52 protein-coding genes (2 of these 52 cut by a window edge) are annotated in these 57,671 nt (G+C 50.8%); 24 read left to right on the forward strand and 28 right to left on the reverse strand.

What is annotated here, in order from left to right:
* The 10 genes from EC843_RS15480 to citS all read right to left on the reverse strand — a co-directional run.
* Positions 1-1,369 carry the 5' portion of an iron ABC transporter permease gene (locus EC843_RS15480; protein WP_133522526.1) on the reverse strand. The gene continues 401 nt to the left of window position 1, outside the view, so 1,369 of the gene's 1,770 nt are visible here — the first part of the coding sequence; the start codon lies at positions 1,367-1,369; its stop codon lies beyond the left edge, outside the window.
* Positions 1,370-1,471: 102 nt separating this feature from the next.
* On the reverse strand, positions 1,472-2,560 hold the full coding sequence (locus EC843_RS15485; protein WP_064548083.1) for an ABC transporter substrate-binding protein: 1,089 nt from the start codon (positions 2,558-2,560) through the stop codon (positions 1,472-1,474).
* Between the two features lie 150 nt (positions 2,561-2,710).
* Positions 2,711-3,400: a response regulator gene (locus tag EC843_RS15490; RefSeq protein ID WP_064548081.1), complete on the reverse strand. Its 690-nt coding sequence runs from the start codon at positions 3,398-3,400 to the stop codon at positions 2,711-2,713.
* The gene (locus EC843_RS15495) at positions 3,393-5,045 is read right to left on the reverse strand and encodes a sensor histidine kinase (RefSeq protein ID WP_133522527.1); all 1,653 of its coding nucleotides are present in this window, start codon (positions 5,043-5,045) and stop codon (positions 3,393-3,395) included. Before EC843_RS15495 ends, EC843_RS15490 begins: the two co-directional genes overlap by 8 nt.
* Before the next feature lie 157 nt (positions 5,046-5,202).
* A complete protein-coding gene (locus tag EC843_RS15500) occupies positions 5,203-5,886 on the reverse strand; it encodes a response regulator (protein WP_133522528.1) in 684 nt (227 codons plus the stop codon).
* Complete coding sequence (locus EC843_RS15505; protein ID WP_133522529.1) at positions 5,858-7,507, reverse strand: sensor histidine kinase; 1,650 nt, start codon at positions 7,505-7,507, stop codon at positions 5,858-5,860. The genes EC843_RS15500 and EC843_RS15505 overlap by 29 nt, the downstream gene beginning before the upstream one ends.
* 125 nt (positions 7,508-7,632) lie before the next feature.
* A complete protein-coding gene (locus tag EC843_RS15510) occupies positions 7,633-8,934 on the reverse strand; it encodes an oxaloacetate decarboxylase subunit beta (protein ID WP_133522530.1) in 1,302 nt (433 codons plus the stop codon).
* Positions 8,935-8,944: 10 nt separating this feature from the next.
* Positions 8,945-10,723 carry a sodium-extruding oxaloacetate decarboxylase subunit alpha gene (gene oadA, locus EC843_RS15515; RefSeq protein ID WP_133522531.1) on the reverse strand — a complete coding sequence of 593 codons (1,779 nt, stop codon included), beginning with the start codon at positions 10,721-10,723 and terminating at the stop codon, positions 8,945-8,947.
* On the reverse strand, positions 10,720-10,986 hold the full coding sequence (locus tag EC843_RS15520) for an oxaloacetate decarboxylase subunit gamma (protein WP_133522532.1): 267 nt from the start codon (positions 10,984-10,986) through the stop codon (positions 10,720-10,722). The genes oadA and EC843_RS15520 overlap by 4 nt, the downstream gene beginning before the upstream one ends.
* Before the next feature lie 53 nt (positions 10,987-11,039).
* Complete coding sequence (citS, locus tag EC843_RS15525) at positions 11,040-12,380, reverse strand: citrate/sodium symporter CitS (protein WP_133522533.1); 1,341 nt, start codon at positions 12,378-12,380, stop codon at positions 11,040-11,042.
* Positions 12,381-12,639: 259 nt separating this feature from the next.
* Here citS and citC point away from each other — a divergent pair, with 259 nt between their 5' ends.
* The 5 genes from citC to citG (EC843_RS15550) all read left to right on the forward strand — a co-directional run bounded on the left by citC (position 12,640) and on the right by citG (EC843_RS15550) (position 17,368).
* A complete protein-coding gene (citC, locus tag EC843_RS15530; RefSeq protein WP_133522534.1) occupies positions 12,640-13,671 on the forward strand; it encodes a [citrate (pro-3S)-lyase] ligase in 1,032 nt (343 codons plus the stop codon).
* A gap of 29 nt (positions 13,672-13,700) precedes the next feature.
* Positions 13,701-13,994: a citrate lyase acyl carrier protein gene (gene citD / locus EC843_RS15535; RefSeq protein WP_133522535.1), complete on the forward strand. Its 294-nt coding sequence runs from the start codon at positions 13,701-13,703 to the stop codon at positions 13,992-13,994.
* Positions 13,991-14,860, forward strand: coding sequence for a citrate (pro-3S)-lyase subunit beta (citE, locus tag EC843_RS15540; RefSeq protein WP_133522536.1), 870 nt, complete (start codon positions 13,991-13,993; stop codon positions 14,858-14,860). Before citD ends, citE begins: the two co-directional genes overlap by 4 nt.
* A gap of 10 nt (positions 14,861-14,870) precedes the next feature.
* Positions 14,871-16,391, forward strand: a complete 1,521-nt coding sequence (gene citF, locus EC843_RS15545; RefSeq protein WP_133522537.1) for a citrate lyase subunit alpha — start codon at positions 14,871-14,873, stop codon at positions 16,389-16,391.
* Positions 16,392-16,462: 71 nt separating this feature from the next.
* Positions 16,463-17,368: a triphosphoribosyl-dephospho-CoA synthase CitG gene (gene citG / locus EC843_RS15550; protein WP_133522538.1), complete on the forward strand. Its 906-nt coding sequence runs from the start codon at positions 16,463-16,465 to the stop codon at positions 17,366-17,368.
* A gap of 79 nt (positions 17,369-17,447) precedes the next feature.
* On the opposite strand, the gene citG (EC843_RS15555) is transcribed toward citG (EC843_RS15550), so the two are convergent.
* The 6 genes from citG (EC843_RS15555) to EC843_RS15575 all read right to left on the reverse strand — a co-directional run bounded on the left by citG (EC843_RS15555) (position 17,448) and on the right by EC843_RS15575 (position 21,316).
* Positions 17,448-18,302, reverse strand: a complete 855-nt coding sequence (gene citG, locus EC843_RS15555; RefSeq protein WP_133522539.1) for a triphosphoribosyl-dephospho-CoA synthase CitG — start codon at positions 18,300-18,302, stop codon at positions 17,448-17,450.
* Positions 18,280-18,819 carry a citrate lyase holo-[acyl-carrier protein] synthase gene (citX, locus tag EC843_RS15560; protein WP_133522540.1) on the reverse strand — a complete coding sequence of 180 codons (540 nt, stop codon included), beginning with the start codon at positions 18,817-18,819 and terminating at the stop codon, positions 18,280-18,282. Before citX ends, citG (EC843_RS15555) begins: the two co-directional genes overlap by 23 nt.
* Positions 18,820-19,095: 276 nt before the next feature.
* A complete protein-coding gene (locus EC843_RS15565; protein ID WP_064548077.1) occupies positions 19,096-19,338 on the reverse strand; it encodes a hypothetical protein in 243 nt (80 codons plus the stop codon).
* 211 nt (positions 19,339-19,549) lie between these two features.
* The gene (locus EC843_RS24570; protein ID WP_157092961.1) at positions 19,550-19,699 is read right to left on the reverse strand and encodes a hypothetical protein; all 150 of its coding nucleotides are present in this window, start codon (positions 19,697-19,699) and stop codon (positions 19,550-19,552) included.
* A gap of 137 nt (positions 19,700-19,836) precedes the next feature.
* Positions 19,837-20,631, reverse strand: coding sequence for an SDR family oxidoreductase (locus tag EC843_RS15570; RefSeq protein ID WP_133522541.1), 795 nt, complete (start codon positions 20,629-20,631; stop codon positions 19,837-19,839).
* 223 nt (positions 20,632-20,854) lie between these two features.
* Complete coding sequence (locus EC843_RS15575) at positions 20,855-21,316, reverse strand: helix-turn-helix domain-containing protein (RefSeq protein ID WP_133522542.1); 462 nt, start codon at positions 21,314-21,316, stop codon at positions 20,855-20,857.
* A gap of 172 nt (positions 21,317-21,488) precedes the next feature.
* Between EC843_RS15575 and agp the strand changes: the two genes are divergently transcribed.
* Positions 21,489-22,739 (forward strand): bifunctional glucose-1-phosphatase/inositol phosphatase, encoded by a 1,251-nt coding sequence (gene agp / locus EC843_RS15580; RefSeq protein WP_064548071.1) that lies wholly within the window; start codon positions 21,489-21,491, stop codon positions 22,737-22,739.
* Between the two features lie 39 nt (positions 22,740-22,778).
* On the opposite strand, the gene EC843_RS15585 is transcribed toward agp, so the two are convergent.
* Together EC843_RS15585 and wrbA are read right to left on the reverse strand one after the other, a co-directional pair.
* Entirely contained in the window at positions 22,779-23,006 is a 228-nt protein-coding gene (locus tag EC843_RS15585) for a YccJ family protein (protein ID WP_064548069.1), read from the reverse strand.
* 11 nt (positions 23,007-23,017) lie between these two features.
* Positions 23,018-23,614, reverse strand: a complete 597-nt coding sequence (wrbA, locus tag EC843_RS15590) for an NAD(P)H:quinone oxidoreductase (protein WP_133522543.1) — start codon at positions 23,612-23,614, stop codon at positions 23,018-23,020.
* 390 nt (positions 23,615-24,004) lie between these two features.
* Here wrbA and EC843_RS15595 point away from each other — a divergent pair, with 390 nt between their 5' ends.
* Positions 24,005-24,181: a general stress protein gene (locus EC843_RS15595; RefSeq protein ID WP_034456279.1), complete on the forward strand. Its 177-nt coding sequence runs from the start codon at positions 24,005-24,007 to the stop codon at positions 24,179-24,181.
* 177 nt (positions 24,182-24,358) lie between these two features.
* On the forward strand, positions 24,359-25,285 hold the full coding sequence (locus EC843_RS15600; protein WP_064548065.1) for a DMT family transporter: 927 nt from the start codon (positions 24,359-24,361) through the stop codon (positions 25,283-25,285).
* Between the two features lie 5 nt (positions 25,286-25,290).
* Here the strand turns inward: EC843_RS15600 and rutG are convergent, their stop codons facing one another.
* The 7 genes from rutG to rutA are packed head-to-tail and all read right to left on the reverse strand — an operon-like array spanning position 25,291 to position 30,739.
* The gene (gene rutG / locus EC843_RS15605) at positions 25,291-26,619 is read right to left on the reverse strand and encodes a pyrimidine utilization transport protein G (protein WP_133522544.1); all 1,329 of its coding nucleotides are present in this window, start codon (positions 26,617-26,619) and stop codon (positions 25,291-25,293) included.
* A 28-nt stretch (positions 26,620-26,647) separates the two neighbouring features.
* Positions 26,648-27,142 (reverse strand): NADH-dependent FMN reductase RutF, encoded by a 495-nt coding sequence (rutF, locus tag EC843_RS15610; RefSeq protein ID WP_064548061.1) that lies wholly within the window; start codon positions 27,140-27,142, stop codon positions 26,648-26,650.
* A gap of 3 nt (positions 27,143-27,145) precedes the next feature.
* Positions 27,146-27,736, reverse strand: coding sequence for a malonic semialdehyde reductase (locus EC843_RS15615; RefSeq protein ID WP_064548059.1), 591 nt, complete (start codon positions 27,734-27,736; stop codon positions 27,146-27,148).
* Complete coding sequence (gene rutD, locus EC843_RS15620) at positions 27,733-28,545, reverse strand: pyrimidine utilization protein D (RefSeq protein WP_064548057.1); 813 nt, start codon at positions 28,543-28,545, stop codon at positions 27,733-27,735. Before rutD ends, EC843_RS15615 begins: the two co-directional genes overlap by 4 nt.
* 3 nt (positions 28,546-28,548) lie before the next feature.
* Positions 28,549-28,935 carry a pyrimidine utilization protein C gene (rutC, locus tag EC843_RS15625; RefSeq protein WP_133522545.1) on the reverse strand — a complete coding sequence of 129 codons (387 nt, stop codon included), beginning with the start codon at positions 28,933-28,935 and terminating at the stop codon, positions 28,549-28,551.
* 14 nt (positions 28,936-28,949) lie between these two features.
* The gene (gene rutB / locus EC843_RS15630; RefSeq protein WP_064548053.1) at positions 28,950-29,648 is read right to left on the reverse strand and encodes a pyrimidine utilization protein B; all 699 of its coding nucleotides are present in this window, start codon (positions 29,646-29,648) and stop codon (positions 28,950-28,952) included.
* Positions 29,648-30,739 carry a pyrimidine utilization protein A gene (rutA, locus tag EC843_RS15635; protein WP_133522546.1) on the reverse strand — a complete coding sequence of 364 codons (1,092 nt, stop codon included), beginning with the start codon at positions 30,737-30,739 and terminating at the stop codon, positions 29,648-29,650. Before rutA ends, rutB begins: the two co-directional genes overlap by 1 nt.
* 383 nt (positions 30,740-31,122) lie before the next feature.
* On the opposite strand from rutA, the gene rutR reads away from it, so the two are divergent.
* Positions 31,123-31,767 carry an HTH-type transcriptional regulator RutR gene (gene rutR, locus EC843_RS15640; RefSeq protein WP_064548050.1) on the forward strand — a complete coding sequence of 215 codons (645 nt, stop codon included), beginning with the start codon at positions 31,123-31,125 and terminating at the stop codon, positions 31,765-31,767.
* Here the strand turns inward: rutR and EC843_RS15645 are convergent.
* Both EC843_RS15645 and putA read right to left on the reverse strand, forming a co-directional pair.
* Positions 31,764-32,162 carry a lysozyme inhibitor LprI family protein gene (locus EC843_RS15645; RefSeq protein WP_121813922.1) on the reverse strand — a complete coding sequence of 133 codons (399 nt, stop codon included), beginning with the start codon at positions 32,160-32,162 and terminating at the stop codon, positions 31,764-31,766. The genes rutR and EC843_RS15645 overlap by 4 nt on opposite strands.
* 100 nt (positions 32,163-32,262) lie before the next feature.
* The gene (putA, locus tag EC843_RS15650; protein ID WP_133522547.1) at positions 32,263-36,222 is read right to left on the reverse strand and encodes a trifunctional transcriptional regulator/proline dehydrogenase/L-glutamate gamma-semialdehyde dehydrogenase; all 3,960 of its coding nucleotides are present in this window, start codon (positions 36,220-36,222) and stop codon (positions 32,263-32,265) included.
* 378 nt (positions 36,223-36,600) lie between these two features.
* Here putA and putP point away from each other — a divergent pair, with 378 nt between their 5' ends.
* The 12 genes from putP to chbG all read left to right on the forward strand — a co-directional run bounded on the left by putP (position 36,601) and on the right by chbG (position 49,360).
* The gene (gene putP, locus EC843_RS15655) at positions 36,601-38,109 is read left to right on the forward strand and encodes a sodium/proline symporter PutP (RefSeq protein ID WP_064548043.1); all 1,509 of its coding nucleotides are present in this window, start codon (positions 36,601-36,603) and stop codon (positions 38,107-38,109) included.
* A gap of 280 nt (positions 38,110-38,389) precedes the next feature.
* Positions 38,390-39,223: an iron uptake transporter permease EfeU gene (efeU, locus tag EC843_RS15660; protein WP_064548041.1), complete on the forward strand. Its 834-nt coding sequence runs from the start codon at positions 38,390-38,392 to the stop codon at positions 39,221-39,223.
* Between the two features lie 62 nt (positions 39,224-39,285).
* A complete protein-coding gene (gene efeO / locus EC843_RS15665; protein ID WP_064548039.1) occupies positions 39,286-40,410 on the forward strand; it encodes an iron uptake system protein EfeO in 1,125 nt (374 codons plus the stop codon).
* 5 nt (positions 40,411-40,415) lie between these two features.
* Positions 40,416-41,699, forward strand: a complete 1,284-nt coding sequence (efeB, locus tag EC843_RS15670; RefSeq protein WP_121813920.1) for an iron uptake transporter deferrochelatase/peroxidase subunit — start codon at positions 40,416-40,418, stop codon at positions 41,697-41,699.
* 1,273 nt (positions 41,700-42,972) lie between these two features.
* On the forward strand, positions 42,973-43,761 hold the full coding sequence (gene phoH, locus EC843_RS15675; RefSeq protein ID WP_202914377.1) for a phosphate starvation-inducible protein PhoH: 789 nt from the start codon (positions 42,973-42,975) through the stop codon (positions 43,759-43,761).
* A gap of 90 nt (positions 43,762-43,851) precedes the next feature.
* A complete protein-coding gene (locus tag EC843_RS24575) occupies positions 43,852-44,016 on the forward strand; it encodes a hypothetical protein (RefSeq protein WP_166642062.1) in 165 nt (54 codons plus the stop codon).
* A gap of 10 nt (positions 44,017-44,026) precedes the next feature.
* On the forward strand, positions 44,027-44,350 hold the full coding sequence (locus tag EC843_RS15680; protein ID WP_064548032.1) for a PTS sugar transporter subunit IIB: 324 nt from the start codon (positions 44,027-44,029) through the stop codon (positions 44,348-44,350).
* An 88-nt stretch (positions 44,351-44,438) separates the two neighbouring features.
* Complete coding sequence (gene chbC, locus EC843_RS15685; RefSeq protein ID WP_133522548.1) at positions 44,439-45,797, forward strand: PTS N,N'-diacetylchitobiose transporter subunit IIC; 1,359 nt, start codon at positions 44,439-44,441, stop codon at positions 45,795-45,797.
* A 77-nt stretch (positions 45,798-45,874) separates the two neighbouring features.
* The gene (gene chbA, locus EC843_RS15690; RefSeq protein WP_064548027.1) at positions 45,875-46,222 is read left to right on the forward strand and encodes a PTS N,N'-diacetylchitobiose transporter subunit IIA; all 348 of its coding nucleotides are present in this window, start codon (positions 45,875-45,877) and stop codon (positions 46,220-46,222) included.
* A gap of 13 nt (positions 46,223-46,235) precedes the next feature.
* Positions 46,236-47,072, forward strand: coding sequence for a transcriptional regulator ChbR (chbR, locus tag EC843_RS15695; protein ID WP_064548025.1), 837 nt, complete (start codon positions 46,236-46,238; stop codon positions 47,070-47,072).
* A 137-nt stretch (positions 47,073-47,209) separates the two neighbouring features.
* Entirely contained in the window at positions 47,210-48,553 is a 1,344-nt protein-coding gene (locus EC843_RS15700; RefSeq protein WP_121813917.1) for a 6-phospho-beta-glucosidase, read from the forward strand.
* A gap of 45 nt (positions 48,554-48,598) precedes the next feature.
* On the forward strand, positions 48,599-49,360 hold the full coding sequence (gene chbG / locus EC843_RS15705; protein ID WP_064548023.1) for a chitin disaccharide deacetylase: 762 nt from the start codon (positions 48,599-48,601) through the stop codon (positions 49,358-49,360).
* A 100-nt stretch (positions 49,361-49,460) separates the two neighbouring features.
* Here the strand turns inward: chbG and EC843_RS15710 are convergent, their stop codons facing one another.
* Positions 49,461-50,078 carry a TetR family transcriptional regulator gene (locus tag EC843_RS15710; protein ID WP_064548021.1) on the reverse strand — a complete coding sequence of 206 codons (618 nt, stop codon included), beginning with the start codon at positions 50,076-50,078 and terminating at the stop codon, positions 49,461-49,463.
* Positions 50,079-50,317: 239 nt separating this feature from the next.
* On the opposite strand from EC843_RS15710, the gene EC843_RS15715 reads away from it, so the two are divergent.
* From EC843_RS15715 to EC843_RS15725, 3 genes are all read left to right on the forward strand, one after another.
* Positions 50,318-53,428 carry an efflux RND transporter permease subunit gene (locus EC843_RS15715; RefSeq protein WP_064548019.1) on the forward strand — a complete coding sequence of 1,037 codons (3,111 nt, stop codon included), beginning with the start codon at positions 50,318-50,320 and terminating at the stop codon, positions 53,426-53,428.
* Positions 53,429-53,510: 82 nt separating this feature from the next.
* Complete coding sequence (locus tag EC843_RS15720; RefSeq protein WP_064548018.1) at positions 53,511-54,665, forward strand: efflux RND transporter periplasmic adaptor subunit; 1,155 nt, start codon at positions 53,511-53,513, stop codon at positions 54,663-54,665.
* Between the two features lie 11 nt (positions 54,666-54,676).
* Positions 54,677-57,671, forward strand: partial view of an efflux RND transporter permease subunit gene (locus EC843_RS15725; protein WP_133522549.1) — the 5' portion only. It continues 119 nt past the right edge of the window; the window shows 2,995 of its 3,114 coding nt (coding positions 1-2,995); its start codon is at positions 54,677-54,679; its stop codon lies off the right edge, out of view.

Consider the following 57,671-nt stretch of genomic DNA (forward strand, 5'->3'; position numbering starts at 1 on the left):
GCAAGGAACGTAACCAAACTACCAGGTTATCGCGCAGCCATTGCGACCACGGCATGCCGGAAAGCCAGCCAGATTTCAGCGCGTTATCGAGCCACATCGGCAAGAACAGGAACACCCACAGGAATGCCAGCCCCGCCAACAACCCCGGAACCGCACGTGGCACCAGCACGCTGTAATCCAGAAAACGTGTGATGTTGTCTGGTTTTCGGTGCATGGCGATGCCGATAAACAGATAACATCCCACCGCTAACGCGCCGCCGATCACACCAATCGCCATCGAGTTGACGATGGCTCGCAGCAGATTCGGTTGCTCCCAGATACTGCGGAACGTGTTGAGTGACAGCTCATCCCAAATGGAAACACCGACGCCCCAGTTAGATATAAAGGCGCGCAGTACTACGCCAAGCAACGGAACGCCAATGGTGACGGTCAGCCAGAATGCCACCACCGCACCCGCCACCCAGCGCCATTTACCCAACGGCAATGCCCGAGCCTGGGACGCTTTACCTTTCACGGTGACGAAACGGTTGGCGGTGCGCATCAGGCGGCGTTGCAACATCACCAGCGGGATGGTGATGCAAATCAGCACCACCGCAACGGCGGCCATCAAGTGATATGACGGGGTGCCAAGTTTATTGGTCAACTGGTACAGATAGGTCGCCAGCACCATATTGCCTTCCGGGTCGCCCAGCACCAGCATCAGGCCGAACACTTCCAGACCGAGGAAGAACAGCAACACCGAAGCATAGAGAATAGAAGGGCGCACCATCGGCAAGCTGACTGCCGTCATCACCTGCAATGGCGATGCGCCTGCTATGCGTGCGGCTTCTTCCACATCTGAACCCACACTGCGCAGTGCCGAGGAGATATATAAATAGGCGTGCGGAACGTGCGTCAGGCCCGCGATAACCACGATGCTCGACATATCGTAGATATTCCACGGCACGAAACCGAGAATCGACTGCGCCCACAGCGAAAAGAAACCCACCGGACCGGCGGCAACGACATAGCCAAATCCCAGCACCATCGGCGAGACAAAAATCGGCACCAGGATCAGTGGCTCAATCAAGCGTCTGCCGGGTAAATCGGTACGCACCATCAGGAACGCCAGAATACCGCCCAGCGGAATGGCAATAATCACCAGTCCGAATGCCAGAATAAAACCGCTTTTTAGCGCTTTATAGAAATCCGGATCGGTAAAAATAAAGCCGAAGGATTCGAGGCTCCACTCTTTAGATGGCGCAAAGAACGGCGCGGAAAGAAAGCTCTGGATAACGATAAACGACAGCGGAATGTAGATAACCAGCGCGGTTAGCAACACGACAATACCGCGCGGCAGGCTCTGCCATTTTCTGAGCAATGCACTCATATGACTTCCCTTAGCATGAATGTCGGATGTCGCTAACGCTAATCCGACCTACGACTGGCCGTTGTAGGGTGGATAAGCTAAGCGCCATCCACCACTTGTCTATTATTTGGCCGCTGCGGTACGCCACTCTTTGATGTAATCCAGGCGTTTTTTAGGTTGCAGATACTCAAGCAGGCTTTCGTCAACCGGGATGGGTTTGAGCGCTTTACCTAACATTTTGGTCATACCATCAATGTCGTTTTTGCCTTCGATATCATTGCGAATTGACGGGATATCAGCCTGGTTTGCCAGAATGCTCTGTCCTTTCTCAGACAGCACATAGTCCAGCCACAGTTTCGCGGCATTGCTGTTTTGCGCCTGCTGGCTGATGAACGAAACGCGCGACAGTACCAGGGTGTAATCCTTTGGATAAGAGATACCCAGCGATGGGTCGGTTTTAGCGCGGGCTTCGGCATAAGAACCGAGGATGTTAAAACCAATCAAGTTTTCGCCGGAAGACACGCGTTCCATCATGGTGCCGGTAGATGACTGAACCGCTAAGCCACCTTTGGCGACATCAGCCAGCGTTTTGAAATAATTCGCATCGGCTTTGGAATCCTGAACCGAAAGCATAAAGCCGAGGCCAGACTTCTCGATATCGTAGGTGGTGACTTTTTTGCTGAACTTGTCGGGCTGGCTGGCAATCAGTTTCGCCAGTGCAGTATGGGAATCTGGAACTTCATTTGCCGGGATCTGGCGTTTGTTATAGATAAATACCACCGGCTCATAAGTGGTGCCGTAGGCTTTGTCTTTCCACATGGCCCATTTCGGCAACTGGCCCTGCTCAGGGGATTTATATTCCTGCGCGTAGTCGACTGCCAGTTTCAGCGCGGTATCCATTGAAGAGCTCCAGACCACGTCACCACTGGTGCCACCCGCAGCCTGTTCACTGATATAACGGTTGTACAGTTCGGTACTGTTCATATCGTTATATTCAACTTTAATCCCTGGATAAGCGGCTTCAAACCCCTGAATCAGCGGGCCTGCGGCTTTCGTATCAGTGGTGGAATAGATAACCACTTTCCCTTCTTTAGTCGCCGCATCGACCACTTTTTGGTAGTCAGCCGGGTAGCCTTGAGGTAACGCAGACATGGCAGAGGAAGACATGAGTACAGCGGCAGTAATCAGAGAGATGCGTAATTTATTCGACATTATTTTTAACCTTCTAGTTACATTTGAGAAACTAGAGGCCAACATATCGCAAAGCAAATCACAGGCAATAGGGGTTTTTTTTTATCTTACCGAATTGTGATTCGGGGCTTTTTTTAGGCAATTAACACCATTAAAACCACGAAACAGGGTTTACGCCTTGCGGTACAACCGCCGTGGATGGCCGATATTCCCGTACTGCATCTCAACCTCGATAAACCCCATCTCCACGCAATACTCCAGATAACGGCGGCAGGTTGTCTTGCTGATCCCCACTTCTTCAACCACCTGTTCTACAGCCCATGTCATATCCGGCTTTGCGGTAAAAATACGCTGCACCCGCTCCAGCGTACTTGGCTCAATCCCTTTGGTTGACGGAGCCGACGGGGTATTGATGGTGGGCAGGTTAAAAAGCCTGTCCAGCGCGGTTTGATCCACGACTTTCACATGGCGCAGTGTCTCGACCAGCTGCATAAAACGCTCGAGCGAACTGCGCAAACGGTGAAATGAAACCGGCTTGATAATGTAGTCAAACGCACCGCTGCGCATCGCGTGGCTACAGGTCTGCATATCGCTGGCGGCGGTGATGAAAATTACTGAACAATCGAAACTTTTCAGCAGCGGGCTATCCATTAACTCCACGCCCTGGCCATCGGGCAAATAGTTATCGAGCAGCACTAATCGCGGTTGATGTAACTCCAACAGACTGCGTGCTTGCTCAAGCGTCGCGGCGATTCCCACTACGCTCAGCCGAAAGTTTTGCTCGATAAAATCACGATGCAAACCGGCGAGATACGGTTCGTCTTCGACAATCACGACATCAAACGCGCTGTGGTTATTCATGGTGCTGTCCTGGGGAAACAGTAGCCGGGAACGGGATAAACACTGAAAATATCGTACCTTGCGGTGAATTGTCTGTGACTTCGATACTGCCGCAGGCCTGGTGAACGTATCCCGCCACCAGATACAAACCGATGCCATGATCGGAGCCTGCCATTTCATGCAGATTGGACGGTTTGCTGGAAACACCTTGCTCAAAGATATGCGGCTTGAGCGCGTCATCCACGCCGACGCCCTGATCGGCCACTTCAATCACTAATTCCTGATTACGGTCCGAAATATAAAGCTCTACCGGCGCGGAATTGTTTTGTGCTTTCAACGTGGCATCCACGGCGTTATCCAGCAAATTGCCAATCACTGACATCAATGCCGTTTCGTTAATGCTGGCAGGAATGCGGCTTAACTGGCAAGCCGGGTCAAACGCCAGCTCAATCCCTTTTTCCCGCGCGCTGACGAATTTGCCCAATAACAGGCCACACAAAGCCGGGGAGGTGAAGCGTGCCGAGACAAAATCCAGCACTGCTTGTGCGCCTTCCGATTGCGCCTGAATGTAGCGCATCGCATCGTCATAACGCTGCATTTGCAACAGACCCGCCAGTGTTGCGGTCCAGTTCAGTTGTTCATGGCGCATGATGCGCAGGTTGTCGGCGTAACGCTTTACCTGACTCAACTGGCTGCTTAACGTATTGATGTCGTTTTTGTCGCGGAAACTAAACACCCAACCACTTTCATTACCGGGTTCCAGTTCAATAGGCACTCGGTTGACTATCACCTGGCGCTGATTTAACACGATGATTTGGTCATGGAAACTGCCGTTTTCTGCCCCGTCGCTTTGCGCGAAAAAGGTGGGCGGCGTTTGCAAAATGTCTTCAAGCGGTTTGCCGATAAGCTCTTTTTCCGGCTGGCGAATATCCAGTAATTCCCTGGCGGCACGGTTAATTAAGATCAGCTGTTTCTCGGCGTTAACCGCAAATATTCCTTCATACATTGCTTCCAGCAGGGCTTTTTGTTGTAGCACCAGTTGTGCAATATCTTTCGGTTCAAGCCAAAACATTTGCCGCTTCACATTGCGGCTAAATATCCATGAAAAAATAAACAACAGGATTAACAGCAACAGGCCATATAACCCCGCTTGCCACAGCAGTCGCGCATTAATATTGGCAATATAAGAGGTGAGATAGCCGACTGAAACAATGCCAATTACTTGATTATTGGCATCCAGAATCGGGGCTTTACTGCGCAAAGAGACACCGATGCCGCCCTTGCGCATCGAAATAATGGTTTTCCCCTGTAAAACCTCGGCGTTATCACCGCCAATCATCGGCAGATGCAGGCGCTCCGGTGATTCTGAGTGATACAGATGGTTCTCACGGACATCGCCAATCACGATATAACTGGCATCACTTTGATTGCGTAACGGCTGAATCAAACGCGCAATGCCTGCGACATCACGAACGGCAACTTTATCCGCAAGCCCAGGCATCAACGCAATTTCGCTGGCCTGAACGCGGGCGCGCTGCCCAAGGTCGCGATGCTGTTGGCGGTCAATAACATGAAATAAGATGGCGCCCAAAATGGCTAACAGCAGGCATGAAAACCCCACCAGAGATAAAAAGAGTTTCACCTGAAAAGGTAATCTGCGTTTCATACAATTTGCTGCGGAGTCCGATAAAAGAGGCACATCGGCGCAGACTAGCATGGTGAAATTGGGAGGGTAATCGAAGTGTTATGGAGTTGTGAACTCGCAAGAGTCTCTGGGGTTTTAACGCACGATAAAACCCCCGATGGCAGAGATAAAAGCCTGACTACTTTCCGTGGTAAATACGCTCCGGCCTGCCGACTTTCCCATAGTTGATTTCTGCTTCAAGGAAATCGTCTTTTACACCTTGTTCCAGATAGCGCCTTGCTGTGGTTTTACTGCAACCCAGCAGGTGGGCGAGGGAATCAGCGGTGTGGACGATATGCTTCTCGGTAAACAACTGGCGTACGCGACTTAATGTCGACTCGTCAATTCCACGTAGGGTAGAGGCTGCTGGTATCAGTTGCTCTTTGGCCTGAATATTAAAAAGAGCATCAACATGCATTTGGTTGGCTTGCTCGTTGGAACGCAACGAACTGCGGTAACGGGAAAAACGTTCCAGAGTATGTTGCAGGCGCTGGTAATGCACCGGCTTAATGAGATAGTCGAAGACGCCGAGTCGGATGGCCTCGCTGATGGTATCCATATGGTTATCAGCGGTAATAAAAATAATCCGCCCGGAATAATTGATACTTACTGTGTGCTTAATTAATTCGATACCTTTTCCATCAGGCAAAAAATTATCCAGCAGGATTAATTCGGGCTGATAAAGGCGAATATATTTTTTCGCTGTTTCTAGCTTATCCGCCACGCCAATCACATTGAATTGTGGAAAGAGCTTGATGGTATCGACCAGAATCTCAGCGAGTAAGGGTTCGTCTTCAATGACCAGTGTAGTGATACAGTCCATGATGTTCTTCTCTTGTTTGTGGAATGTACAGGGTAAAAATGGTGCCGGATGGAATGTTGTTTTCAACGACGATGGAGCCTCCCGCCTGCTGGACATAACTTCTCACCAGCCATAATCCGATGCCATGCTCTGCGCTTTTGCTGCTGGTAATTCCGCGTTCAAAAATGCTATCGCGGATACTCTCATCAATTCCGCACCCTTGATCGGCAACTTCAATGATCACTTCAGTACCTTCACTGTTGATCAAGCACTCAATGCGAGGTGAGCCTCCAGGTTGACGAAGGGTGGCGTTGTAGGCGTTATCCAATAAATTGCCGACAATAGAAATCCACTCATTTTGGGTTAAAGTTTCAGGTAGCATCTCCACGTAACAGCCTAGGTCAAAAACCAGCTCCAGACCCAATTCCTTGGCGCGGTAATATTTCCCGATTAATAACCCAGCAAGGTGATTATTTTTAAAATTCGTGGCAATGAAATCGACGACTTTTTGGTGGCTTTCCGACTGCAGTTGAATCAGTTCGAGCGCATTGTCATAGCGCTTCAAAAATAGTAGTCCGGCAATGGTTGAAATGAGATTACGGTGTTCATGTTGTACGGCGCGAAGGTTATCCGCATATTGCTGGATCTGACTAAGTTGCAGGCTAAGAGTATTGATATCGTCTTTGCTGCGAAAACTAATCACCCAACCACGAGGCGCACCGTGTAAAATAACCGCCATGCGGCTGGCGATCACTCTAATATCGTTAAAAACGACGATCTCATCTTTCTTATTTTTCTCTGGCTGGTGATAGAAAAAATTATCGGGCGACACCACATGGCTAATGATTTTGCCTATCAGGTTCTGTTCCGGCTGAACCAGGTTCAACATCCGCCGTGCAGTCTGGTTAATGGCGGTAATGCGATAATCTGAATTAATGGCAATCAGCCCTTCAAATACTGATTCAAACAATACACTTTGCTGGATAACCAATTGGGCTAGTTGTTGAGGCTCCATATTGAACATTTGCTTTTTAATATGCAGAGAAAAAACTCTGGCGCAAAGCAATAATAAAAACAGCATGATAACCATCGGTGGTATTACGGAACTGAGTTGCAAATTGAGCCAGTTATTTAACTGCTCAAGGGTATAACCCACGGAGACAATGCCAATAACTTTACCGGTAATGTCCTGAATCGGGGATTTACCCCGCAAAGAAGTACCCAGTGAACCTTTACGCACTGAGATATAACTTTTGGCCTGAGCCAGGGCCTCCTGGCTGTCACCTCCTTCCATAAATTTGCCGATCTCACTCGAATTCACGTGATAAAGGCGACGCCCCATGGAATCACCGACGGTAATATAAACGGCGTCAGAGAACGATCGCATGGGGTCAATTAGCTCTTTGATGCGTTTAATATCTTCTGCTTGCACCGCTTCAACGAGTTCCGGCATGGCAGATATCTGCATCGCCTGAATCAGTGCACGTTGTCCAACTTGATAGTGCAAACGATCTTTGCTGATGCTGGTCAGATACCAATAAATGGCAAGCATCACCACCGTAGAAGTGAAAAGAATCAGCAGGAAAATGCGATTCTGAAATGAGCGTCTGGCGAACCAGTGAGTAGTTTGGCTGATTGACATAAAGGATTAGTAAATAAAAAGTATTTTCCGTTGTTTAAGGGCTCTATAGATTGCTATGGCTCTGATTTTCAGTTTTTTTTTTGTATTATTTTAAATTAATGCGGAGCGTACTCCGCATTTTGTGGCTACATTCCAAGCACGTATTTGAGCATGACGCCTGCGGCGATTGCTGAACCAATCACTCCGGCGACGTTCGGCCCCATGGCGTGCATCAGCAGGAAGTTTTGTGGGTCTGCTTCGAGGCCGATTTTATTGGAAACACGCGCCGCCATCGGGACTGCAGAAACGCCTGCGGAACCTATAAGCGGGTTGATAGGGTTATTGCCAAATTTATTCAGTATCTTTGCCATCAGCACACCGGTTGCAGTGCCGATACCAAACGCAATCATACCGAGTAGCAAAATCCCCAGCGTCTGCGGTTGCAGGAACTTATCGGCGACCAGTTTTGCCCCTACGGACAAGCCGAGGAAAATGGTCACAATATTAATTAGCCCATTTTGCACCGTATCACTCAGGCGTTCGACCACACCACTTTCGCGCATCAGATTGCCAAAGCAGAACATCCCCAACAGCGGTGCCGCATCAGGTAGCAGCAAAGCTACCAGAAGCAGAAGCACCGCCGGGAAGAGGATTTTTTCCCGCTTACTGACATTGCGCAATTGCACCATGCGAATTTTGCGCTCCGATTCGGTGGTCAATGCTTTCATGATCGGCGGCTGGATCAGTGGCACCAGCGCCATGTACGAGTAGGCGGCTACCGCAATGGCACCGAGCAGTTCCGGTGCCAGTTTGCTGGAGAGATAAATCGCTGTTGGACCGTCAGCACCACCGATAATGCCAATCGATGCCGCCTGAGGCAGGGTGAAGTGAATAAAGCCAAAATAGTTCAGCCCTAATGCTCCGAGTACCGTCGCGAAAATGCCGAATTGTGCCGCTGCTCCCAGCAACAAAGTACGCGGGTTGGCAAGTAAAGGGCCAAAGTCCGTCATGGCACCGACGCCCATAAAGATCACCAGCGGTGCAACACCAGAACCGATGGCAACTTTATAGAATATGGCCAGGACACCAGTGCTGTAGCCCAGGTCCGTTGCCAGGGTTTCCATCTGGTTTTGCACTGATGGCAATGCCAGCGCTAATGCTTCTTTGATCGCGTGAACATCCGCTGAGCAATTCAACTTTTCAGCAATCACTCCAAGAGCGATGGCGTCGTGGTGAGTCAGCAGGTTTTCTAGCGCAGTTAACGCCAGTCCTGCTTCAGGAATGTTCGCCAGCAGGCCACCAAAACCGATCGGTAATAGTAATAATGGCTCGAATTTCCTGGCGATTGCCAGCCAAAGCAACATCAGACTGACCAGCAGCATTACACCCTGGCCTGCCTGTAAATGCATAAAGCCCAACCCTTGTAGCAGCGTATTCAAACTTTCCATGCAACCCCCGTTATGCCAGTGTCAGCAGGGAATCGCCTACCGCCACCGCATCGCCAGATTTCACTGTAATTCCGCGAACAACACCTGCCTGGGCTGCGCGGATTTCAGTTTCCATCTTCATGGCTTCCAGAATCAGTAACACTTCTCCTTCGGAAACTTGCTGGCCTTCTGTGACGATGACCTTCCAGATAGTGCCAGAAAGTGGGGCGCTGACAGGCGTACCGGTTGTAATAGCAGTGGTTACAGCAGGTGTAGCAGGGGAGTTAACCGGAACCACGTGAGTCAAATCACCCCCTTCGCTGACCTTCACAACAAAGGCTTTACCTTCAACTTCGAGGGTATAAACACTTGGCCCCAAAACCGGTTGAGAAGGTGTTGCAGATGCAGATGGCATTTTTGCCTGCTCCCGTTGCGGGACCGGTTCGAATGCTGCCGGATTGCCGCGATTCTCAAGAAACTTCATCCCAATTTGTGGGAACAGCGCAACCGTCAGAACGTCATCAATGACGTTAGCCGCAAGCTGAATGCTTTTCTCCTCGGCCTGGCGTTTCACATCCGTTTCCAGTTGCGTCAGTTCAGGGAGAAGCAAATCAGCCGGCCGGCAGGTGACGGGAGTATTATTTTCCAGTACTCGTGCCTGAAGTTGGGTATCTACTGGGGCTGGCGTACGGCCATATTCTCCTTTCAGGATCCCTGCCGTTTCTTTGGCAATGGTTTTGTATCGCTCGCCACTCAGAACATTCAGTACTGCCTGAGTCCCGACGATTTGCGAAGTGGGTGTCACCAGCGGAATAAAACCGAGATCTTCACGGACACGAGGAATCTCCAGCAGTACCGCATCGAGTTTATCCGTCGCATTTTGCTGTTTGAGTTGGCTTTCCAGGTTAGTGAGCATCCCTCCTGGCACCTGTGCGACCAAAATACGGCTATCGTAACCTTTCAGTTGTCCTTCAAAAGCGTGGTACTTCTTACGAACATCGCGGAAATATGCTGCGATCTTCTCCAGTTTTTCGATATTTAATCCCGTGTCGTAGGGGGTACCTGCGAGGGTGGCTGCCAGCGCTTCGGTGGCAGGATGACCGTAAGTCGCACTCATTGAAGAAATCGCGGTATCCACACCATCAATGCCTGCTTCAATTGCCTTTAGCAACGTCATTTCTGCCATGCCGGTTGTCGCATGACAATGCAGGTGCAGACGCACGTCGTAGCGACTTTTAATTTCCCGTACCAGTTCATAGGCCGCAGTGGGGGTGAGGATGCCGGACATATCTTTAATGACAATAGAATCAACGCCGGTTTCCAGCAGTTGTTCCGTCAGATCAAGCCAGGTTTGTAAGGTATGCACTGGACTGGTGGTATAGGAAAGCGTCCCTTGGGCGTGCGCACCGTGGCTACGCACAGCCTGCAGAGCAGCACGCATATTGCGCGGATCGTTCATCGCGTCAAATACGCGAAACACATCCATGCCATTTTTCACTGCTCGTTCGACAAAGCGTTCCACGACGTCATCCGCATAATGACGATAACCCAACAGATTCTGCCCACGTAGCAGCATTTGCAGCGGAGTTTTTGGTATCGCTTTTTTCAACTCTCGTAAACGCAACCATGGGTCTTCCCCGAGAAAACGAATACAGGAATCAAATGTTGCACCACCCCAGCATTCAAGTGACCAATAACCCATCTCATCAAGAGCGGAGGCAATGGGCAGCATATCGTCAAGACGCAGACGGGTAGCGAACAGGGACTGGTGAGCGTCGCGCAGGACGACATCGGTAATAGCAACGGTCATGAGTGGCTCCGTAAATCGGGGTTAATTCGGCGATGATGATGAATAGTGGCGGCAATCACCGGCATTAAATGGGCGCGGGTATCCACGGCGGCATGCGCAGTACGGTTCGTACATGTCGGAGCAGCAGGTTCCGGGAAAAAGCGATTAATGGCGGTCGACATCAGACGGATAGCCAGAATAAGCAGCAGTAAAAACAGCACAACAAATCCCATTCCAGCAAACATGAGCGTAAAACCTTCGCTCAACAGTTGGGCATCGGTCATGGACTACACCTCAAAGGGAGGCACGGTAGCAAACAGGGCTACCGCGCAATGATTTAGATAAACATGCCAAACACAATACTGGCGATGACCAGCACAATACCGCCGCCAAGACGAGAGGATATTTGCGCATAAGAGATAAGATTCATACGGTTACAGGCAGAGAGCACTTCCAGGTCACCTGAACCGCCGCGGTTAGCCATACACAGGCCAGCGGTAATAGAGGATTCAATAGGGTAGAAGCCCATCAACCAACCACCAATCGCTGCACCTAATACCGCACCGATAACGATGAAGCCCGCGATGATGACGTTGACCAGGGTCAACGCATCGATAATTTCCTGTAAATCGGTATAACAAACCCCGACACCGACCATCAGCACCCAGAGCAATTGTTTGGAGAAGAAATCAGAAAGGCGTTTGGCCCCTGCTTTAATTTCCGGAGAGCAAAGACCCGAAGCGTTCAGTGCGGCAATAATCAGCACCATCCATGCAAAGGTGTGGATCTCAACGCCACCAATACTTGGCAGGATTTTTTTGGCGATCACATAGGCCAGCAAGAAACAAGTAGTGGAAAGCACTAAACCGACAGCGGTTTCGCGATGGGTAACATTACCGGCCTTTTCATCTTCCTCAACTTTAAAAGAGGTCTTACGGACGAGTTCACCTTCACCACTGAGCACTGGATATTTTTTGCCGATAATATCCAGAACGGCTGCAATGACGATGGCAAAGATATTGGCAATAGTCAGAATGGCGATGGCGGTAGAGTAATACTCTTCACGGGAACGCCCCGTCACAGAATGGTAAATCTCTGACAACGGAACGGCACCGGCACCGTTGCCTCCGCCCATGATCGGTAATACATAGAGCATCATGATACGGTCAATGGGAATACCAAAACACAGGCCGATGACAATGCCAAAAACGGATGCTCCGAGAATGCCTAACAGAATGGTTGGAATATATCCCAGCAGAGATTTCAGCAGTAACTTTCTATTAACTGAAAGAATGGCCCCGGTAATTAATACCGCAATAAATAAATTCAGGAAATTACTCTTGTCCATCACATTGGTGATGGCATCAATTTCCTTTTGCGTGAATATCCCGGCATAAACAAACCAGGCCGTGACCAAGAAAATCATAACTGGCGCACCACCGATATATTTATTGAATATCGGAAGGCGTTTACCTATTTCTCCAAAAATAGCACCTATGATAAACATCAGTGATAAACCACCTACCAAATCAGTAGGTAATGCATCGTTGTAATGTGAAAGTAAAAGCGTAATAAGCGTGAACGCATAGAGCGGTAACGGCATGCCGAAGATTTTAAACTCCAGCAATTCGCTAAACCCCTTTTTTTTCGAGGCCGGGAGTTGGCTAATGTTTGTCATGAGACATCCTGTTATTAAGTATATGAAATAGTTTCGAGGCCATCGCATGTTAATAAAAGGAAGGTGCGACTTGATGTGACACTCTTCACTTTGCCATTGTATTTTTAATGGCTTTAATTATTTTTATGACACTTAAATAATTAACAACATAAAAATCATAAAGCCAATAAAAAGGCAGAGTAAATTGTGAGCTGAATAGAAGAACGTTTTTCACAACCGTGGCGCAATAGCCATTATTATTTTCTGAGAACCTAAAATAATGAATCTGACATTTAAACGGGTTTATCCACAGCGAGATGCACTGCGCATGAGTGCCATTCTGGCCTTTTTACAAACCGCAGGTTTAACCCCAGACGGTGATTGCGAAATTTTTGTTATTGCCGAGCAACACGGACGCCTTGTCGGCTGTGGAACGCTGGCCGGTAATGTTCTGAAGTGCATTGCCGTTGACCCGCAGTTGCAAGGGGAAGGGGTGAGTCTGAAATTACTCACAGAACTGCTGACGCTGGCTTATGAGCTTGGGCGCAGTGAGTTGTTTTTATTCACAAAACCTGAAAATAGCGCACTGTTTACCGCGGCGGGATTCTCCGTTATCGCCCATGCTGGCCATCAGGCGGTGCTACTGGAAAACAGCAGTGAACGTCTGAGCCGTTATTGCCGGCAGTTGGCGATGTATCGCCAGCCAGGGAAAAAGATTGGTGCCATTGTAATGAATGCCAATCCCTTTACGCTCGGGCACCGCTGGCTGGTGGAGCAGGCGGCACGTCAGTGTGACTGGCTGCATCTGTTTGTGGTGAAAGAGGATGCTTCGTATTTCAGCTACAACGATCGCTGGAAGTTAATTGAACAGGGCATTGCCGGCATCCCTCATGTCACGCTGCATCCCGGTTCTGCCTATCTGATTTCTCGGGCAACTTTCCCCGGTTACTTCTTGAAGGAACAGGGTGTGGTCGATGACTGCCACAGCCAGATCGATCTGCAACTCTTTCGTCAGCATCTCGCTCCCGCACTGGGTCTTACTCACCGTTTTGTTGGCAGTGAACCGTTATGCCCACTTACCCACGCCTACAACCAGCGCATGAAAATATCGCTAAGTGCAGAAATTACGCACTGGCCAGCCATAAAGGTGGTGGAACTGGAACGTATGGAATTACGCGGCGCGCCAGTTTCTGCCTCGCGCGTCCGCAAGCTTTACCTGGCAGGCGACTGGCAGGCCGTTGCACCTCTGGTGCCTCCTGCAACCCTCACATTTCTGACACGTTTGGCGGCAAGCAACAAACAAACTGCCTGACGCTACTTTGAAACTAAGGAATAGAACTAATGGAAATAATAAAAGATGCGCTGGCCGGCACGCTGGAATCCAGTGATGCGATGGTCAGGGTTGGGCCATCAGATGAGCCAGGTATTCAGCTTGAAATTGAAAGTCTGGTGAAAAAACAATTTGGCGCAGCCATTGAGCAGGTGACACGGGAAACCCTCATCCGTATGGGCGTGACTCGTGCAAGGGTAGCTGTGGATGACAAAGGGGCGCTGGAATGCGTACTTTGCGCCCGTATTCAGGCCGCAGTATTGCGCGCAGCCGGACAATCCCAAATTCAATGGAGCCAGCTATGAAACCCCGTCGCAGTATGTTGTTTATCCCAGGTGCAAACGCCGCAATGTTAAGTACCTCCTTTGTTTATGGCGCCGATGCGGTGATGTTTGACCTGGAAGATGCGGTAGCGCTAAGGGAAAAAGATACCGCCCGCTTACTGGTTCATCAGGCTCTTCAGCATCCTTTTTATCAGGATGTGGAAAAAGTCGTACGTATAAACCCTCTGAATACTCCCTTCGGGCTTGACGATTTAGAAGCTGCGGTTCGCGGTGGTGTCAATATTGTTCGCTTGCCGAAAACAGACAGTAAAGAGGATGTGCATGAGTTAGAAAAACAGATTGAACGCATCGAGCAGGAGTGTGGCCGGGAAGTGGGCAGCACGAAAATCATGGCGGCAGTCGAATCGGCTATGGGGGTGGTGAACGCGGTTGGAATTGCAACTTCCAGCCCCCGAATGGTGGCGATTGCCCTGGCAGCGTTTGATTACGTGATGGATATGGGGACGTGTCGCGGGGATGGTACTGAATTGTTTTACGCCCGTTGTGCGGTGCTGCATGCGGCTAGAGTGGCGGGAATCGCGGCCTACGATGTGGTGTGGTCGGATATTAATAATGAAGAAGGTTTCCTGAAAGAGGTGAAACTGGCTCGCGGGTTGGGCTTCAACGGTAAATCGCTGGTGAATCCGCGTCAGATAGAACTTCTCCACCAGGCCTATGCGCCAACGCGTAAAGAAGTTGAACACGCATTCGAAGTGATTGCCGCAGCCAAAGAGGCGGAATCACGCGGTCTGGGTGTGGTTTCACTGCATGGAAAAATGGTGGATGGGCCGATTATTGATCACGCCAGAAAAATCGTGACGCTGTCGGCGTCAGGTATTCGGGATTAAGGAAGAGAAGATGAAAAAGACAATCGAAGTACTTAAGACCCAGTATCGGGATGAGAAAGATCTGCAACCCTTCAGTGGCGTGACAGCTCGTAGCCCATGGTTGTCCTGTGAAAGTGAAAAGCGCGGCCGTAAAGTGTGCGCTTCGCTGGAAGAGGTCATTCGCCGCTCCGGATTGCAAAATGGAATGACCATCTCATTCCATCACGCATTTCGCGGGGGGGACAAAGTCGTCAATATGGTGGTGGCGAAGTTGGCGGAAATGGGCTTTCGCGATTTGACCCTCGCTTCCAGTTCGTTAATCGACGCTCACTGGCCGCTGATCGAACACATCAAAAATGGCGTCATACGACAAATTTATACCTCTGGTTTGCGTGGCAAATTAGGGGAGGAAATTTCAGCAGGTTTAATGGAAAACCCGGTACAAATCCACTCTCACGGTGGGCGTGTACATCTGATCACCAGTGGTGAACTGAATATTGATGTCACGTTCTTGGGTGTGCCTTGTTGTGACGAATTTGGCAACGCTAACGGGTTTAGCGGTAAGTCGCGTTGTGGATCCTTGGGTTATGCGAGAGTGGATGCGGACCATGCCAAATGCGTGATTTTGCTGACAGAAGAGTGGGTGGCTTACCCGAATTATCCTGCCAGCATCGCCCAAGATCGAGTTGATTTAATTGTGCAGGTGGATGAAGTTGGTGACCCGGACAAAATTACTGCGGGAGCAATTCGCTTGTCCAGTAATCCAAGGGAGTTGCTTATTGCCAGGCAGGCGGCAAATGTCATTGAGCATTCTGGCTATTTCAACGACGGTTTTTCACTGCAAACCGGTACGGGTGGTGCTTCATTGGCGGTTACGCGTTTTCTGGAAGACAAAATGCGCCGTCACAATATTACCGCTGGATTTGGCCTGGGTGGGATCACCGGCACGATGGTCGACCTACATGAAAAGGGGCTAATTAAAGCCCTTCTGGATACGCAATCCTTCGACGGCGATGCCACGCGTTCGCTGGCACAAAACCCCAATCACATTGAGATTTCAGCCAATCAGTACGCTAACCCCAGCTCCAAAGGGGCGGCTTGTGAACGTCTGAATGTGGTGATGCTCAGTGCACTGGAAATTGACGTTAACTACAACGTCAACGTAATGACCGGTTCAAACGGGGTGTTGCGTGGTGCATCCGGTGGCCATAGTGATACTGCGGCGGGCGCAGATTTGACAATCATCACCGCGCCACTGGTACGCGGGCGTATTCCTTGCGTGGTGGAAAAGGTCATTACCACCGTTACCCCTGGTGCCAGTGTCGATGTCCTGATTACCGATCATGGTATAGCCGTCAATCCGGCACGCCAGGATCTGATTGATAACCTCCGGGCTGCGGGCATTTCACTAACCACCATTGAGCAATTGCAACAACGGGCAGAGTTGCTGACGGGTAAACCTCAAGCCATCGAGTTTACCGACCGTATTGTCGCGGTGGTGCGCTATCGCGATGGTTCGGTAGTGGATGTGATCCGTCAGATTCAGGACTGATAAACCGTGTAGATCGCTGTCAGACCTGATGTTGACGGCGATCTACATCCCCGCAAAGGAGAATTGAAGTGATGAGTGAAGCCAGCCACGTTGAAATATGCCAGTACGCCAGTGAAAACATGCGAGCCGAAGAAGTGGTGAATTTAGTCAGACAAGCGCTACTTAAAAGCGCGCATTTAACCCCTAAGCCAGGGCTGTTGGACATTCGTAATACGGGGTCACATCAGGAGGTCAATCTGACGAGCTATAAAGCCGGAGTCCAGATGATGATGCCATGGATAAAGAAATTTTTCGTGATGGGACACGATAGCGCAGCCCTTAAACCGCAGCAAGTATTAATGATGCTACGGCCCGTGGGTATCGCCTGTGAAACGGATATTCTTCAGGTGAACGGTGAAGTGAATACTCATCGCGGAGCGGTATTTGCATTTGGTTTATTAAGCGCGGCGATTGGGCGATTGACGGCGCAAAACCAGCCAATTGAACACACTCGCTTATGTCATCAGGTCGCAAGATTATGCCGTAACCTGGTCGAGCGGGAACTGGCCTCAAAAACAGGGAAACCTGGAAAAAGTGAAACTCAGTTTTTGCGTTATGGGTTTACCGGTGCGCGTGGTGAGGCAGAAAGCGGTTTTCGCACGGTACGCACACTGGCGTTGCCGACTTTTCAGCGAGTGATTCACCAGACGGGTGATACTCAACTGGCGCTCTTACAAACCCTGCTGCATCTTATGGCGTGGAACGACGATTCTCACCTGGTTTCTCGTGGTGGGCTGGAGGGCTTGTACTTTGTGCAACAGCAGGCGCAATACTTACTTTGGCGAGGTGGTGTGCTGGCTGAAGGTGGAATTGAAGAGCTGCAAAAGTTGGATGATGAGTTGATCGAACGCAACCTGAGCCCCCTTGGCAGTGCGGATTTACTGGCAGTGACCTGGTTTCTGAGTCAGTTTCCGGCTGGCCCAATATTTATAAACTAGATGGAGAAGAAGGATACTGCAGGCCACTGCGGCATGAGATAATGCGTTGTAGCCTGCCACATCATAATGACATCATCGATTAGGTACTGACGTTTGCCAGTATGTAGCTTACCGCCAGTAAATCTGCGCTGCCCCCAGGGCTAAGGTTACGCGCAATCAAGTTTGCATCCATCTCGCGAATATCCTCAATTGTCCATCCCTGATGCAGTAAACGCATGGCGTAACGCTGCACATACTGCAACCCGGCAAGACCACCACGCGAGACAAGATTGGTGTCAGGGTTATGTGCCATCAGCCGCAGTAATGCATTCAGCAAACGACGCGGTAAATTGGACTCTTCAAACCAGTAAGGCAAGACATGCTCGCGTACGGTCATAAAACCACTTTCAGCTTCACCGCGTGCGCCAGTTAAACCAAATTGCTGATATAAACGTTCGCCAACAGTCGCCGATTTGCAGGAGTTAATCAGTTCACGCTCCACCAGACCCGCGCATATCTCACTGACTGTTTCGCATAATGACGACGCGGTGATTGCCGCTTTTTTACCTTCCAGCCGCCCGGCAGCAGTACACAATAGGCCGAGCGAAAAGACGCCGCCTTTATGAGTATTCACTCCCCAAGTAGCCTGGTACATTGCTTGTTCACAGGCGATGCCCGTTGGGCGAATCAGGTTTAGTAATTCTTTTGCTGGGCGGCCAGAATGCTCAATCCCTAATGTGCGAAAGGCGCTGAACCATGGCGCAATGGCGGTGATGCTCTTGAGAAACAGAGCCAGATCCATATCGCAATGTGAACCATTATTGGCGCTATCCACCAGGCCGGGTTTTGGTGTTAGCCAAACTTCGTCCCATAGTGCCTGCTGTGCTAATCGGCAAATATCGACTTGAGGTAATACGGTAACTTCTGGAGCCTCAATCCCTGGCAAACCAGCCATCAAGCAGCTCCTCTACACGTTGCGTGACTTCAACTAAAGGATGGTTTTGCGCGCGTGCACACACATGGGCTGGCTCGTCGCAAACTAAACAGCTTCGCCCAGCGAGTGCTAGGGCGTGCCGTCCTACCGGACCCTGTTCGGGACAGATGACGTCAACATCCCACAATCGCCCGAGCAAATGGCTCTGCTCCAGATTCACCATCAATGCTTTCAGTTCTGACGCCGGATGCGCTACAGCCCATAATGCTTCCGCCCCCGTCGGCATCCAAAGCACCTGGCGGTTCAACACGTGCCAGCGGCGCTGCCACAAAAGTTGATCGCAAGCCTGTAATGCCACTGCCATACAGTTACGGTAACGGATGTTGTCTTTTACAGGGCCGGGTGTCACAAGTGTTAGCGAGATAACCGGTTGTTGGTATCTCGCCAGCCAGTCTTGCTGCCGCCGCCCCCTGCGTTCCTTAGCTTCAAGCAGATCTTCCAGCGTGACTCCGTGTTTTTCCACCTGTGTTTTAATCATGGTATCGGCACCTCTTAGTGAGCGATAACTGCGTTAGTTTTACTGCACAGCCTAAGAGATAACATTGTTTTTGAATGTGAGTTTTAGCAGGTTTAACCTGTTGATTTAAAGGCTTCTATGATTTTTATGTGGTTAATTTTCTGTGGCTAAATCAGCGGGGGAAAGGATGTTTGAGAAGGGGGACATACAAGCAATTTGATGGTGAATAACGTATGGACTTCGCAATGGCTAAACCTTAGCCATTGCGATAAATACTCAATCGGTGCGGGTAGGAAATCAGTACTTCACATCGCGAGCGGCATCACGACCGTCTTGCTTATTCTCGCGGTGGTCCTGGCGGCAATCGGCATTACCGAACACACCATTACGGCAATCTTGTTTAACTTCGCGTGATTCCTGGCGAACGTCCTGGCGCAAATCACGCGCGTCACGGCGTTGGCCGGCCTGCTCGGTTGCCTGTGCAGGAATAGCGGTCATCAGAGTGGTACACGCAAGCAGCATCCATAGAGATTTTTTCATGGTAAATCCTCAATATCGGTGAATCGCGCCAGTACGGGGATTCAAAATGCAAAAATTGATATTTCCGTTTTGGCAGGGAGGTATTTTCATCAAAAAGAGAGCCGCTTGCTGCAACTAATTCATTTAATAAAAAACGTAATAGCCATTGAATTGAGAAAAGCCAGAAGGGGGTTAGCAAGATGCTGAAGTAAAACGTTTACGTCGAGGGGGATTAATCGAAGTCTACTTTCAGCATGTTCTCAATCATGTGCATAGTGTCTGAAAGGTGATGGAGAATGTTGTTGGTATCAAGCAGGAGTGCACCCCAAAACATCAGGATCAGCGTCAGTGCAGCGATAGCAGAGTAATTAAACATTTTCATGACATTTTTTGGCAACAGTGAATGTTGTTACTAATTATATCAATCGCTGTTGAACCTCAATTAAACGAGCTGACTTTTACACAATTATTCAAAACATCAGGTAGGCAAAACAGCGGGACGAATCCCGCCATTTGGGCTTATTTTTTCTGATAACGCGGAGCGGGAACGCCGGTCAGACAGCTTTCGAAAATAGCCAGACGAGCTTTTTCGTAAGTTTCCCAAAGAGTTAAATCGTGTAGCGCAGGGATCGTCACCGCTTCACCTTTATCCAGCCCCACTAATGCAGCATCAACCAGGTTTTCGCCGGTCATGATGGCAGCAGGTGGCAGGTCTTCCATTGATACACCAGAGACATCCCAAATTTCCGTTGCGGTTATTGCTGGCAACATGGCCTGAACACGCACGTTACTTCCAGCGACTTCTTCTTGCAAAGCACGGGTGAAATTCAACACATAACCTTTGGTGCCGCTATACACCGCGCTACCCGCGCGAGCATGCAATGAAACCACCGACGCGACGTTAATAATGGTGCCGCTATCTTGTGCCTGAAAACGGGCGAGTGCGGCGAGGCTCAGGCGGGTCAACGCGGTGATATTCAACATAATGTCCGCCTGATGTAACTCGGCGCTGCCGGCGGTAAACGGCGCGATATGCGCGGTTCCGGCATTATTAACCAATATTTCTATGCGTTCGTTACTGCGGAACGCTTCTTCCACTGCCTGAATACCGCTTTCATCTGCAAGGTCTGCGGGGAGTGTTTGAACGGAAATCCCATGCAAGGCTTCCAGTTTGCTGGCCAGTTCACGCAAGCGATCTTCGCGGCGCGCAACCAACAACAGATCGTATCCGCGAGCGGCGAAGCGCTCTGCATAAACCGCGCCAATGCCAGAAGATGCGCCGGTAATAACTGCAACAGAAGGTGAAGTGCTCATGGTAAATCCTCGTCGGTGAAAGTAAGTTGGTTTCATAATGAAACTACATTAAAAATAGTTTGAGTGGTTTCATAATGCAACCAAATTACGTGTCTTTTTTTATTTCTGCATTAGATTGAATGCTTACAGGAGGATTAAGAGATTGATAATAAAAGGGAAGTGGTGGATGTCGCTTACGCTAATCCATCCCAGGCAGGTCGGATAAATGCCGCGTCTTTCGACATTATGTTGGCTCTACCGCAACATCCGGGCGCTGGGCAACCACCTCGGCGGGTGTCAGCACACGGCCATCCTGCGCTTGCAGCATCAATTTGCGCAGCGGTTGATGGAGTTCATCATCAACCAGCACACTGCATTTTTCGTGGCTATCAAACAGATAATCGCCACCCCATTGCGCCAGAGCGACCAGCACGGTTTGCAGCGCACGGCCCTTTTCCGTCAACACATATTCATGCCACGCGCTGCCGTCAGCGGCCGGGCGCATGGTCAAAATATCCTGCTCCACGAGTTGTTTAAGCCGTTGGGTGAGCATATTTTTGGCGATACCGAGGTTTTTCTGGAACTCACCAAAACGTGTCAGGCCATTTAAAGCATCGCGCACGATAAGCAGCGACCACCAGTCGCCAATAATATCCAGCGAGCGGGCAACCGGACAGATACTGCCTTCCATACTTTTGCGTTTCATAAATCCTCCATTGGCAAACAGCCAGATAGTTTTATTATAAAACCTATTTTCTGGGCTGAGTAGTTTTCCTTTCTTCATTGCCCATTTTGCGATCGGCTCATAAGGCGATTTGGGTTTTTTCTGCCAAAATGAATGCTGCGCTTTTGTGTAATAACATCTTGAGGATTAAGGGATGAATAAAAAAACGATAGCGGTTTTACTGGCAATGGCTTATTTCGCTCCTGCGTTGGCGCAAGCCGAAACTCCCCCGCAGGGTTACCAACTCCAGCAAGTGTTATTAATGAGCCGCCATAACTTGCGGGCACCGCTGGCGAATAATGGCAGCGTACTGGAGCAGTCCACCGCGCAATCCTGGCCGCAATGGGATGTTCCTGGCGGCCAGCTGACCACCAAAGGCGGCGTGCTGGAAGTGTATATGGGGCATTACATGCGCGAGTGGCTGGCGGAGCAGGAACTCGTGAAAAGCGGCGAATGCCCAACGCCACAAAGCGTCTACGCTTACGCTAACAGCTTGCAGCGTACTGTTGCTACTGCGCAGTTCTTTATCACGGGGGCGTTTCCTGGTTGTGATATTCCTGTCCATCATCAGGAAAAAATGGGCACCATGGACCCGACCTTTAATCCTGTCATTACCAATGATTCGCCGGAATTTAAACAAGCCGCCTTGCAGGCGATGGAAACCCAACGCGAGCACTACAAACTTAACGACAGCTATCAGCTTCTTGAGCAGATCGTCGGCTTCAAAGACTCTCCGGCTTGTAAAGAAAAACAGCAGTGCGATTTGACCGCCGAGAAAGATAAATTTAGCGCCAATGTGAAGGAAGAACCGGGTGTGAGTGGCCCGCTAAAAGTGGGTAATTCACTAGTTGATGCCTTTACCCTGCAATATTACGAAGGCTTCCCGCTGGATAACGTTGCCTGGGGGCAAATTAAAACGGCTGAACAATGGCGAGTATTATCACAGCTGAAAAATGGCTATCAGGATACTTTGTTTACCTCACCACAAGTCGCGCGCAACGTGGCGGCACCGTTGATTAAATATATCGAGAAAGCCTTCACCGGTTCGGCGGCAAAAGGGCCAAAAATCACCTTGCTGGTGGGGCATGACTCTAATATTGCCTCCATGCTAACGGCACTGGATTTCAAACCTTATCAATTGCCTGGACAATATGAACGCACGCCTATTGGTGGGAAAATCATGTTCCAGCGTTGGCACGATGCCAACACCAATCGTGATTTGATGAAGGTGGAATACGTGTATCAAAGTAGCGAGCAATTACGCAAAGCCGAGGTGTTAAGCCTGCAACAACCGCCACAGCGTGTGACGCTGCAACTCAATGGTTGCCCGACGGATGCGAATGGTTTTTGCCCGTGGGATAAATTTACTGAGGTGTTGGCGCAGAGTGTCAATCAGGTGAAATAGATCAGGGATAAACTCCCCCGCACCAGCGGGGGAATCTGGCTACACGTTCTTGCGCTCGATGGTTTGCTCGCCCCAAAACAGCGAGTCTTTATCTGTTCTTTCAAATGCCAGCGACAGCACCTCGTCGCTACCATTTTCCCAAATTTTCTCAGCCATTTTTTCGTCGTATTTTGCCACTTCGAAAATAGCCTCTGCTATTTCAGGAGATGTGTTTCTCAAACTGGCCCATTCACCTACATGATGAACTTTGGATTGTTGATTCTGCATGTTCTCCTCCATTAACCATTTAATTTAACTGCTAAACCTGCCACGTATTCGCCCTGGTAACGCGCAATCGACAGCTCTTCCTGGCTTGGCTGGCGCGAACCGTCAGCACCGGCAATCGTTGTGGCACCATATGGCGTACCGCCGCGAACCTGCGAAACATCAAACAATTCTTGCGCAGCGTAACCGATTGGGACAATCACCATCCCGTGATGCGCAAGAGTTGTCCATGTGGATGAAATGGTGTGTTCCTGGCCGCCGCCGGTGCCAGTCGAGCTAAATACGCTGGCAAGCTTGCCGTGCAGACCCCCTGATGCCCAAAGGCCGCCGGTCTGATCGAGGAAGGTGCGCATCTGGCCGGACATATTGCCAAAGCGGGTAGGGGTGCCAAAAATGATAGCATCGTAATCGGCAAGCTCTTGTGGGGTGGCTTGCGGAGCATGTTGCGTTTTACCCCCAGCCTTTAAGAAAGCCTCTCCTGACATGGTTTCCGGGACGCGTTTTACCGTCACTTCCGCACCATCAACTTTCTGCGCACCCTCTGCCACTGCTTGTGCCATGGTTTCGATGTGTCCATACATTGAATAATAAAGCACCAGAACTTTAACCATTTCGCATCACTCCTGTCTTGACGCAGCGTTTGCTGCACTGAATTAAAGATATGTGCTGTGGCAGGAACTGCAAACCGGAGTGCCAATTAGTTGATCTTTAACAATCTGCGATGCAAACGGGAGGAATGTCGCATTACGTCACATTTTCATATGGTGACTATTTCATTAAAAATAAGAATATCTTATGGATTGAGCGGCTGAAAAATCACCCATTCCGGCGATGACATGTTGCAAAATATTACGGTTAACTGGTGAATTACCCAGTCTGCACTAAGCTTATCCCCACGCGGCAGGTAATACGTTGTCCATTTGAAGCCGCGCGGTGAAAGATTACTCTTTGACTGAATGCAATATGATGACTTAACTATTTCACCAATCTGGAGGTTAGAAATGGCAAACCATCGTGGTGGTTCAGGTAATTTCGCTGAAGACCGTGAAAGAGCATCAGAAGCAGGTCGTAAAGGTGGCCAGCATAGTGGCGGGAACTTCAAGAATGACCCGCAACGCGCCTCAGAAGCAGGCCAAAAAGGGGGCAAAAATAGTCACGGCAAAGGCAGCAGCAAGTAAATCTGCCAGGCTTTCGCAATTCGCTAAGTTATCTGTTTTCCCTCTTAGATAGCTGATTGCCATCCCCACCGCCGGTTATGACCGGCGGTTTTTATTTTCCCACTCCCATTGCAGCACATAACGCCTGCACGCAAACTAGTGACCTTCTTTGTCACGCTCGAATTTCCTGGTATTTCCATGTCTGCTTTATTGCGCCGTTACTCGCTTGCTATCAAACCTCAAGAAGCCATTTTGATCCTCATCACCATGTTCTGGGGTGGGACGTTTCTTGCGGTGCAATACGCCATGACGCTGAGTGGGCCGTTCTTCTTTGTCGGTCTACGCTTTGCCACCGCAGCGCTGGCAGTGGCGCTACTGTCGTTGAAAACGTTACGCGGACTGACCTGGCTTGAAGTGAAAGCTGGGGTGTTTATTGGTATTTCGATTGCTATCGGTTACAGCATGCAGACCTGGGGTCTGCAGAGCATTCCCAGCAGCAAATCGGCCTTTATCACTGCGATGTATGTTCCGTTAGTGCCGGTGTTGCAATGGATTTGTCTGGGTAAAATGCCGGGAATGATGTCCTGGATTGGTGTTGGGCTTGCCTTTATCGGCCTGATTTTCCTCGCCGGGCCAGACGGCACGTCGCTCACGCTGGGAGCCGGTGAAATCATCACGCTAATCAGCGCGCTGGCGATTGCCGCTGAAATTATCCTGATTAGCGCCTGGGCCGGTAAAGTCGACATAAAACGCGTAACTATTGTGCAGCTTGCCACTGCCTCCATTGTTGCGTTTGCCACCATGATCCCGGCGGGCGAAAGCGTGCCTGCCTTCACGCCTGGTCTGCTGGTGATTGCGTTAGGGCTGGGGATATTCAGCGCCATTATTCAGGTGACAATGAACTGGGCACAGCGCAGCGTTTCGCCGACTCGCGCAACGGTTATTTATACCGGCGAGCCAGTATGGGCGGGGATTTTTGGGCGCTTAGCCGGCGAGCGATTACCGGTGCTGGCGTTACTGGGCGGCGCGTTGATTGTGCTGGGCGTTCTGGTTAGTGAGCTGAAACTCAAGCGCAAGCTTCAGCGTAAGAAAGCGGCACCGCTGGCGGTGCCTGAGAATGAATGACAACGTCAGGAATCCTGAGGCAGTGCGGCGCTGTCGCTGACAATCTGTGGGCGGCGGCTCAAAATGGCATTAAGAATAATGGCGCCAAACGTCGCCGTCCCGATGCCACCTAACGTGAAGCCTCCCAGCGTTAAGGCAAAATCGCCCGCGCCTAAAACCAGTGTCACTGCCACCATAATCAAGTTGCCGTTCTGGCTTAAATCAACGTGATGCTGTACCCAAATTCTGGCACCCGCCACGGCAATCAAACCAAACACCACGATGGATGCCCCACCGATAACCGCTGCGGGAATGGTGTGAATCAACGCGCCAAACTTTGGCGAGAAACCCAGTAACATGGCGATGCCAGAGGCGGCGACAAACACCAGTGTTGAGTAGACTTTGGTCACCGCCATCACGCCGATATTCTCCGCGTAGGTGGTCACGCCGCTACCACCCACCGAACCTGAAAGCATAGTCGCCAGGCCATCGCCAACAAACGCTTTGCCAATATACGGGTCCATATTTTTCCCCGTCATTCCGGCGACGGCTTTTAAATGGCCGAGGTTTTCTGCGACCAAAATCACCGCCACGGGCGCAATCAACATCATCGCCTGCGCGTTAAATGTTGGTGTGGTGATTTGCGGTATGCCAAACCAGGCAGCACGACTGAGCAACGCAAAATCCACCGGTTTGCCGAAGCCAAAACCATTTGCCAGCACCGCGTAAATGACGCAAGCGAGGATCAAGCCAATCAGTATCAGCAGGCGCTGAATCATGCCGCGCGTAAACACTGCCACCAGGCCGATGCACAGCACTGTCATGACCGCCATCCAGCTATCAAAACTGCTGGCCGACACGCCGCGCACGGCAATTGGCGCCAGATTCAGGCCGATTGCCATCACTACTGCACCGGTCACCACTGGCGGCATTAACCGTTCAATCCAGCGTGTTCCGGCTTTCATCACCACAAAACCAATTAAGGTGTACACCAGTCCACAGGCGATAATACCGCCGAGTGCCACGCTCAAATGTGGGTTCAGCCCCTGGCCATTAAACCCGGTGACCGCAATCACCACGCCGACAAACGCGGCACTTGAACCTAAATAACTCGGCACCCGTCCACCGGTCACCAGGAAGAACAGTAGGGTACCGACGCCCGACATCAAAATCGACAAATTAGGATCAAGCCCCATTAACAGTGGCATTAACACCGTGGCACCAAACATCGCCACCGCGTGCTGCACGCCCATCACCAGCGTCTGGCCGAGCGGCAGAGTTTCATCGGGGGCTATGACACCGCCTTCCGTTACCGCAGATTTTTTATGCCATTTTGGAAACCAGGTATTCGCCATAAGTCTCTCCAGCAGAGTGTTGTTTCGGCTAACAGGCAGGCCGCATCAGTTGGTGGTAGCCACGGTCAAACCACACCAGGCCATGGGTATCGTCGTTACGTTCAAGAGCCACTAATTCGCAAAATAAAATGTCATGAGTGCCGACCCCCACCACCTGGCTGATGCGGCAGTCGAACGAGACAATGGCCCCTTCCAACTGCGGGCAGCCAGTGGCACCGTGGTGCCAGCGAGCAGCGGAGAAACGCTCGGTCATGGCCGTTTTGCCGCCAAATAAATTTGAGAGGGCTTCATGTCCGGCGGCTAATGTGTTGACGCACAACGCCTGGTTGCGGCTGAAAATGGGCCACACGGAGGCGCTACGGTTAAGACAAACCAGCAGCGTCGGCGGGTCGTCGGTAACGCTGCACACCGCCGAGGCGGTAAATCCGGCGCGTCCCGCCGGGCCATCGGTGGTGACGATATTCACCGCTGCCCCCAGGCAAGACATCGCATCGCGAAAGACTTGTTTTTCGACCATATTCATTCCTCAGGCCAGGCTACAGGCCGTGTCAAAGGCTAAACGTGGCAAGCGGGTATGGGCTTTCCCCAGGTCGCCATAACCGATGTTAATCAGCAAATTGCTTTTCCAGCCGTTCGCGCTAAAAAATTCCGCATCGACCTTTTCACGCTCAAAGCCAGACATCGGCCCGGTGTCTAAACCGAGCGCACGACAGGCGGCAATCAGGTACGCCGCCTGCATCGAGCTGTTACGAAAGGCGGTTTCTTCAGCCAGTTCCGGGCTTGAGGTAAACCACGCGCGGGCATCGGCGTAAGGGAACAGTGTGGGCAACTGCTCATAGAATGCCGGGTCCCACGCCACGATGGCGGTAACGGGGGCACTCATGGTTTTGTCGATATTGCCTGATGACAACGCCGGTTTCAGGCGGGCTTTGGCATCACTGCTGCGCACAAACAAAAAGCGCGCGGGCGAGCAGTTGGCGGACGTCGGGCCAAGCCGCAGCAGATGGTAAATTTCGCTAAGTTGGGTATCGCTCACCGGTTTATCGAGCCACGCGCTGTGGGTTCGTGCGCCAGTGAACAAGGTTTCCAGTGCTTCGGAGGTGATGGCTTGAGTCATACAATTTCCTTATGCGAAGCGGATTCGGTGGTGAGCAGCGCGGCAAGTGCCGCAATCAGCATCGGGTTAAATTCACTGGCGGCGGTGACGTTGCAGGCATGCCCGCCCCACGGCAGGATTTCCAGCACGCTATGCGGCAGCGCATGATGCAACTGCTGCGAGCAATTCCACGGCACCAGCAAGTCGTCGCGGGAACAAATCACCAGCACTGGCTGACGGATGTTGGCGGCGGTGGTGTAAAAATCGGCGGTTTTTAACGCATTCAGGCGGCGGGTGAGGTTCTCTTGCCCCTGAAAATGTGCGTTGTGCAGGGCTTCTTCAGCTTCCAGTTGTGGTTGATGGGCGGCCATCCAGTCTGCCGGATAGAGAAACAGCGGTTGAGCCTGCAAATAGGCGGCGGGGCCGCTATCGCGCAGCAGCGTTTCACGCACTGCAAAACAGCGCCGCGTGTGGGCGTTGAGCTGCAACCAGCCGTTGATCACCGCCAGTGCATCAATAGCAGTCGGGTAATCCAGTGCCAGCTGCATGGCAACCAGCCCGCCCAATGCATGCCCGAGTACGCAGTAATGTTCGATGCCGTGATGCAACATGGCGCTGTGGATCTCCTGCGCCATATCCGCAAGCGAGTAATCAGCAGGTAGCGGTTGCTGATTGGCCCCCGTACCGCGCTGGTCATACACCACCAGTTGGTAGTGCTCGGCCAGTGCCGCACGTTGTGGTAGCCAGTAACTGCCGCTGCCTCCCAGCCCGGCAACCAGCAGTAATACAGGCGCGCCAGGGAAGGGCGCGCGAGCCAGTTCAATCTGCATAGGCTATTTCCCTACATGGGCGACGGTGGCGATTTCGACCAGTGCGTCCGGTTTGACCAGACCACACTGGATACAAAATCGTGCTGGTTTGTCGCCGGGGAAAAACTCGGCATACACTTCGTTGATGGCGGCGTAATTCGTCCAGTCAGTAATAAAAATCGAATTAAACGTCACGTCATCCATGGTGCCGCCAGCGGTTTCAATCACTGACTTAATGGTTTCCAGCACATGGCGGGTTTGGGCTTTGGCATCACCGACATACACCACATTATTCTGCTTATCGAACGGCAGGGTGCCGGAAACATACACCACACCATCAGCCAGCGTACCGGGTACAAACGGGGCGATAGGCGTGCTGGTTGCTGGGGGGATAATCACTGATTTCGGCATCGTTTTTCTCCTGTTCAGGCAATTCGGGCAAGGGATTGTGGCTGCAATGCCTGGCAAAATGTGCCGACGTCGCTGACCCATCCAAAGAACGTTTCGATATTGAATAATGCGGCCTGCTGCGCAAAAGCTGGCCCCGCCTGGTGGGTGGCATCGGCGAGTACCACACCAAAATATTCAAGGAAAAAGCCGTCGCGTAGCGTCGATTCCACGCAGACATTGGTGGCGATACCAGTAAAGACCAGGTGGCGAATGCCGCGTGAGCGCAGCAGGCTATCCAATGGCGTGTTAAAGAAACCGCTGTAACGAGGTTTGGGTAACACAATGTCGCCCGCCTGCGGCACCAGTTCATCCACCAGTTGGTAATCCCAGCTGCCTTTTGCCAGCAGTGTTCCCTGTAGTTCTGGTTGCTTACGCATGGTTTTCAGTGCGTTAGATTTATGGAAGTTAGGCGAGCCAGGCCCGCCCGCTTCAACGTATTCGCTGTCCCAGCCGTTCTGGAACCAGACAATCAGCATGCCCGCCTGGCGCGCGGCGGCCACGGCGGTTTTGATATTTTCAATCACCGGTTGGGTAGCCGAAACATCAAATCCGGCTAAGTCGAGATAACCGCCTTTGCTGGCATAGGCGTTTTGCATATCGACGACGATCAGCGCGGTTTGTTCAACGCTGAAACTCATCGCTTCGGGGCGCGCCTCGAGCGTTATTTTCCTCATCACGCCACCTCACGCGTTGAAGGTGAAAGGTGAGCGCGCGACTGCATTAGCGGCTGGATTTTTTCACCAAACGCTTCGATGCCCACTAAAAAATCATCGAAAGTCAGTAAGACTCCTTCTGCGCCTGGCACGGTGGCCACTTCATCCAGCAGTCGGGCAACGGTGGCGTAAGAACCCACTAAGGTGCCCATATTGATATTCACCGCCGAGGTGGGATCCGCCATCTGGCGCACGTTGGTGTCAGCACCAGAACGGGTGTCTTTCTGGCTTTGTTCGGTTAACCACGCCAGCGCTTCTTCGTCAGCCCCGGCTTTGTAGTGTTCCCACCTGGCGCGTGCGGCTTCGTCGGTTTCATCGGCAATAATCATAAACAGCACGTAGGAACCGACTTCGCGACCGGTTTTTTCGGCGGCTTCAACCATGCGTGCGGCGGTGGGGGCGAAAGCGGTCGGCGTATTGACACCTTTGCCAAAGCAGAAGTTGTAGTCAGCGTATTCGGCAGAGAACGCCATTCCGGCGTCACTTTGTCCGGCACAGATCATTTTTACCGCTTTGGCCGGGCGCGGGCTTAAACGGCAGTCATTCATAGTGAAGAACTCGCCTTTTAAATCGCTGTGTCCGGTTCCCCACAAATCACGCAGCACCGTAGCGTATTCGGCAAGGTAGTCGTAGCGACGTGCGAAGTATTCGTCACCCGGCCAGATCCCCATTTGCTCGTATTCTGGTTTTTGCCAGCCGGTCACCAGATTGATGCCAAAACGGCCTGGGGCAATGGAGTCAATGGTCGATGCCATTCGCGCCACAATGGCGGGGGGCAACGTCAGCGTGGCGGCGGTAGCATAGATTTGAATGCGTGAGGTGACGGCAGCAAGACCAGCCATCAGGCTGAACGACTCCAGGTTGTGATCCCAGAATTCTGTTTTGCCGCCAAAACCACGCAGCTTGATCATCGAGAGGGCAAAGTCGAAATCGTAGTACTCCGCCTGTTGCACAATCGCTTTGTTCAGCTCAAAAGTGGGCATGTATTGCGGCGCGGTAGTGGAAATTAACCAGCCGTTGTTACCGATAGGGACGAATACACCAATTTTCATCTCAGGCCTCTCATCACAGGTGGTATACCCATCATCCTTCAAGCCGCAGCGGCGTTGGCTGCAGACGTTCGCCCCAGTCACTAACTCAAGTAAGCTCCTGGGGACAATCGTCCTTGACGCCTTGCTGCAACTAGAATGCTAATGGGTATTGATTTGTCATTTGTGTCTTTGCAAGCCGGATGCCAGGTTGGTAAAATTGTTTGTTATCATAATGTTGAAAATAGGTTTCTATTTTTGATGCGTTAAAATCAGACTGTTTGGTCAAAATGAGTGCACAAAAAACAGGCGCCATTGCGCTTTCAGGGTGCAAATGACGTGCAAACTGATCGTTGTCGCAGATAGGTTTTGTTATGCTGTCGGGCAAAACGGCATGGAGAGAGCGCATGGCACAAGGTGCGGCAGCAACGAAAGAGACCGGGCGGCGTGTTCGCGCAGTAGCGGCGAAAAAGCAGGCTATTCTGGCGGCAGGGCTGGAGTTTTTCTCACAATACGGCATTCACGGCACCAGTATCGAACAGGTGGCGGAACGAGCTGAAGTTTCTAAAACTAACCTTCTCTATTATTACCCCTCAAAAGAAGCGCTCTATGTTGCGGTGCTTAAACAGATTCTGGATATCTGGCTCGCCCCGTTGCGCGCCTTTCGTGAAGATTTACAGCCGCTGGTGGCGATCGGCGAATATATCCGTTTGAAGCTGGAAGTTTCCCGTGATTATCCGCAAGCCTCACGCTTGTTCTGCCTGGAAATGTTGCAAGGTGCGCCGTTGTTGAAAGCAGAGTTGAGCGGCGATTTGAAGTCGCTGGTCGATGATAAATCGGCGATCATTGCCGGTTGGGTAGAAAGCGGGAAACTGGCGGCGGTTGATCCACACCATCTGATTTTCATGCTGTGGGCGACGACGCAACACTACGCCGACTTTGCCAGCCAGGTTGAAGCGGTGGCAGGGAGCAATTTACAAGACGAAGAATTTTTCCGCCGCACGGTCGAGAACGTGCAGCGGATGATTATTGAAGGGATTCGGGTGCGTTAATTCGGGCTTGAATGGAAAACACAGCTGACATCGCCTTCTTCGCATTGCAGCGTGCTTTTCAGCAGCTCAGTGCGCTCGCGGGTTTTGTCAGTCATACACTGGGCGTGCACCATTGGCGCGACAGATGCGCCATCAGCCCCTGAAGTTAAAAACGCGCAATCGGCATCGCGAAAAGCAATCCACGCATTTTGCGCTGCTTTTAACTGTGTTTTCTGGGTGTCGGTGGCGAGTTTCATCGCCTGCTGATAAGCGTGGTTGAGCAAATCATCCTGCTTCTTAAATTCTTTGCCATAACACTCATTCAGCCCGGCCTGAGATGTTTCGTTATCGCAACTGTCAGCCAGTACGTTAGCGCTCAGCAGCAATCCCGTAATCAGTAAACAAACGCGTTTCATCATCATTCCTCGAAGAAAAAGGCCTTTATAGGATGGATGGCGCTATCGCTTTTCCACCCTACAAGGCCATACAAATTATTCCCGAAAGCTTAGTGAAACCTTAGCCGATTGTCATCAGACTGGCATTACCACCGGCGGCTGCGGTGTTCACGCTCAGCGAACGCTCAACGTACAAACGTTCCAGCAACAGATTGGTTTCTCCGCGCGCAAAGCCTTGCACCGAAACAATCGCCCCATTGCGGGCCGCGACTTTTTCGCATAGCGCACGCAACTGGTCGGAATCACCGTGGTAAATCACCGCATCAAACAGCTGGCCGAGCAGGGCATCTTCTTTGGCAAAATCGATGTGCTTTTGCACCCGCGCAGGCAGGGCTTTTGCCAGTTCACGATGCAGCTTGTCATCGGCCCATAGTGCACGGCTACCAACACTAGTCACCGCCGCCAGTTGCACTAGCGCATCTTGCTCGTTATCGGCGATACACAATATGCGCTCACGTGGCATTAAGGCGTAGGTGTTGCGTTCACCGGTTGGCCCCGGCAATTGGCGCAGCGTGCCGCTTTGCGCAAGTTGCGCGAAACGTTCGCACACGGCTGGCAATTCACCTTTGTTGGCCGCCCATTGCGTTAGTGCCTGATGGGATTCCTGCAAGCTGGCCTTCAGCGTGGTATCCACCGGCAATTCAGCATCCTGGCGATTAAACGTCGTTTGCAGCGCATTGTCCGGGCGGTTCGCCAGCAGGCGGTACAGATACAGCGGGCCACCGGCTTTCGGTCCAGTGCCAGATAAACCTTCGCCGCCGAATGGCTGCACGCCGACCACCGCACCGACCATATTGCGGTTCACATACATATTGCCGACATGCGCTGAACCGGTCACCTGAGCGATGGTTTCATCGATACGGGTATGCACACCCAGCGTCAGGCCATATCCGGCAGCATTGATTTGCTTAATCAATGCTTCGAGGTTGCTGCGGTTGTAACGCACCACGTGCAACACCGGGCCAAACACTTCTTTTTGCATCTCGTCGAAGCTTTCCAGCTCAATCAATGTTGGCGCAACGAACGTACCGCTTTGCCACTCTTTCGCATCCACGTTGTTATCACGCACCGCCTGGAATACTTTGCGGCCTTTGCTGCGCAGCGTCTGGATATGCTGCTCGATATTCTCTTTCGCTTCGGCGTCGATAACCGGGCCGATGTCGGTCGTCAGGCGGCCTGGGTTGCCCATGCGGCATTCCGCCATCGCACCGCGCAGCATTTGCAGCGTGTGCTCGGCAACATCCTCCTGAATACACAACACGCGCAATGCAGAACAACGCTGTCCGGCGCTATCAAATGCCGAGGCCAGCACATCAACCACGACTTGCTCGGTGAGCGCCGAAGAATCGACGATCATCGCGTTGAGACCACCAGTTTCAGCAATCAGCGGTGTTGGGCGACCTTGCGGGTCCAGACGGTCAGCAATGTTGCGTTGCAGCAGTGTCGCGACTTCGGTGGAACCGGTAAACATCACGCCACGGACACGCGGATCGCCTGTCAACTGTGCGCCAACCGTTTCACCACGGCCTGGCAGCAATTGCAGCACGCCCGCAGGCACACCAGCTTCCAGCAGAATGGCAACGCCTTGCGCAGCAATCAGAGGAGTTTGTTCAGCCGGTTTTGCCAGCACGCTGTTACCCGCGGCAAGGGCGGCAGCAATCTGGCCGCTAAAGATGGCCAGTGGGAAGTTCCATGGGCTGATACAGACCACCGGGCCGAGCGGACGGTGGGTTTCGTTATCGAAATCATCGCGCACCTGACCGGCGTAATAGTGCAGGAAATCCACCGCTTCGCGCACTTCAGCAATCGCGTTGCTGAAGGTTTTGCCAGCTTCGCGCACCAGAATGCCAATCAATTGCTGCATCTGGCCTTCCATCATCACGGCTGCACGTTCAAGAATCGCGGCGCGTTCTTGTGGCGGGGTGGCGAACCAGATTGGCGCGTTGTTCACCGCACTTTCCAGCGCCTGAGAAACTTCTTCTGGCGTGGCTTCGCGAGTGAAACCGACGATGTCAGTCGGCTCTGCCGGGTTCTTCACGGCCACCATGTCGCCCGCCGCAACGGCATGTTCTAACATTGGCAGCGCTTGCCACTTCTGGGCTGCGCTATTGAGCAGGGCAGAGGAGAGTGACGCCAGACGATGTTCGTTCGCCAGGTCCAGGCCGCTGGAGTTGGTGCGACCTGCGCCATACAACTCTTTTGGCGTGGCAATTTTTGGATGTGGCAAGCCAAGCTGACCTTCTTTTGCCGCGATAGCTTCGATAGCGGTTACCGGGTCGGCAACCAGTTCGTCGAGCGGCAAGGTGTTGTCGGCAATACGGTTAACAAACGAGGTGTTGGCACCGTTTTCTAACAGGCGGCGCACCAGGTAAGCCAGCAGCGTTTCATGGGTGCCGACCGGTGCATAAATGCGGCAAGGGCGGTTCAGTTTGCCATCGGCAACTTTGCCGACCACTTGATCATAAAGCGGTTCGCCCATGCCGTGCAGGCACTGGAATTCATACTGGCCTGGGTAATAGTTTTGCCCGGCCAGGTTGTAGATTGCCGCCAGGGTGTGCGCGTTGTGTGTGGCGAACTGCGGGTAAATCAGATTCGGCACTGCCAACAGCTTTTTGGCGCAGGCGAGGTAGGAAATATCGGTGTAAACCTTACGCGTATATACCGGATAGCCTTCCAGCCCGTCCATTTGTGCGCGTTTGATTTCGCTGTCCCAATATGCGCCTTTCACCAGGCGGATCATCAGGCGGCGACGGCTACGGGAAGCGAGGTCAACCAGGTAGTCAATGACAAACGGGCAGCGCTTTTGGTAGGCCTGAATGACGAAGCCGATGCCGTTCCAGCCTGCCAGTTCCGGTTCGAAACAGAGTTTTTCCAACAGGTCGAGGGAGATCTCCAGACGGTCGGCTTCTTCCGCATCGATGTTAATCCCCACGTCATACTGGCGAGCCAGCAGCGTCAGAGATTTCAGACGTGGGTATAACTCTTCCATCACGCGGTCATACTGCGCGCGGCTATAGCGCGGATGCAGCGCAGAAAGTTTGATTGAGATGCCCGGGCCTTCATAAATGCCACGGCCATTAGAAGCTTTGCCAATCGCGTGAATCGCTTGCTGGTAAGAAACCATGTAAGCCTGCGCATCGGCGGCGGTTAATGCCGCTTCACCCAACATATCGTAGGAGTAGCGGAAACCTTTTTCTTCCAGTTTGCGGGCGTTGGCAAGCGCCTCGGCAATGGTTTCGCCGGTGACAAACTGCTCGCCCATTAAACGCATCGCCATGTCCACACCTTTACGGATCAGCGGTTCACCGCTTTTCCCGATGATGCGGTTCAGGGAGGTCGACAGACTGGCTTCATTGTGGGTGGACACCAGTTTGCCGGTAAACAGCAAACCCCAGGTGGCGGCGTTGACAAATAGCGACGGGCTACGGCCAATATGCGAATGCCAGTTGCCGTTGCTGATTTTGTCGCGAATTAACGCATCACGCGTGGCTTTATCCGGGATACGCAGCAACGCTTCGGCCAGACACATTAGCGCCACACCTTCTTGCGAGGAAAGCGAGAATTCTTGCAGCAAACCTTGTACCATGCCCGCCCGACCAGAGGCGCTCTTCTGATTGCGCAGTTTTTCGGCCAGTTGATAAGCCAGTTTATGAGTTTGTTCGGCGATAGCTTGCGGCAGGCGAGCCTGTTCCAGAATCATCGGCACCGCGTCGGTTTCTGGACGACGCCATGCGGCAGTAATGGCGGCACGGGTAACCGATTGCGGCAGAATTTGTTCAGCGAAATCGAGGAACGGTTGGTGCGCCTCGTCAACGTGCGGAGCGGCTTCATCACTTTCGTTTGCTGCACCCGCTAACAGGGCCGGCAGTTCTGGTAATTCGTCATTATTTTCGAGACGTTCCAGATAATTAAAAATCGCCTGTTTAATTAGCCAGTGCGGTGTGCGGTCAATACGTGATGCGGCTTCTTTGATGCGCTCGCGGGTTGCGTCGTCGAGTTTGACGCCCATGGTGGTGGCCATTAGTGCTCCTGTTTACCCGTTATTAATCGGGTGAGTACATATAGGGTTGATAGAAGTTATCCGGCAATATCTATCATGTTGCAACTTTATGCAACCTTGTTAAATGTGAGCCAGATAGCAAGCTGAAAAAAGAGTGAATTGTTAAATAAGAAATAAGGAAGTTGTCTGGCTAATCATTTGCTGACAGGGCGAAATTACCGACATAGTTAACACTTTCCATAGGTGCAACCGTAAAAAGCGTGAGCGAGTGCAACCTCCTGCAAAAAGCTATTTTTTGTACGGTGAATTTATTGTGAATAGTGTGTTAAAACGCTTGCGAATAAAAATGACTATATCCCCGTGCTGCGTTCCGGCATGGATAAAAATTTGGAGATCTGCATGACCATGAGCACACCAATGCTGGTGACTTTCTTTATCTATATCTTTGGCATGATATTGATAGGGTTTATCGCCTGGCGTTCTACCAAGAATTTTGACGACTACATTCTGGGCGGTCGTAGCCTGGGAAGCGTGGTCACGGCGTTGTCAGCGGGCGCATCCGATATGAGCGGTTGGTTGTTGATGGGGCTGCCTGGCGCCATCTTCCTTTCTGGTATTTCAGAAAGCTGGATTGCCATCGGCCTGACGGTTGGCGCGTATATCAACTGGAAACTGGTCGCCGGACGTTTACGTGTTCACACCGAGGTGAACAACAACGCACTGACGCTGCCTGATTATTTCACCGGACGTTTTGAAGATAAAAGCCGCATCCTGCGTATTATCTCAGCGTTGGTTATCCTGCTGTTCTTCACTATCTATTGTGCATCTGGCATCGTGGCGGGGGCTCGTCTGTTCGAAAGCACCTTTGGCATGAGCTATGAAACCGCACTGTGGGCGGGTGCAGCGGCAACCATCATTTATACCTTCGTGGGCGGGTTCCTGGCAGTGAGCTGGACCGATACCGTGCAGGCTAGCCTGATGATTTTTGCGCTGATCCTGACACCGGTGATGGTGGTTATCGCAGTGGGCGGCTTTGACGATTCAATGGCGGTTATCAAGCAAAAAAGTATTGAAAACGTCGATATGCTCAAAGGCCTGAACTTTGTGGCGATTATCTCGCTGATGGGCTGGGGCCTGGGTTACTTCGGCCAGCCACATATTCTGGCGCGTTTCATGGCGGCAGATTCACATCACACCATCGTCAAAGCGCGTCGCATCAGTATGACGTGGATGGTGCTGTGCCTGGCGGGTGCGTGTGCGGTGGGCTTCTTCGGTATCGCTTATTTCAACAACAACCCGTCATTGGCAGGCTCTGTTAACCAGAACGGCGAGCGTGTGTTCATCGAGCTGGCGCAATTACTGTTTAACCCATGGATTGCAGGCATCTTGTTGTCAGCGATTTTAGCGGCGGTGATGTCTACGCTGAGCTGCCAGTTGTTGGTATGTTCCAGCGCCATTACTGAAGACTTGTATAAAGCCTTCTTCCGTAAAGATGCCGGGCAGAAAGAGCTGGTGTGGGTAGGGCGTTTCATGGTGCTACTGGTTGCTCTGATTGCCATCGCACTGGCGGCTAACCCTGAAAACCGCGTTCTTGGTCTGGTGAGTTACGCCTGGGCAGGCTTCGGTGCCGCGTTTGGCCCGGTTGTGCTGTTCTCGGTCATGTGGTCACGCATGACGCGTAATGGCGCGCTTGCAGGGATGATCATCGGTGCCTTGACCGTCATCGTCTGGAAGCAGTTTGGCTGGTTGGGTCTGTACGAAATCATTCCTGGTTTCATCTTCGGCAGCATCGGTATTGTGGTTGTTAGCCTGCTTGGCAAAGCGCCAAGTACATCGATGCAAAAACGCTTTGCACAAGCGGATGAGATTTATCACACCGCTCCACCGTCAAAGTTACAGGTCGAGTAATTCTGCTGACAAACCTCTTCGTAGGTTGGATAAGCGCAGCGTCATCCGACACAACGCGCGCAAACGGTGGATGACGCTAACGCTTATCCGCCCTACAAAACACGTTTATCACCCTTTGCCAGCAATCTGGAAGGCCGCTAATAGCGGCCTTTTTTACAGCTATACACAAAAATTCAAATTCTCTGCTTGTGTTTATTTTTATGGTAATGATAATCACAATCGTTCTGGTTTTACTTTTCTTTACGTCTTTTGACCTGAGTTCACAGTTGGAGTGTCAGGAATGTTCGTTCCGTTTCTCATTATGTTACGCGAAGGGCTGGAAGCCGCGTTGATTGTCAGTTTGATAGCCAGCTATCTGAAGCGCACACAACGCGGTCAGTGGATTGGCGTCATGTGGATTGGGGTGGTTGCAGCCGCAGCGCTTTGCTTAGGCTTAGGCATCTTCATCAACGAAACGACCGGCGAATTCCCGCAAAAAGAACAAGAGATGTTTGAAGGCATTGTCGCCGTCATCGCCGTATTCATCCTGACCTGGATGGTGTTCTGGATGCGCAAAGTATCGCGCAACGTCAAAGGGCAGCTGGAGCAGAAGGTCGATGAAGCGCTGCATAGCAAAGGCAGCCACGGCTGGGCGTTGATTATGATGGTGTTCTTCGCCGTCGCCCGCGAAGGGCTGGAATCGGTGTTCTTTCTGCTGGCGGCATTCCAGCAGGACGTCGGCATTATGCCGCCACTTGGTGCGATGCTCGGTCTTGGCACCGCCATCGTGCTGGGCTTCTTGCTTTATTGGGGCGGCATACGCCTGAATCTTGCCGTGTTCTTCAAATGGACCAGCTTGTTTATTTTACTGGTCGCCGCCGGTCTTGCTGCGGGTGCGGTTCGTGCATTCCATGAAGCCGGGCTTTGGAACCATTTCCAGGATATCGCTTTCGACCTGAGTAATGTTCTTTCAACGCATTCCCTGACCGGCACGCTGCTTGAGGGCATTTTTGGTTATCAGGAAGCGCCGAGCGTCAGCGAAGTGGCGATGTACTTTATTTACCTGATTCCCGCGCTGGTACTGTTCTTCATTCCCCCACGTCTGGGTAGCCAGGCGACAAATAGCGTTCGTTAATAATATTGTGGCGAGAAATCGCCTCTTAGTTACAACATACTGATGTTTTAAAGGGATTGGCCATGACTACACATTTTCGTCGAAAAGCCCTGCATGCTGCGTTGTTTGCGCTTGCCTCTTCAGCCTTTGCGGTGCAAGCTGCCGATGTTCCTCAGGTAAAAGTCACCGTTACTGATAAACAGTGCGAACCGATGAACATTACGGTTAACGCCGGTAAAACCCAGTTCATTATTCAGAACAACAGCCAGAAAGCGCTGGAGTGGGAAATCCTCAAAGGGGTGATGGTAGTCGAAGAGCGTGAGAACATCGCGCCGGGCTTCTCTCAGAAAATGACGGCCAACCTGCAAGCCGGTGAGTACGACATGACTTGCGGCCTGCTCAGCAACCCGAAAGGCAAACTTATCGTTAAAGCTGCTGGCGACCAGGCCGCACCGAAAAACGACCTGATGGCGTTATCCGGCCCGATTACCGAATATAAAACCTACGTCACTGCCCAAGTGGCCGAACTGGTTAAAGGTACCAAAGCCTTTACTGACGCAGTGAAAGCCGGTGACATAGAAAAAGCTAAATCCTTGTATGCACCAACCCGTCAGTATTACGAACGTATCGAACCGATTGCCGAACTGTTCTCCGATCTGGACGGCAGCATCGATGCCCGTGAAGACGATTATGAGCAGAAAGCTAACGACCCGAAATTCACCGGTTTCCACCGTCTGGAAAAAGCACTGTTTGGTGATAACTCCACCAAAGGCATGGAAAAATATGCCGATCAGCTCAATAGCGACGTGCTGGATCTGCAAACCCGCATCTCTGAACTGGCCTTCCCACCAGGTAAAGTGGTTGGTGGTGCAGCGGGCCTGATTGAAGAAGTCGCTGCCAGCAAAATCAGTGGAGAAGAAGACCGTTACAGCCACACTGATCTGTGGGATTTCCAGGCTAACGTCGATGGTGCACAGAAAATCGTCAACTTGCTGCGTCCTTTACTAGTGAAAGATAACGCACCGTTGCTGGCGAAAGTGGATGCCAACTTCAAGAAAGTTGACGCCATCCTGGCGAAATATCGCACCAAAGACGGTTTTGAGACTTACGACAAGTTGACCGACGCTGACCGTAATGCACTGAAAGGGCCGGTCACGGCGCTGGCTGAAGATTTGTCACAACTGCGTGGCGTACTGGGTCTGGATTAAGTTTTATGGATGAAAATAGCAAACACGGCGGCCACCTTCCGGCGCGCCGTCGGTTACTGAAAGGTTTGGGCGCGCTTGGTGGCGCCCTTGCCGTTGCGGGTGGTTGCCCTGTGGCACATGCGGCAAAACCGGAAACTTCTCCCGGCACGCTGCCGCCTGACGCGCGCATGGAAAAACAACCGTTCTACGGAGTGCATCAGGCAGGCGTGCTGACGCCACAGCAAGCGGCGATGATGCTGGTGGCTTTTGATGTGCTGGCAAGTGATAAAGCTGAGCTTGAACGTTTGTTCAAATTGCTGTCTGCGCGTTTCGATTTCCTGACCACTGGCGGCCCGGCACCGGACACCCCGAATCCGCGGATGCCACCCATGGACTCCGGGATCCTCGGTGCCGAAATTTACCCTGACAACCTGACTTTCACGTTGTCGGCGGGGACGTCACTGTTTGATGAACGCTTTGGCCTGAAAGGGCTGAAGCCAACAAAACTGCAAAAAATGGAACGCTTTGCTAACGACTCGCTGGACGCCAGCTTGTGTCATGGTGATTTGCTTATCCAGATTTGCGCGAATACCGCAGATACGGTTATCCACGCATTGCGCGACATCATCAAGCACACGCCAGATTTGCTCAGCGTGCGCTGGAAGCGTGAAGGGTTTATCTCCAGTCACGCCGCGCGTAGCCGCGGTAAAGAAACGCCGATCAACTTGCTGGGATTTAAAGATGGAACCGCCAATCCAGACAGCGGCAATAAACCGCTGATGGATGAAGTTGTTTGGGTGACGGGCAACCAGCAGGAACCAGCATGGGCGGTGGGCGGCAGCTATCAGGCGGTACGCATCATTCAGTTCCATGTTGAGTTCTGGGACAGAACGCCGCTTAAAGAGCAGCAAACTATTTTTGGTCGCGATAAACACAGTGGTGCACCGCTCGGTATGAAAAACGAGCATGACGAGCCTGACTATGCCGCCGACCCTGACGGTAACGTGATTGCGCTGGATGCACATATTCGTCTGGCAAATCCGCGCACCAAAGAAACCCAATCAAACCTGATGATGCGTCGCGGTTACAGTTATTCGTTGGGCGTTTCCAAATCAGGCCAGCTGGATATGGGATTGTTGTTTGTCTGCTTCCAGCACGACCTTGAGAAAGGTTTTCTGGCGGTGCAACAACGTCTGAATGGCGAGGCGCTGGAGGAGTATGTGAAGCCGATTGGCGGCGGTTACTTCTTTGTTTTGCCTGGCGTTAAGGATAGTCAGCATTATTTAGGGCAGGGGTTGTTGGAGGCATAGTTTGGTGATGTTGAAACCACCCTCATCCTAACCTTCTCCCTGAGGGAGAAGGGACTGTCTGGTGCTCTCCCTCTCTTGCTGTCTGTGATACACATCTTTGAAGGGCGGTCCCTGCCGATCCGGAGCAGGTTCCGTTCACCAGGCGAGAGTGTATTTATGTCGCCACGGAACCGGTGAACGTCTTAGGGTGGCCACCGTCGCCACCCTAAGAACCCGGACTCCCGGCAAATAAATCGCCGCAAGCGGTAAACCTCCATTTTGCCTCCGTGTCAGGGTCGGTTGCGATTCGTTCCCGACGATCGCGCCCTCCAGCCGTTCCCGACGGCTGGACCCTGCCACCTGGAGTCAAAATGGAGGCGATTTAAGCCGGACCCGAAAGTCAAAGTCAAAGTCAAAAGCCAGGGCGGTTTTGACCTTGTCCCCGGCTTCAATCGCGCCGTTTTTTACCCTTCAGTTGGGGTCACGTGGTCGGGAACCACGTGAGAGAGCGATCGTCTGGAACGAATCGCGAACGACCCCGAATGTTGGGTGAAAAACGGTGTTTACCGCTTTAGCGGCGATTGATTTGCCGGGCGCCTGGATTATCAAGGGGTTGGCGTTAACCCCTTGATACGTTCACCGTTTGCGGGAATTAAAGAGATAACTGAACACACGGGTGAACGGAAAATCAGCGAGGCTTACAGATCTCACCCTGACAAGATTGCCAGGGAGAGTTGTGTCTAAGAGACAGCTATCTTGCAAGAGGGCAATTCCTTCTCCTGCTAATGTTTCATTTGCTAACAATTCACACACCAGCTATTCATCCCCATTTCCTATGACTATGCGGCTGATATAAAAGTGTAATATTTCTGTGGCATAAATTGACTCAGCGCATGACGAAACGCTAATGTTTAATTAAAGTAAAATAAGTGTTGCATTTAAGATAAAATTTGATGTACTTAAAGCACGAGCGGTAGTTCCCGGCTGTGAATTTTAATCACAATGGAGACAGCGCATGGTAGGGTCCTGTACTGGACGATTAACGAGACATCTTACCCGCACCATCCAGCGCGGAGGCTTCTCCTCCGGCTTCGCTGTCTTCACCGCTAAAAACCCAAACTCCTTAACAACTCAAAGTGTCAACGATGCGCTAAGCGGCGTATTTCGTCTAACTGGTGCATCCTCTCAACCGGCAGTTCATGGCTTAAAAGGAAGCCAAACCTCATCCGTTAGTAAGCATAATCGCGTGACTGAAAGTGACGCGGGAAATGAAACCAACTGTAAGGTGCCATCCATGGGAAGACAGAAAGCAGTGATCAAAGCTCGTCGTGAAGCAAAACGTGTGCTGAGACGGGATTCGCGTAGCCACAAACAACGCGAAGAGGAATCGGTCACATCGCTTGTGCAGATGAGCGGCGTTGAATCTATCGGTATGGCCAGGGATTGCCGTGATAATTCACCAATAGCGGCGCGAAATGAGGCTCAACAGCACTATCTTAATGCCATCGAGAAAAAACAGCTGATATTCGCCACCGGCGAAGCGGGATGCGGCAAGACGTATATCAGTGCGGCAAAAGCCGCTGAGGCCCTGATACATAAGGATGTCGACAGGATTATTGTTACCCGCCCGGTCCTGCAAGCTGACGAAGATCTCGGCTTCTTACCCGGGGATATTTCGGAAAAATTCGCTCCTTATTTCCGCCCGGTGTATGACATCCTGGTGCGACGTTTAGGGTCGTCTTTCATGCAGTACTGTCTGCGTCCCGAAATCGGTAAAGTAGAAATCGCGCCGTTCGCCTATATGCGCGGACGTACCTTCGAAAATGCGGTGGTTATTCTGGATGAGGCGCAGAACGTCACCGCAGCGCAAATGAAGATGTTCTTAACGCGCCTTGGGGAAAACGTGACGGTGATCGTCAATGGCGATATCACGCAATGTGATTTACCACGTGGTGTTCAGTCCGGCCTGAGTGATGCGTTGGCACGTTTTGAAGAAGATGAAATGATCGGTGTCGTCCGATTTGGCAAACAAGATTGTGTGCGCTCAGCCCTTTGCCAGCGCACGTTGAATGCCTACGACTGATTTCTGGTGTGATAGATTCGTAAAGCCCAAACTCTGTTTGGGCTTTTTTCTTTGCGCGAATTATTTGCCCAAAATGTGAAGGGTATCAAAATGGATGGTCAAGGAGAGACAATTATAGGCTCCTCAAAATTATTCCCCGCCAGAATGTTGCCGTATACTCCTTACAACCAGACACAATCAGAACTTACCAATGATGATTTGCTTTTGCAGGTGTGGGGTGTGCTGATATCCGACATGCAGGCCATTGCAACGTGAGGAAACTATTATGACTAAAAAACGTATCTACCTATTTTGTTCTGCTGGAATGTCCACTTCATTACTGGTATCAAAAATGAAGGCGCAGGCAGAGAAGTACGAAGTACCCGTTGTTATTGAAGCCTGGCCTGAAACTCTGGCGGCGGAAAAAGGCAAGGATGCAGATTTGGTATTACTTGGACCACAAATCGCTTATATGCTTCCAGAAATTCAAAAAGTATTACCTGGTAAAACTGTCGAAGTTATTGATTCGGCAATGTACGGCAAAATTGATGGATTAGGCGTGCTGAAAGCAGCCGTCGCATCAATCAAGAAAGCAGCAGCTAATAGTTAATTTTTTACCTTTTGTTTTATTTTTCCGTCAAAGAACGACCTTACACAACCTGGCCGCAAGAAACTTGCGGCAATAAAGGAAATTCCAAATGAGTAAAGTCATTGATTCACTTGAAAAGATATTGCTTCCTTTCGCAGTGAAAATTGGGAAGCAACCGCACGTCAACGCAATTAAAAATGGTTTCATCAAATTAATGCCATTGACCCTTGCCGGGGCCATGTTTGTATTAATCAATAACGTCTTTCTGAGTTTTGGTGCCGGTTCCTTTTTCTATTCCTTAGGTATTCGTTTAGACCCCTCGACCATTGAAACCCTTAATGGGTTAAAAGCCATTGGCGGCAACGTATATAACGGTACGTTAGGTATTATGTCGCTAATGGCTCCTTTTTTCATTGGTATGGCACTTGCTGAAGAACGTAAAGTTGATCCACTTGCAGCCGGTTTATTATCCGTAGCGGCATTTATGACTGTGACTCCATATAGCGTAGGCGAAGCTTATGCGGTAGGGGCTAACTGGTTAGGTGGTCAGAATATTATTTCCGGTATTGTTATTGGCCTGGTCGTCGCGGAGCTATTTACTTTTGTTATCCGCAGCAATTGGGTTATTACTTTGCCTGATAGCGTACCGACTTCGGTATCGAGGTCATTCTCAGCATTAATTCCAGGTTTCCTGATCCTGTCTATTTTCGGGATTATTTCCTGGCTGCTGGCGAATCACGGTAGCAACTTCCACCAGATCATTATGGATTCCATCTCTACGCCGCTGGCGTCGATGGGTGCGGTAGTGGGCTGGGCGTACGTTATCTTCAACTCCCTGCTGTGGTTCTTCGGTGTGCATGGTTCACTGGCGCTGACCGCGCTGGACAACGGAATTATGACTCCGTGGGCGCTGGAAAACATCGCTCTCTACAACCAGTACGGTTCTGTACAGGCTGCGATTGATGCTGGCAAACAGTTCCACTTCTGGGCCAAACCAATGCTCGACTCCTACATCCTGTTGGGTGGTTCTGGTGCGACACTGGGTCTGATTATCGCCATCTTCATGGTTTCGCGCCGTGCAGATCACCGTCAGGTAGCGAAACTGGCACTGCCATCAGGCATCTTCCAGATTAACGAACCTATTCTGTTCGGTCTGCCAATCATCATGAACCCGGTTATGTTTATCCCGTTTGTCCTGGTTCAGCCGATTCTGGCAGCAATTACACTTGCGGCTTACTCACTGGGAATCATTCCACCGGTCACTAACCTGGCTCCGTGGACCATGCCTACCGGTTTGGGTGCCTTCTTCAACAGTAACGGTAGTATCGCAGCACTGTTAGTGGCTCTGTTTAACCTGGGTGTCGCGACATGTGTCTACATGCCATTCGTTATCCTGTCGAACAAAGCGCAGGCGGTGATTGAAGAAGAAGAAAGCGAAGAAGATATTGCTAACGCACTGAAATTCTAATCTTAAATTCTGAATAGTTTTGGTTGGGGATGGCCCCTGCGTCCCCAACCACTTTAAAAGTACCGGGAGAGATTTTGATGTTTAACTTAGATAACGCAGTAGATAACGAAGTCGATACTAACGATCTTGAAGAAGTGGTGATGGGCTTAATCATCAATTCCGGTCAGGCGCGAAGCCTGGCGTATGCAGCACTGAAAATCGCTAAAACGGGCGATTTCGAAAAAGCCTGGGAGTTGATGGGGCAGTCTCGTGAAGCACTGAACGAAGCCCACCTGGTGCAAACCAAACTGATTGAAGGTGACCAGGGCGAAGGCAAAACCAAAGTGAGTCTTGTACTGGTTCATGCGCAGGACCACCTGATGACCTCGATGCTGGCACGTGAGTTGGTGACAGAACTTATTGAGCTTCACGAAAAAATAAAATAAGTTGGAGTCCCTTATGCAGCCACCGGTAATCAGTATGGAAATCAACACGGCACGTGAGAGCCAACTTTTTGATGGTCAACATTTCCACATGTTCATCCACAACAAAGTTGAAAGTGTCTCCGGGCTGCACCAGCATGATTACTACGAATTTACGGTAGTGCTGACAGGGCGTTATTACCAGGAAATCAACGGTAAACGCGTGCTGCTGGAAAGAGGAAGTTTTGTTTTTATTCCACTCGGTTCTTACCATCAAAGCTTTTATGATTTTGGTGCGACGCGAATCCTGAATGTCGGTATCAGCAAAGCTTTTTTTGAACAGCACTATTTACCGTTATTTCCAGCTTATTTTATTGCCTCACAGGTTTATCAGATTAAGAATGAATTTCTGACTTATATCGAATCTGTTACGGCATCATTAAACTTCCGACAAGGTGAGTTTAATGAGTTTCTGGAAATGGTGACGTTTTATATTGTTAATCGTCTGCGCCATCACAAAGAATCAGAGTCAGGGGGGGATATTCCTGTCTGGTTGAAAAACACTGTCGAGCAGATGCACGGTAAGTCAATGTTTGGTGATAAAGCATTAGTTAATATGGTGGAGTTGGCCGGTAAGTCGCAAGAATATCTAACCCGTGCCACGCAACGCCATTACGGCAAAACGCCGATGCAGATCATCAATGAGATAAGAATTAATTTTGCCAAGAAGCAACTGGAGATTACCAACTATTCCGTCACCGATATTGCTTTCGAGTCAGGTTATAGTAGTGCCAGTATGTTTATCAAAAACTTTAAAAAGTTAACGTCGTTTACACCTCAGCATTATCGGAAGCAGTTATACAGCATTAAGTGATTATATTAATAACCTGTGAATGTATTAGTGAGGGTTGATAACTATATCCAATATGACAATCGTCGGATATAACCCTCAATAATACATCTATATCGCTGTCTTAATTTACAGTGCAATAAACTTGTACCGGAGTCCTCATGAGTAAAAAATTGAAAGTCGTTACAATCGGTGGTGGTAGCAGCTATACCCCTGAATTACTCGAAGGTTTTATTAAACGTTACGAAGAATTGCCGATTACTGAATTATGGCTGGTCGATGTTGAAGCTGGTAAAGAGAAACAAGATATTATCTTTGATCTTTGCTTGCGTATGATTGAACGCGCTGCTGTGCCGATTGCGCTGTATAAAACGCTCGACCGCCGTGAAGCGCTAGTAGACGCCGACTTTGTCACTACCCAATTGCGTGTTGGCCAATTGAAAGCCCGTGAACTGGATGAGCGCATCCCGCTAAGTTATGGCTATTTGGGCCAGGAAACTAACGGTGCCGGTGGTCTGTTTAAAGGCCTGCGTACTATTCCGGTAATTTTCGACATCATTAATGATGTGAAAGAAATTTGTCCGGATGCCTGGGTGATTAACTTCACCAACCCAGCCGGTATGGTGACTGAAGCGGTTTATCGCCACACAGATTTCAAGAAATTCATTGGCGTGTGTAACATTCCGGTGGGCATGAAGATGTTCATTAAAGATGTGTTAAAACTCGCGCCAACCGATGAATTGAATATCGACTTGTTCGGCCTGAACCACATGGTGTTCATCAAAGATGTCATCGTTAATGGCACTTCTCGCTTTGATGAACTACTTGATGGTGTGGCGTCAGGTACGCTTACCGCAGGTTCGGTGAAAAATATCTTTGATCTGCCATTCAGTGAAGGTCTGATTCGTTCTCTGCGTCTGCTTCCGTGTTCTTATTTGCTCTACTACTTCAAGCAAAAAGAGATGCTGGCTATCGAAATGGGCGAGTTTTACAAAGGCGGCGCGCGCGCTACTGTTGTCCAGAAAGTTGAGAAACAACTGTTCGAACTGTACAAAGATCCGGCTCTGAATGTGAAGCCAAAAGAGCTGGAATTGCGCGGTGGGGCTTACTACTCTGACGCCGCTTGCGAAGTGATTAGCGACATTTACAACGACAAGCAAAGTGAGCATTACGTTAACGTGCCGCATCACGGCCATGTTGATAATATTCCGGCTGACTGGGCGGTAGAAATGACCTGTACTATCGGTCGCGATGGCGCAACACCCACTCCACGCATCACGCATTTTGATGAGAAAGTGCTGGGTCTGATTTACACCATCAAAGGCTTTGAAGTCGCAGCAAGCGAAGCGGCAATTAGCGGTAACTTTAACGACGTGCTGCTGGCACTGAATTTAAGCCCGCTTATCCACTCAGATAAAGACGCAGAGAAAATTGCCCGCGACCTGTTGCTTGCGCACGAAGCAAATCTGCCAAACTTTGCGCAGGCAATTGCTGCACTTAAATAACCGGAGGCCTTCCCTGAATGGGGAAGGCAGCTTACCGAGGCGACAATGGATAAGTTATTAATTGTTAACGCGGACGATTTTGGGCTGTGTAAAGCGCAAAATTACGGAATTATCGATGCTTTCACCAATGGCGTGGTGACGTCGACCACCGCGATGGTTAACGGCCAGGGGATTGAACACGCCGTTGCGCTAAGCGCAAAACATCCTGGTCTGGCGATTGGTATGCACTTTGTGCTGACTTTAGGCCGTCCGCTGTCTGCCATGCCGGGGCTGGTGGATGAGAAGGGTGAATTGGGCAAATGGATTTGGCAACGCGCTGAGGAAGGCACGTTGCCGCTGGCGGAAATTGAACATGAACTGGCTTGCCAGTTTGCGAAATTCGTCGAGTTATTTGGCCGCGAACCTGCGCATATCGATAGCCATCATCATGTGCATATGATTCCGCAAATCTACCCAATTGTTGAAGCATTCGCGAAGGCGAAAGGCATTCCGCTGCGCTTTGACTATGATGCCGCTAAAGCCGATGGGCTGGAGCCGCTGGGTGTAAAAACCACTCAGGGCTTTGACAGTGGTTTTTATGGTGACTCGATATCCGAAATGCTATTTCTCGACACCCTCGATCGGGCTATGGCGCGCGGTGAGCTGTCGCTTGAAGTGATGTGCCACCCTTCATTTATCGATAACACTATTCTGGCCAGCAAATATTGCTACCCACGTCTGGCTGAACTGGATGTATTAACTTCTGCTTCACTTAAATATGCGATAGCGGAACGCGGCTATCGGTTAGGGTCGTTCAAGGATTTGTAAGACTTTCTGTTGTTGGATGACGCTACGCTTATCTACCCTACAAAACGTAGGTTGGATAAGCGTAGCGTCATCCAACAGTTATCACCTTTTTATCACCCATTCAGGCAGATTTTCTCAGCATCACCAACAGGTTGTCGGCGATTTCTGGGGCTTGTTCATTGAGATTAAGATTCTCCGGTCGCATCAGCCAGTTTTTGACAATACCACTGAGATAACCGTGAATAATGGTAATCATGAGTTCTATATTGGTATTAACAGGAATTAACCCTTTTGATATACAATTGCGCAATAACTTTTTCATTCTTTCCCGATTAAACCAAATACGCTCCCTTATTTCCCGTTCGGAATACATCTCCCCATTAAATTCGCACGAATGGTAAAGAATTTGTAGTAACTCACGCTGGCGATGATCGGTTGAAATGAATTTTAATGTTTCAATGATGATTTCACGGAATAATTGTAAATCGTTGTCATGAGTTTGTGTTTTGAGTTTACGTCTTATTTCCAGTGCAAAACTGGATTGAAGATTCCAGATTTCATTAAACAGTGACACTTTGCTGTCAAAGTGCCAGTAAATCGCGCCACGCGTCATGCCAGCCGCATCAGCAATGTCTGCCAGTGTTGTTGTCGAAACGCCTTTTTTAGCAAATAGTGTGATCGCGACATCAATTAAATGTTGACGTGTTTTTAACGCTTCTGATTTTGTTTTTCTTGCCATGATAAATTAACTCTTTGTGGATATTAGTTACAAGAATTAACATGTTTAACGATTTGTTTTTCTATTAGTAGAGATTCAGGTAAAAAGCGAAATTATTGTGTGCTTTAATTTTTTCGAAGTCCAGTCCAGGAATATAAGTTTATACATACACGCATGAATCATTAATCTTAATAGCCTCTGTTAAGCTTCCGGTCACTATATCCGTCACAGAATTAGACCTTTAACAGAGAACTCTTCACATGGCGAAGTTTTTTATCGAGCGCCCCATATTTGCCTGGGTGTTGGCGATCATTTTGATGCTGGCTGGCGTGCTGTCCATCATTAATTTGCCAGTGGCGCAGTACCCGACAATCGCCCCTCCAGCTGTTGCCATTAATGCAACCTATCCGGGGGCGGACGCCAGTACCGTTCAGGATACAGTGACCCAGGTTATCGAACAGAACATGAACGGCCTGGATAACCTGATGTACATGTCCTCAACCAGCGATGCCTCGGGTAGCGTGACGGTGAGCCTGACCTTTAAGTCAGGTACCGATCCGGATATCGCTCAGGTACAGGTACAAAATAAACTTCAGCTCGCCATGCCTTTGTTGCCACAGGAAGTCCAGCAACAGGGGATCAGTGTTAAAAAATCCTCCAGCAGTTTCCTGATGGTGGCTGGGTTTATCTCACAAGATGGCAGCATGAGTCAGGACGATATTGCCGACTATATTTCTTCTAATATCAAAGACCCGATCAGCCGTACCGCAGGGGTTGGCGATGTGCAGCTTTTTGGTGCGCAGTATGCGATGCGGATCTGGCTCGATCCTAATCAGTTGAATAAATACCAGTTAACCACGCTAGATGTGATTAACCAGATTAGAACTCAGAATGCACAGGTTGCTGCCGGGCAACTTGGCGGAACGCCCGCCATTGCAGACCAACAACTCAATGCTTCTATTATTGCCCAAACCCGTCTGCGCGATCCGGAACAGTTTGGCCACATTTTACTTAAAGTGCAGCCGAATGGTGCCAGGGTTGAACTGCACGATGTCGGGCGGATTGAACTAGGCGGCGAAAACTATAACGTGATCGCCCGCTACAATGGCAAACCTGCCGCCGGTCTGGGGATTAAATTAGCCACTGGCGCTAACGCGCTGGATACCGCCAAAGCGGTGCAGACGCAAATGGCTAAACTTCAAAGTTACTTCCCACACGGTTTGAACGTTGTCTATACCTACGACACCACGCCATTCGTCAAAATCTCCATTCGCGAAGTGTTCAAAACTCTGCTCGAAGCTATCTTGCTGGTGTTCCTGGTAATGTATCTGTTTTTACAGAACTTCCGCGCCACGCTTATCCCGACTATTGCCGTGCCGGTGGTGTTGCTGGGGACCTTTTCCATTCTGGCCGCGTTTGGTTATTCGATAAACACACTGACGATGTTCGGCATGGTGCTGGCGATAGGCTTGTTGGTGGATGATGCCATTGTGGTGGTAGAAAACGTCGAACGCGTGATGGTGGAAGAGGGGCTTTCACCGAAAGAAGCGACACAAAAATCAATGGGGCAAATACAGGGCGCGCTGGTGGGGATTGCCATGGTGCTGTCGGCAGTATTTATCCCAATGGCCTTTTTCGGCGGCTCTACAGGTGTTATCTATCGCCAGTTCTCAATAACAATTGTCTCGGCGATGGCGCTTTCGGTTTTAGTCGCGTTAATTCTGACACCGGCCCTGTGTGCCACCTTGCTCAAACCGGTTGCTAAAGGCAGTCATGGTAAAACCACTGGGTTCTTCGGCTGGTTTAACGCTCGCTTTGAACAAAGCACCAATCATTATACCGACAGCGTAAAGCTGATCTTGCGCCGCACCGGGCGCTACATGCTGCTTTATGTCCTGATTGTAGTCGGAATGGCGGTATTGTTCATGCGCTTACCTACGTCATTTTTACCCGAAGAAGACCAGGGGGTGTTCCTGACTATGGTGACGTTGCCTGCCGGGGCAACACAAGCCAGAACCGAAAAAATCATGGATCAGATAACCCAATACTATCTGACCAAAGAATCCGCAAACGTTGATTCGGTATTTACCGTTAACGGCTTTAGTTTCAGCGGTAAAGGTCAGAACAATGGTCTGGCTTTTGTGCGCCTGAAAGACTGGGATAAACGCCCTGGCAAAGAGAATGAAGTGGGGGCGATTGTCGGGCGTGCCACTCGTGAATTTAGCAAAATCCACGATGGCATGGTTTTCGCCTTCAACCTACCTGCGATTACCGAGCTGGGAACCGCCACCGGTTTTGACTTTGAGTTAATCGACCAGGCGAGCCTTGGGCATAAAGCGCTGACCGAGGCGCGAAACCAGTTGCTGGCATCTATCGCAAAACGTCCGGATATGCTGGTTCGTATTCGCCCGAACGGGCTGGAAGATACCCCGCAATTTAAGCTGGAAGTCGATCAGGAGAAAGCCCAGTCGCTGGGCGTGAGCATTTCCGATATTAACCAGACGATCGCTACCGGCCTCGGCAGTACCTACGTTAATGACTTTATTGATAGCGGGCGAGTGAAGAAAGTTTACCTGCAAGGGCGTGCGGAGAACCGCATGTTACCGCAGGACATTAACAGTTGGTTCGTGCGTGGGAGCAGTGGGCAAATGGTGCCATTCTCTTCATTTGCCAGCGCGCACTGGATTTATGGTTCTCCACGCCTCGAACGTTACAACGGTCTGCCTTCTATGGAAATTCTCGGTGAAGCCACACCGGGTAAAAGTACTGGTGAAGCGATGCTGCTAATGGAAGATCTTGCGGCGAAACTCCCCACTGGAATCGGTTTTGACTGGACGGGAATGTCTTATCAAGAACGTCTATCTGGCAACCAGGCTCCGGCGTTGTACGCCATCTCATTATTAGTCGTCTTCTTGTGCCTCGCTGCACTCTATGAAAGCTGGTCGATCCCCTTCTCAGTCATGCTGGTTGTACCGCTTGGTGTGGTCGGTGCACTGCTGGCCGCCGCGCTGCGTGGTTTGAACAATGACGTCTACTTCCAGGTTGGGTTACTGACCACTATCGGGCTGTCGGCGAAGAACGCGATTCTTATCGTCGAGTTTGCCAAAGACCTGATGGACAAAGAAGGCAAAGGGTTAATTGAAGCCACGCTCGATGCGGTACGCATGCGCCTGCGCCCCATTCTGATGACTTCGCTGGCCTTTATGCTGGGCGTGATGCCGCTGGTTATCAGCGATGGCGCGGGAAGTGGTGCGCAAAATGCCGTGGGCACTGGCGTGATGGGCGGCATGGTTTCTGCCACGCTGCTGGCGATCTTTTTTGTCCCGGTATTTTTCGTCGTGATAAGTCGCCGTTTTGGTAAGGCGAAATAACAGGATTTCATTGTCAGGGGCGCTTTTCTTTGCCCCCGGACTGCAAGTTTTTACTTCAAGAATCATGCTTTAAGGAATCGTAATGAAGAAATATGGCAAGTTCATCATCCTGCCTTCGGTACTTCTGGTCGCAGCGGGAATTCTGGCGGGTTGTAATGATAAAGGCGACGAAAAGGCTGCATTGCCTGCGCCGCAGGTCAATGTCTATATCGCTAAAGCGGCTCCGTTGGCGGTGACGACTGAACTTCCTGGGCGTACTGACGCGTTCCGCGTGGCGGAAGTTCGTCCGCAAGTCAGTGGCATCATCCTGAAGCGCAATTTTGTCGAAGGCAGCGATATTGTTGCGGGAAACTCTCTCTACCAGATTGATCCTGCTCCTTACCAGGCTGCATGGAACAGTGCGCAAGGGGCGCTCGCTAAAGCAAAAGCCGCTGCGAATATTGCGCATCTGACGGTGAAACGTTATGTGCCATTGCTTGGCACCAATTACATCAGCAAACAGGAATACGATCAGGCAGTCGCAACCGCTCAGCAAGCTGATGCAGAAGTGAAAGCGGCGCAAGCGGATGTAGAAAATGCGCGGATTAATCTCGCCTATACCAAAGTTTCTTCTCCTATCGACGGGCGCATTGGTAAGTCGAATGTCACCGAAGGGGCGCTGGTCACTAATGGTCAGGCTTCTTCATTGGCAACGGTTCAACAGCTTGACCCGATTTATGTCGATGTCACGCAATCCAGCAATGACTTTATGCAGTTAAAGCAGTCGGTTGAGCAGGGTAGCCTGCAGAAAGCTAATGGAAAAACTGCGGTGCAACTGCTGATGGAAGATGGCCAGCTTTACCCGATAAACGGCGAGCTGGAGTTTTCTGATGTGACGGTCGATCAAACCACCGGTTCCATTACTTTACGTGCCGTATTCCCGAATCCGCAGCACCAGTTACTGCCGGGTATGTATGTGCGCGCAAAAATTGACGAAGGCATTAAGCCGGACGCGATTTTAGTGCCGCAACAAGGTGTGACGCGTAATCCTCGCGGTGACGCCACCGTGATGGTGGTTGATCAGAATAACAAAGCAGAAGTCCGCGAAGTGACCGCACCTCAGGCGATTGGAGATCAATGGCTGGTGACAAAAGGCATTAAGCCTGGTGAGAAAATCATCGTTAGTGGGCTTCAACGCGTTCGTCCCGGTGTTGCTGTACAGGTGGTACAGGATAGCGCTGCTACCCAAACACGCTAAGGTTCTGGAAAATGGCTAATTTTTTTATTGAACGACCAATATTTGCCTGGGTGCTGGCGATCATTTTGATGATTGCTGGCGCGCTTGCGATATTACAACTCCCGGTCGCGCAGTATCCGACGATTGCACCTCCGGCGGTTGCGGTAACGGCAACCTATCCGGGTGCGGATGCGCAAACGGTGCAGGACACTGTGACGCAGGTTATCGAACAGAATATGAACGGTATCGATAACCTGATGTACATGTCTTCTACCAGTGACTCCGCTGGTGGCGTGACGATCACCTTGACCTTTAAATCAGGCACCAGCCCGGATATTGCCCAGGTTCAGGTGCAAAATAAACTGCAACTGGCGATGCCGTTATTACCGCAAGAAGTGCAGCAGCAGGGCATTAGCGTTGAAAAGTCCTCCAGCAGCTTTTTGCTGGTGGCGGGCTTTATCTCTGACAACCCAAGCCTGACCCAGGATGACATTTCCGATTATGTGGCGTCGAATCTCAAAGATGCTATCAGCCGGACCAACGGGGTTGGCGATGTGCAGTTGTTTGGTGCGCAGTATGCGATGCGTATCTGGCTGGATACGGGGGCGTTGAACAAATACCAGCTCAACCCGGGCGATGTGGTGAATCAGTTAAAACTGCAGAACGACCAGGTTGCTGCGGGGCAACTCGGTGGCACGCCTGCAGTGAAAAACCAGCAGCTTAACGCCTCGATTATTGCCCAGACGCGTCTGCGTGACCCGGAACAGTTCGGCAAAGTGACGCTGAAAGTGAATCCGGATGGCTCGGTGGTGCATTTAAGTGATGTCGCCCGTATTGAGCTAGGGGGGGAAAACTACAACACAGTGGCGAAAATTAATGGGCAGGCCGCTGCTGGCTTGGGTATTAAACTGGCGACAGGTGCAAATGCGCTGGATACCGCTGAAGGGATCAAAGCGAAATTGGTCTCGCTACAACCTTTTTTCCCGCAAGGGATGAAAGTGGTTTACCCGTACGACACTACACCGTTTGTGAAAATCTCCATTCATGAAGTGGTGAAAACGTTGTTCGAAGCCATCATCCTGGTATTCCTGGTGATGTATTTGTTCCTGCAAAACTTCCGTGCGACCTTAATCCCAACGATTGCAGTACCGGTGGTGTTACTGGGGACATTTGCAGTTTTATCCGCGTTTGGCTACTCGATAAACACGCTCACCATGTTTGGTATGGTGCTGGCGATCGGCTTATTGGTAGATGATGCGATTGTGGTGGTGGAAAACGTCGAACGCGTGATGGTTGAAGAGCATCTCTCGCCAAAAGAAGCCACTAAGAAATCGATGAGCCAGATTCAAGGGGCGCTGGTCGGGATCGCGATGGTATTGTCGGCGGTCTTTATTCCGATGGCTTTCTTTGGCGGTTCGACCGGCGCTATTTATCGCCAGTTCTCGATTACCATCGTTTCAGCCATGGCGCTGTCGGTACTGGTGGCACTGATCCTTACTCCGGCATTGTGTGCCACATTGCTAAAACCGGTTACTGCCGAAACGCATCACAAAACGGGCTTTTTTGGCTGGTTTAACGAAAAGTTTAATCACAGCACCAATCACTACACCAACAGTGTCAGTAACATTTTGCGTAATACTGGGCGCTATCTGCTGCTGTATCTGATTATTGTTGCCGGTATGGCGTTTCTGTTTCTGCGCTTGCCGACTTCATTCTTGCCCGAGGAGGATCAGGGCGTGTTTATGACGATGGTGCAATTACCTGCGGGGGCAACCCAGGAAAGAACGCAGAAAGTGCTCGATCAGATTACTGACTATTATCTTGGTACCGAAAAAGCCAATGTTGAATCGGTATTTACCGTAAACGGTTTTAGCTTCAGTGGGCAGGGGCAAAACTCCGGGATTGCATTTATTAGCCTGAAAGCGTGGGATGAAAGATCCGGCAAGGAGAATGCGGTTGGCGCCATCGTTGAACGTGCAACCAAAGCGTTCGGCAAAATTCGTGATGGCATGATATTCCCGTTTAACTTACCCGCCATCATGGAACTGGGTACCGCCACAGGTTTTGACTTTGAACTGATTGACCAGGCAAACCTTGGGCACCAGCAACTGACTGAATCGCGTAACCAACTGATGGGCATGGTGGCAAAACATCCTGATATCCTCACTCGTGTTCGTGCGAATGGGCTGGAAGATACTCCACAGTACAAACTGGAAATCGACCAGGAAAAAGCACAGTCACTCGGTGTAAGCATTACGGATATCAACCAGACCATTGCTAGTGCATTGGGCGGCACTTACGTGAACGATTTTATCGATCATGGCCGTGTGAAGAAGGTTTATGTGCAGGCTGATGCCCGTTTCCGCATGCTGCCAAAGGACATCAACAACCTTTATGTTCGCGGTAGCAGCGGGCAAATGGTACCGCTTTCAGCATTCTCTTCATCTCACTGGATGTACGGTTCACCACGTCTGGAGCGTTATAACGGTTTGCCATCAATGGAAATATTAGGCGAGGCTGCTCCGGGTAAAAGTACCGGTGACGCGATGATACTGATGGAACAACTGGCATCTCAATTACCGTCCGGTATCGGCTATGACTGGACCGGAATGTCGTATCAGGAAAGGCTTTCTGGAAACCAGGCACCTGCACTCTACGCTATCTCTTTGGTGGTGGTGTTCTTGTGCCTCGCAGCACTTTATGAAAGCTGGTCGATACCGTTCTCGGTGATGCTGGTGGTGCCACTTGGCGTTTTTGGGGCACTGTTAGCGGCGGCAATGCGCGGCATGAATAATGACGTCTATTTCCAGGTCGGGTTGCTGACGACGATTGGGCTATCAGCGAAGAACGCGATACTGATCGTTGAATTCGCCAAAGACTTGATGGAAAAAGAGGGTAAAGGGTTAATGGAAGCCACGCTGGATGCAGTGCGAATGCGTTTACGCCCAATCCTGATGACATCATTAGCGTTTATTTTAGGGGTGATGCCTTTGGTTCTTAGCCGTGGTGCCGGCAGTGGTGCGCAGA

The sequence above is a fragment of the Buttiauxella sp. JUb87 genome, from assembly GCF_004361975.1.
In the GTDB taxonomy this organism is placed as follows: Bacteria; Pseudomonadota; Gammaproteobacteria; order Enterobacterales; family Enterobacteriaceae; genus Buttiauxella; species Buttiauxella ferragutiae.

Coding starts and splice junctions, on each gene's coding strand:
- EC843_RS15485 (WP_064548083.1), bottom strand. CDS start 2,560: ATGTCGAATAAATTACGCATCTCTCTGATTACTGCCGCTGTACTCATG.
- EC843_RS15490 (WP_064548081.1), bottom strand. CDS start 3,400: ATGAATAACCACAGCGCGTTTGATGTCGTGATTGTCGAAGACGAACCG.
- EC843_RS15495 (WP_133522527.1), bottom strand. CDS start 5,045: ATGAAACGCAGATTACCTTTTCAGGTGAAACTCTTTTTATCTCTGGTG.
- EC843_RS15500 (WP_133522528.1), bottom strand. CDS start 5,886: ATGGACTGTATCACTACACTGGTCATTGAAGACGAACCCTTACTCGCT.
- EC843_RS15505 (WP_133522529.1), bottom strand. CDS start 7,507: ATGTCAATCAGCCAAACTACTCACTGGTTCGCCAGACGCTCATTTCAG.
- EC843_RS15510 (WP_133522530.1), bottom strand. CDS start 8,934: ATGGAAAGTTTGAATACGCTGCTACAAGGGTTGGGCTTTATGCATTTA.
- oadA (WP_133522531.1), bottom strand. CDS start 10,723: ATGACCGTTGCTATTACCGATGTCGTCCTGCGCGACGCTCACCAGTCC.
- EC843_RS15520 (WP_133522532.1), bottom strand. CDS start 10,986: ATGACCGATGCCCAACTGTTGAGCGAAGGTTTTACGCTCATGTTTGCT.
- citS (WP_133522533.1), bottom strand. CDS start 12,380: ATGACAAACATTAGCCAACTCCCGGCCTCGAAAAAAAAGGGGTTTAGC.
- citC (WP_133522534.1), top strand. CDS start 12,640: ATGAATCTGACATTTAAACGGGTTTATCCACAGCGAGATGCACTGCGC.
- citD (WP_133522535.1), top strand. CDS start 13,701: ATGGAAATAATAAAAGATGCGCTGGCCGGCACGCTGGAATCCAGTGAT.
- citE (WP_133522536.1), top strand. CDS start 13,991: ATGAAACCCCGTCGCAGTATGTTGTTTATCCCAGGTGCAAACGCCGCA.
- citF (WP_133522537.1), top strand. CDS start 14,871: ATGAAAAAGACAATCGAAGTACTTAAGACCCAGTATCGGGATGAGAAA.
- citG (WP_133522538.1), top strand. CDS start 16,463: ATGAGTGAAGCCAGCCACGTTGAAATATGCCAGTACGCCAGTGAAAAC.
- citG (WP_133522539.1), bottom strand. CDS start 18,302: ATGGCTGGTTTGCCAGGGATTGAGGCTCCAGAAGTTACCGTATTACCT.
- citX (WP_133522540.1), bottom strand. CDS start 18,819: ATGATTAAAACACAGGTGGAAAAACACGGAGTCACGCTGGAAGATCTG.
- EC843_RS15565 (WP_064548077.1), bottom strand. CDS start 19,338: ATGAAAAAATCTCTATGGATGCTGCTTGCGTGTACCACTCTGATGACC.
- EC843_RS24570 (WP_157092961.1), bottom strand. CDS start 19,699: ATGAAAATGTTTAATTACTCTGCTATCGCTGCACTGACGCTGATCCTG.
- EC843_RS15570 (WP_133522541.1), bottom strand. CDS start 20,631: ATGAGCACTTCACCTTCTGTTGCAGTTATTACCGGCGCATCTTCTGGC.
- EC843_RS15575 (WP_133522542.1), bottom strand. CDS start 21,316: ATGAAACGCAAAAGTATGGAAGGCAGTATCTGTCCGGTTGCCCGCTCG.
- agp (WP_064548071.1), top strand. CDS start 21,489: ATGAATAAAAAAACGATAGCGGTTTTACTGGCAATGGCTTATTTCGCT.
- EC843_RS15585 (WP_064548069.1), bottom strand. CDS start 23,006: ATGCAGAATCAACAATCCAAAGTTCATCATGTAGGTGAATGGGCCAGT.
- wrbA (WP_133522543.1), bottom strand. CDS start 23,614: ATGGTTAAAGTTCTGGTGCTTTATTATTCAATGTATGGACACATCGAA.
- EC843_RS15595 (WP_034456279.1), top strand. CDS start 24,005: ATGGCAAACCATCGTGGTGGTTCAGGTAATTTCGCTGAAGACCGTGAA.
- EC843_RS15600 (WP_064548065.1), top strand. CDS start 24,359: ATGTCTGCTTTATTGCGCCGTTACTCGCTTGCTATCAAACCTCAAGAA.
- rutG (WP_133522544.1), bottom strand. CDS start 26,619: ATGGCGAATACCTGGTTTCCAAAATGGCATAAAAAATCTGCGGTAACG.
- rutF (WP_064548061.1), bottom strand. CDS start 27,142: ATGAATATGGTCGAAAAACAAGTCTTTCGCGATGCGATGTCTTGCCTG.
- EC843_RS15615 (WP_064548059.1), bottom strand. CDS start 27,736: ATGACTCAAGCCATCACCTCCGAAGCACTGGAAACCTTGTTCACTGGC.
- rutD (WP_064548057.1), bottom strand. CDS start 28,545: ATGCAGATTGAACTGGCTCGCGCGCCCTTCCCTGGCGCGCCTGTATTA.
- rutC (WP_133522545.1), bottom strand. CDS start 28,935: ATGCCGAAATCAGTGATTATCCCCCCAGCAACCAGCACGCCTATCGCC.
- rutB (WP_064548053.1), bottom strand. CDS start 29,648: ATGAGGAAAATAACGCTCGAGGCGCGCCCCGAAGCGATGAGTTTCAGC.
- rutA (WP_133522546.1), bottom strand. CDS start 30,739: ATGAAAATTGGTGTATTCGTCCCTATCGGTAACAACGGCTGGTTAATT.
- rutR (WP_064548050.1), top strand. CDS start 31,123: ATGGCACAAGGTGCGGCAGCAACGAAAGAGACCGGGCGGCGTGTTCGC.
- EC843_RS15645 (WP_121813922.1), bottom strand. CDS start 32,162: ATGAAACGCGTTTGTTTACTGATTACGGGATTGCTGCTGAGCGCTAAC.
- putA (WP_133522547.1), bottom strand. CDS start 36,222: ATGGCCACCACCATGGGCGTCAAACTCGACGACGCAACCCGCGAGCGC.
- putP (WP_064548043.1), top strand. CDS start 36,601: ATGACCATGAGCACACCAATGCTGGTGACTTTCTTTATCTATATCTTT.
- efeU (WP_064548041.1), top strand. CDS start 38,390: ATGTTCGTTCCGTTTCTCATTATGTTACGCGAAGGGCTGGAAGCCGCG.
- efeO (WP_064548039.1), top strand. CDS start 39,286: ATGACTACACATTTTCGTCGAAAAGCCCTGCATGCTGCGTTGTTTGCG.
- efeB (WP_121813920.1), top strand. CDS start 40,416: ATGGATGAAAATAGCAAACACGGCGGCCACCTTCCGGCGCGCCGTCGG.
- phoH (WP_202914377.1), top strand. CDS start 42,973: ATGGGAAGACAGAAAGCAGTGATCAAAGCTCGTCGTGAAGCAAAACGT.
- EC843_RS24575 (WP_166642062.1), top strand. CDS start 43,852: ATGGATGGTCAAGGAGAGACAATTATAGGCTCCTCAAAATTATTCCCC.
- EC843_RS15680 (WP_064548032.1), top strand. CDS start 44,027: ATGACTAAAAAACGTATCTACCTATTTTGTTCTGCTGGAATGTCCACT.
- chbC (WP_133522548.1), top strand. CDS start 44,439: ATGAGTAAAGTCATTGATTCACTTGAAAAGATATTGCTTCCTTTCGCA.
- chbA (WP_064548027.1), top strand. CDS start 45,875: ATGTTTAACTTAGATAACGCAGTAGATAACGAAGTCGATACTAACGAT.
- chbR (WP_064548025.1), top strand. CDS start 46,236: ATGCAGCCACCGGTAATCAGTATGGAAATCAACACGGCACGTGAGAGC.
- EC843_RS15700 (WP_121813917.1), top strand. CDS start 47,210: ATGAGTAAAAAATTGAAAGTCGTTACAATCGGTGGTGGTAGCAGCTAT.
- chbG (WP_064548023.1), top strand. CDS start 48,599: ATGGATAAGTTATTAATTGTTAACGCGGACGATTTTGGGCTGTGTAAA.
- EC843_RS15710 (WP_064548021.1), bottom strand. CDS start 50,078: ATGGCAAGAAAAACAAAATCAGAAGCGTTAAAAACACGTCAACATTTA.
- EC843_RS15715 (WP_064548019.1), top strand. CDS start 50,318: ATGGCGAAGTTTTTTATCGAGCGCCCCATATTTGCCTGGGTGTTGGCG.
- EC843_RS15720 (WP_064548018.1), top strand. CDS start 53,511: ATGAAGAAATATGGCAAGTTCATCATCCTGCCTTCGGTACTTCTGGTC.